Origin of the sequence: Sphaerisporangium aureirubrum, assembly GCF_042658925.1 — a bacterium.
Taxonomy (GTDB): Bacteria; Actinomycetota; Actinomycetes; order Streptosporangiales; family Streptosporangiaceae; genus Sphaerisporangium; species Sphaerisporangium aureirubrum.
On the sequence record NZ_JBHSRF010000031.1, the window covers coordinates 1 to 57,671 of the forward strand.

The 57,671-nt window shown below is 70.6% G+C and carries 40 protein-coding genes (1 of these 40 running past the window's edge); 18 read left to right on the forward strand and 22 right to left on the reverse strand.

Annotated elements, in window-relative coordinates; genetic code table 11:
- From ACFP1K_RS20830 to vioC, 13 genes are all read right to left on the reverse strand, one after another.
- A partial coding sequence (locus ACFP1K_RS20830) for an amino acid adenylation domain-containing protein (protein WP_380755804.1) occupies positions 1–1,303 on the reverse strand: 1,303 nt, incomplete at its 3' end.
- A 2-nt stretch (positions 1,304–1,305) separates the two neighbouring features.
- Complete coding sequence (locus ACFP1K_RS20835; protein ID WP_380755808.1) at positions 1,306–7,536, reverse strand: amino acid adenylation domain-containing protein; 6,231 nt, start codon at positions 7,534–7,536, stop codon at positions 1,306–1,308.
- Positions 7,537–7,555: 19 nt separating this feature from the next.
- The gene (locus ACFP1K_RS20840; protein ID WP_380755811.1) at positions 7,556–8,335 is read right to left on the reverse strand and encodes a thioesterase II family protein; all 780 of its coding nucleotides are present in this window, start codon (positions 8,333–8,335) and stop codon (positions 7,556–7,558) included.
- Between the two features lie 43 nt (positions 8,336–8,378).
- Positions 8,379–9,629, reverse strand: a complete 1,251-nt coding sequence (locus ACFP1K_RS20845; protein WP_380755814.1) for an alpha/beta fold hydrolase — start codon at positions 9,627–9,629, stop codon at positions 8,379–8,381.
- A 107-nt stretch (positions 9,630–9,736) separates the two neighbouring features.
- Positions 9,737–10,684, reverse strand: a complete 948-nt coding sequence (locus ACFP1K_RS20850; protein WP_380755818.1) for a chlorinating enzyme — start codon at positions 10,682–10,684, stop codon at positions 9,737–9,739.
- A complete protein-coding gene (locus ACFP1K_RS20855; RefSeq protein ID WP_380755820.1) occupies positions 10,681–10,890 on the reverse strand; it encodes an acyl carrier protein in 210 nt (69 codons plus the stop codon). The genes ACFP1K_RS20850 and ACFP1K_RS20855 overlap by 4 nt, the downstream gene beginning before the upstream one ends.
- Before the next feature lie 72 nt (positions 10,891–10,962).
- Positions 10,963–12,522: an amino acid adenylation domain-containing protein gene (locus ACFP1K_RS20860; protein ID WP_380755821.1), complete on the reverse strand. Its 1,560-nt coding sequence runs from the start codon at positions 12,520–12,522 to the stop codon at positions 10,963–10,965.
- A 224-nt stretch (positions 12,523–12,746) separates the two neighbouring features.
- Entirely contained in the window at positions 12,747–13,322 is a 576-nt protein-coding gene (locus ACFP1K_RS20865; protein ID WP_380755823.1) for a DinB family protein, read from the reverse strand.
- An 88-nt stretch (positions 13,323–13,410) separates the two neighbouring features.
- Positions 13,411–14,589, reverse strand: a complete 1,179-nt coding sequence (locus ACFP1K_RS20870) for an aminotransferase (protein WP_380755825.1) — start codon at positions 14,587–14,589, stop codon at positions 13,411–13,413.
- Between the two features lie 10 nt (positions 14,590–14,599).
- Positions 14,600–15,385, reverse strand: a complete 786-nt coding sequence (locus tag ACFP1K_RS20875; RefSeq protein WP_380755827.1) for a (2Fe-2S)-binding protein — start codon at positions 15,383–15,385, stop codon at positions 14,600–14,602.
- Positions 15,382–16,092 (reverse strand): helix-turn-helix transcriptional regulator, encoded by a 711-nt coding sequence (locus ACFP1K_RS20880; protein ID WP_380755829.1) that lies wholly within the window; start codon positions 16,090–16,092, stop codon positions 15,382–15,384. The genes ACFP1K_RS20875 and ACFP1K_RS20880 overlap by 4 nt, the downstream gene beginning before the upstream one ends.
- 366 nt (positions 16,093–16,458) lie before the next feature.
- Positions 16,459–17,610, reverse strand: coding sequence for a winged helix DNA-binding domain-containing protein (locus ACFP1K_RS20885; protein WP_380755831.1), 1,152 nt, complete (start codon positions 17,608–17,610; stop codon positions 16,459–16,461).
- Between the two features lie 137 nt (positions 17,611–17,747).
- On the reverse strand, positions 17,748–18,776 hold the full coding sequence (gene vioC / locus ACFP1K_RS20890) for an arginine beta-hydroxylase, Fe(II)/alpha-ketoglutarate-dependent (protein WP_380755833.1): 1,029 nt from the start codon (positions 18,774–18,776) through the stop codon (positions 17,748–17,750).
- 223 nt (positions 18,777–18,999) lie between these two features.
- On the opposite strand from vioC, the gene ACFP1K_RS20895 reads away from it, so the two are divergent.
- The 3 genes from ACFP1K_RS20895 (at position 19,000) to ACFP1K_RS20905 (ending at position 26,946) form a co-directional block, all read left to right on the forward strand.
- Complete coding sequence (locus ACFP1K_RS20895; RefSeq protein WP_380755835.1) at positions 19,000–22,089, forward strand: amino acid adenylation domain-containing protein; 3,090 nt, start codon at positions 19,000–19,002, stop codon at positions 22,087–22,089.
- 160 nt (positions 22,090–22,249) lie between these two features.
- Positions 22,250–23,512, forward strand: a complete 1,263-nt coding sequence (locus tag ACFP1K_RS20900) for a cytochrome P450 (protein WP_380755837.1) — start codon at positions 22,250–22,252, stop codon at positions 23,510–23,512.
- Between the two features lie 95 nt (positions 23,513–23,607).
- Complete coding sequence (locus ACFP1K_RS20905; RefSeq protein WP_380755839.1) at positions 23,608–26,946, forward strand: condensation domain-containing protein; 3,339 nt, start codon at positions 23,608–23,610, stop codon at positions 26,944–26,946.
- 10 nt (positions 26,947–26,956) lie between these two features.
- Here ACFP1K_RS20905 and ACFP1K_RS20910 read toward each other — a convergent pair whose 3' ends face one another.
- The 5 genes from ACFP1K_RS20910 to ACFP1K_RS20930 form a co-directional block, all read right to left on the reverse strand.
- The gene (locus ACFP1K_RS20910) at positions 26,957–28,096 is read right to left on the reverse strand and encodes an alpha/beta fold hydrolase (RefSeq protein WP_380755841.1); all 1,140 of its coding nucleotides are present in this window, start codon (positions 28,094–28,096) and stop codon (positions 26,957–26,959) included.
- A 26-nt stretch (positions 28,097–28,122) separates the two neighbouring features.
- On the reverse strand, positions 28,123–28,386 hold the full coding sequence (locus ACFP1K_RS20915; protein ID WP_380755844.1) for an acyl carrier protein: 264 nt from the start codon (positions 28,384–28,386) through the stop codon (positions 28,123–28,125).
- A 49-nt stretch (positions 28,387–28,435) separates the two neighbouring features.
- Positions 28,436–33,742 carry an amino acid adenylation domain-containing protein gene (locus ACFP1K_RS20920; protein ID WP_380755846.1) on the reverse strand — a complete coding sequence of 1,769 codons (5,307 nt, stop codon included), beginning with the start codon at positions 33,740–33,742 and terminating at the stop codon, positions 28,436–28,438.
- Positions 33,743–33,828: 86 nt separating this feature from the next.
- A complete protein-coding gene (locus ACFP1K_RS20925; RefSeq protein ID WP_380755848.1) occupies positions 33,829–35,751 on the reverse strand; it encodes an AMP-binding protein in 1,923 nt (640 codons plus the stop codon).
- Between the two features lie 87 nt (positions 35,752–35,838).
- Positions 35,839–36,045 (reverse strand): MbtH family protein, encoded by a 207-nt coding sequence (locus ACFP1K_RS20930; RefSeq protein ID WP_380755850.1) that lies wholly within the window; start codon positions 36,043–36,045, stop codon positions 35,839–35,841.
- Positions 36,046–36,201: 156 nt separating this feature from the next.
- On the opposite strand from ACFP1K_RS20930, the gene ACFP1K_RS20935 reads away from it, so the two are divergent.
- Entirely contained in the window at positions 36,202–36,606 is a 405-nt protein-coding gene (locus tag ACFP1K_RS20935; RefSeq protein WP_380755852.1) for a type II toxin-antitoxin system VapC family toxin, read from the forward strand.
- 38 nt (positions 36,607–36,644) lie between these two features.
- Here ACFP1K_RS20935 and ACFP1K_RS20940 read toward each other — a convergent pair whose 3' ends face one another.
- From ACFP1K_RS20940 to ACFP1K_RS20950, 3 genes are all read right to left on the reverse strand, one after another.
- Positions 36,645–38,477 (reverse strand): transketolase, encoded by a 1,833-nt coding sequence (locus ACFP1K_RS20940; RefSeq protein WP_380755854.1) that lies wholly within the window; start codon positions 38,475–38,477, stop codon positions 36,645–36,647.
- A gap of 2 nt (positions 38,478–38,479) precedes the next feature.
- Positions 38,480–39,583: a transaldolase gene (tal, locus tag ACFP1K_RS20945; protein ID WP_380755856.1), complete on the reverse strand. Its 1,104-nt coding sequence runs from the start codon at positions 39,581–39,583 to the stop codon at positions 38,480–38,482.
- 114 nt (positions 39,584–39,697) lie between these two features.
- Positions 39,698–40,162 carry an SRPBCC family protein gene (locus tag ACFP1K_RS20950; RefSeq protein ID WP_380755858.1) on the reverse strand — a complete coding sequence of 155 codons (465 nt, stop codon included), beginning with the start codon at positions 40,160–40,162 and terminating at the stop codon, positions 39,698–39,700.
- 372 nt (positions 40,163–40,534) lie between these two features.
- Here ACFP1K_RS20950 and ACFP1K_RS20955 point away from each other — a divergent pair, with 372 nt between their 5' ends.
- From ACFP1K_RS20955 to ACFP1K_RS21010, 12 genes are all read left to right on the forward strand, one after another.
- Complete coding sequence (locus ACFP1K_RS20955; RefSeq protein WP_380755860.1) at positions 40,535–41,245, forward strand: hypothetical protein; 711 nt, start codon at positions 40,535–40,537, stop codon at positions 41,243–41,245.
- Positions 41,242–41,637: a phage holin family protein gene (locus ACFP1K_RS20960; protein WP_380755862.1), complete on the forward strand. Its 396-nt coding sequence runs from the start codon at positions 41,242–41,244 to the stop codon at positions 41,635–41,637. Before ACFP1K_RS20955 ends, ACFP1K_RS20960 begins: the two co-directional genes overlap by 4 nt.
- On the forward strand, positions 41,613–42,236 hold the full coding sequence (locus ACFP1K_RS20965; RefSeq protein WP_380755864.1) for a DUF3618 domain-containing protein: 624 nt from the start codon (positions 41,613–41,615) through the stop codon (positions 42,234–42,236). The genes ACFP1K_RS20960 and ACFP1K_RS20965 overlap by 25 nt, the downstream gene beginning before the upstream one ends.
- Positions 42,237–42,553: 317 nt before the next feature.
- On the forward strand, positions 42,554–43,258 hold the full coding sequence (locus ACFP1K_RS20970) for a GAF and ANTAR domain-containing protein (RefSeq protein WP_380755866.1): 705 nt from the start codon (positions 42,554–42,556) through the stop codon (positions 43,256–43,258).
- 39 nt (positions 43,259–43,297) lie between these two features.
- Positions 43,298–44,056 (forward strand): ANTAR domain-containing protein, encoded by a 759-nt coding sequence (locus ACFP1K_RS20975; RefSeq protein WP_380755868.1) that lies wholly within the window; start codon positions 43,298–43,300, stop codon positions 44,054–44,056.
- Between the two features lie 239 nt (positions 44,057–44,295).
- A complete protein-coding gene (locus ACFP1K_RS20980; protein ID WP_380755870.1) occupies positions 44,296–44,679 on the forward strand; it encodes a hypothetical protein in 384 nt (127 codons plus the stop codon).
- 846 nt (positions 44,680–45,525) lie between these two features.
- The gene (locus tag ACFP1K_RS20985) at positions 45,526–46,794 is read left to right on the forward strand and encodes an ROK family protein (RefSeq protein ID WP_380755872.1); all 1,269 of its coding nucleotides are present in this window, start codon (positions 45,526–45,528) and stop codon (positions 46,792–46,794) included.
- 216 nt (positions 46,795–47,010) lie between these two features.
- On the forward strand, positions 47,011–52,224 hold the full coding sequence (locus ACFP1K_RS20990) for a ThuA domain-containing protein (protein WP_380755874.1): 5,214 nt from the start codon (positions 47,011–47,013) through the stop codon (positions 52,222–52,224).
- Between the two features lie 114 nt (positions 52,225–52,338).
- Positions 52,339–52,980, forward strand: a complete 642-nt coding sequence (locus ACFP1K_RS20995) for a hypothetical protein (protein WP_380755876.1) — start codon at positions 52,339–52,341, stop codon at positions 52,978–52,980.
- A gap of 101 nt (positions 52,981–53,081) precedes the next feature.
- Positions 53,082–54,119: a COG1470 family protein gene (locus ACFP1K_RS21000; protein WP_380755878.1), complete on the forward strand. Its 1,038-nt coding sequence runs from the start codon at positions 53,082–53,084 to the stop codon at positions 54,117–54,119.
- Between the two features lie 79 nt (positions 54,120–54,198).
- Positions 54,199–54,876: a hypothetical protein gene (locus ACFP1K_RS21005; protein ID WP_380755880.1), complete on the forward strand. Its 678-nt coding sequence runs from the start codon at positions 54,199–54,201 to the stop codon at positions 54,874–54,876.
- Complete coding sequence (locus tag ACFP1K_RS21010) at positions 54,873–55,487, forward strand: hypothetical protein (protein WP_380755882.1); 615 nt, start codon at positions 54,873–54,875, stop codon at positions 55,485–55,487. The genes ACFP1K_RS21005 and ACFP1K_RS21010 overlap by 4 nt, the downstream gene beginning before the upstream one ends.
- 86 nt (positions 55,488–55,573) lie before the next feature.
- Here ACFP1K_RS21010 and ACFP1K_RS21015 read toward each other — a convergent pair whose 3' ends face one another.
- Entirely contained in the window at positions 55,574–56,389 is an 816-nt protein-coding gene (locus tag ACFP1K_RS21015; RefSeq protein WP_380755884.1) for an SAM-dependent methyltransferase, read from the reverse strand.
- Between the two features lie 273 nt (positions 56,390–56,662).
- Here ACFP1K_RS21015 and ACFP1K_RS21020 point away from each other — a divergent pair, with 273 nt between their 5' ends.
- Both ACFP1K_RS21020 and ACFP1K_RS21025 read left to right on the forward strand, forming a co-directional pair.
- Positions 56,663–57,460 (forward strand): alpha/beta fold hydrolase, encoded by a 798-nt coding sequence (locus ACFP1K_RS21020; RefSeq protein WP_380755886.1) that lies wholly within the window; start codon positions 56,663–56,665, stop codon positions 57,458–57,460.
- Between the two features lie 26 nt (positions 57,461–57,486).
- A protein-coding gene (locus ACFP1K_RS21025) for a MerR family transcriptional regulator (RefSeq protein WP_380755888.1) crosses the window boundary here: on the forward strand, positions 57,487–57,671 show its 5' portion. 571 nt of this gene lie beyond the right edge of the window; 185 of the gene's 756 nt are visible here — the first part of the coding sequence; its start codon is at positions 57,487–57,489; its stop codon lies off the right edge, out of view.

Sequence of the window (57,671 nt, forward strand, 5' to 3'; positions counted from 1 at the left end):
GGGCCAGGACGTGCTCGATCTCGCCGAGCTCGACGCGCTGGCCACGGAGCTTGATCTGCCGGTCGGTGCGGCCGAGGTATTCGAGCTGCCCGTCGGGGCGCCAGCGGACCAGGTCGCCGGTGGCGTACATGCGTTCCCCGGGGCGGCCGCTGTAGGGGTCGGGGACGAAACGCTGCGCGGTGAGGCCGGGCCGGTTGAGGTAGCCGTGCGCCACGCCGGCGCCGGAGATGTAGAGCTCGCCGGAGATCCCGACGGGCACGGGCCGCAGGCGCTTGTTCAGCACGTAGGCGCGGTGATGGGGCAAGGTGGTGCCGATGGGGACCTTGCCCTCCATGGGGGTGTCGGGGCACACGTAGTTGGCGCAGGCCACGGTGGTCTCGGTGGGGCCGTAGCCCTGGTGGATCGTCAGTCCGGGCCGTGCCCAGCGGGCCTGCAGCTCCGCGGCCAGCGCCTCTCCCCCGGCCACGAACCCGCGCAACCGGCTCCCGGTGAACTCCCCGGGATCGAGCAGACGCAGGAACGCCGGTGGCAGGAACGAGAAGGTGACCCCCTCCGAATGGACCAGGGCGGTGAACCCGCCCGGGTCGGTGATGACGGTGAGCGGAGCGCTGACGATGGTCGCTCCGGCCAGGAGGGCACCGAAGGTGTCGAGAAGGCTGGCGTCGAAGGCGGGGTTGGCCACCTGCGGGAGGACGTCGGCGGCGGTGATGCCGTGATGTTCGACCGCGTTCCGGCAGTAGGTGTACGCCGACCGGTGCGAGACCAGGACCCCCTTGGGGGTGCCGGTGGAGCCGGAGGTGTAGATCACGTACGCCGGATCCTCCGGCCGGACGTCGACGTCCGGCACCGTATCCGGGTGACCGGCCAGCTCGGCCCGCCGCAACGGATCGTCCAGAATCCAGACGGCGGTGCCGGGGGCCACCTCCGCGGCCAGACCGGCGAGATCCGAGGTGGTCAGCACCAACGGCGCCGCGGCGTCGCCGACCTGGAAAGCCAGCCGGGCCGCCGGATTGCGCGGATCCAACGGCATCCACGCCGCGCCGCTCATCACCACCGCCAGCTGCGCCACGAGCAGATCCGGCCCGCGCTCCAGCAGCAACGCCACCACCCGGCCCGGCCCCACCCCCGCACGCCGCAAGGCATGCGCCAGCCGGCCCGCGCACCGCTCCAGCCCGCCGTAGGTCAGCTCGACCGGCGGCCCCGCACCCACGAACCGGAACGCGACACGACCCGCGTCGTGCCCGGTCATGACCTTGTGCAGCAGCCCCGAGGTGCCGACCGCACCGGCGACGACGGTGTGCACCGCTACTCCCCTTCCTTTCCCGGCCCGATGACGGCGACGGCGCCTGCCGGGTTCCAGGCGTGCAACACCTGGTGGCGTTCACTGCTCGACATGATGTCGACGTCCTCGGCGACGGCACCGGGGTCGGCCAGGCCGTTGGCCAGCGCCGCGACGTAATGATCGAGAAGACGTTCCATGCGGTCGGCGTCGAACAACTCGGTGGAGTACTCCACCACCAGGTCGAGGCTCTCCTTGTTGTCGATCACGTCGAACGCGATGTCGAACCGCGCGTAGCCGCCGGTGAGCTCGACGGGCTCGGTGGTCACGGTCCCCAGCGTCAGGCCGGCCTGGGTACTGGCGGGCTGGAGGGTGAGGCTGATCTGGAACAGGGGGTTGCGTCCGGCGACCCGCTCGGGCTGGAGCGCGTCGACGATCAGCGCGAAGGGGATGTCCTGGCGTTCGGAGGCGTTCAGCACCGTCTCGTGGCACCGGCCGACGACCTCGGCGAACGTGGGCTCGCCACCCAGGTCGGTGCGCAGCACCACGGTGTTGGCGAAGAAACCGACGACCGGCTCGATCTCCGGCCGTGTTCGACCCGAGAAGATCGACCCGATCACCAGATCGTCCTGCCCGGTGTACCGGTGCAGCACCGTCAGCAGCGCCGCCTGCAACACCGCCAGGAACGACACCTGGTGCGTCCGCGCGTACCCGCGCGCCGCCGCCGCGGTCCCGGCCGGCACCGCACGCACCGCCACCGCGCCCGCACCGGTCGGCCGCGCCGGACGCGGCCGATCCGCCGGGAAGTCCAGCGTCGGCAGACCGGCCAGCGCCGCGCGCCAATACGCCATCTGCCGATCCATCTCGGCACCGTCCAGCCAGCCGCGCTGCCACACCGCGTGGTCGACCGGCCGGACGCGCAGCTCCGGCAGCGCGGCGTGGTCGCCGGTGTACAGGGCGGCTAGCTCCCCGGCCAGGATCTTGCCCGACCAGCCGTCGGCGACGATGTGGTGGACCACCAGTACCAGCACGTGGTGATCGGGTGCGAGCCGGGCCAGCGCCGTCCGGAACAGCGGACCGGCCGCCAGGTCGAACGGCCGGCAGATCTGTTCCTCGGCCCACCGCGCGACGTCTGCCGCGGCCATCTCGGTCACCGGCAGCGAGAACGCCGCCGGCGGCGGGTCGATCACCTGCCGGGGCAGGCCCTTCTCTTCGACGAACCTGGTGCGCAGCCCCTCGTGCCGCCCCGCCAGAGCGAGCAGGGCCCACTCCAGCGAGGCCACGTCCAGCGCGCCGCGCAGGGCCAGCGCGTACGGGATGTGGTAGGTCGGCGACGCCGGGTCGAGCCGGTGCATGAACCACAGGCCGTCCTGCTGGAGCGTGCACGGCAGCGGGCCCTGTCCGGCCACCGGCGCGATCGGTTTTCCGGACCGCGTGATCCCGGTCTCGTCGAGCCGCGCGGCGAGCTGTTCCAGCACGCGGCTGGTGAACAGGTGCCGAAGCTCCAGCTCGACGCTCAGGCCGTTGCGGATCCGCGCGATGAGCTGCGTGCCGTGCAGGGAGTTGCCGCCGAGGTCGAAGAAGTCGTCGTGGACGCCTACCCGTTCCACCCCCAGCAGCCCTTGCCACGCCGCGGCGAGCCAGCGTTCGGTGGCGGTTCGCGGCGCCACGTACTCGGCGGCCGGCGACGTCGCGGCCGGCAACGCGGCGATGTCGAGCTTGCCGTTGCGGGTGACGGGCAGGTCCGGCAGCGCGACCCAGGCGGTGGGGATCATGTACGCGGGCAGCCGGTGCGCCAGGTACTCGTTCAGCTCGGCGGGGTCCGGGTCGTCGTGGCCCGGCTCGGCGACCACGTACGCGGCGAGGTAGGAGTCGTCGCGCAGCAGCACCGCGCAGTGCCGGACGGCGGGATGCCGGGCCAGTACGTGCTCGATCTCGCCGAGCTCGATGCGCTGGCCGCGGAGCTTGACCTGCCGGTCGGTGCGGCCGAGGTACTCGATCACACCGTCCCTCCGCCAGCGCGTCAGGTCACCGCTGGCGTACATGCGCTCGCCGGGCCGGTCGGCGTAGGGGTCGGCCAGGAAACGCTCGGCGGTGAGCCCCGGCCGGTTGACATAACCGAGGGCCACCGGCCCGCCGATGAACAGTTGTCCCGGCACCCCGATCGGCACCGGCCGCAGGCGGCCGTCCAGGATGTAGGTCCGCATGTTCGTGATCGGGGGGCCGATCGGCACGGTGGCGGCGTCCGGTTCGCAGCGCCAGGACGTGACGTCGATCGACGCCTCGGTCGGGCCGTAGAGATTGTGCAGCTCGATGCCGGGCCAGATGGCCAGGAACCGGCGCGCCGCGACCGGCGGCAAGGCCTCGCCGCTGGCGAACACCAGGCGCAGGCCGTGCAGCGCGCCGGGGTCGAGCCCGTCCTGCACGGCGTCGAGGAAGGCCAGCAGCATCGACGGGACGAAATGCATCGTGGTGATGCCCTCGCGCGCGATCAGGCGATGCAGGTACTCGGGATCGCGGTGGCCGCCGGGTGCGGCGACGACGATGGTCGCGCCGGCGGCGAGCGGCCAGAAGAACTCCCAGACCGAGACGTCGAAGCTGTACGGGGTCTTCTGCAGCACACGGTCGGCGGGCTCCAGCCCGTATGTCTCCTGCATCCAGGCGAGTTGCTTGTGGACGCCGCGGTGCGCGACCAGGACACCCTTGGGTGTGCCGGTGGAACCGGAGGTGTAGAGCACGTAGGCGAGGGAGTCGACGGTGACACCGCTGTCCGGTGGGTCCGCCGGTTCGGTGGCGAGCGCGTCCCGCTCGGTGTCCAGCGTGAGCGCGACGGGGAAGGCGGACGCGTGGGCCGCGTGGGTGACGACGACCGGCGGGGCGGCGTCGGCGAGCATGAACGCGAGCCTCTCCGGCGGCAGGTCCGGCTCGAACGGGAGGTACCCTCCGCCGGCCTTCAGGGCGGCCAGCAGCGCGATGACCATGTCGGCCCCCCGGTACAGGCACACTCCCACCGGGACACCAGGACCGACGCCGTACCGGCGCAGCCGGTGCGCGAGCCGGTTGGCCGCCAGGTCGAGCTGCGCGTACGTCCATTCCGTGCCGTCGTGGTCGAGGACGGCGACGGCCTCCGGCGTACGGGCGACGGTCCTCTCGACCATTTGATGCACCAGCTCGACCGGCGGCCCGCCGGCCGTGTCGTTCCATGCCTGGAGCACCTGGTGGTGTTCGGTGACCGGCATGATGCCGATGTCCGCGGTGACGGCGCCGGGTTCGGCCAGGCCGTTGGTCAGGGCCGCGACGTAGTGGTCGAGGAGGCGTTCGATGCGATCGGCGTCGAACAGTTCGGTGGAGTACTCGACCATCAGCTCGGACCGGCCGCCGGCGTCCGCCACGTTGATGAGGATGTCGAAGCGCGCGTAGTCGTCGGTGACCTCGATCGGCTCGGCGCGGACGTCGCCGAGTGCCAGGCCGGCCTGGGTACCGGCGGGCTGGAGACTGAGGCTGATCTGGAACAGGGGGTTGCGTCCGGCGACCCGCTCGGGCTGGAGCGCGTCGACGATCAGCGCGAAGGGGATCTCCTGGCGTTCTGTGGCGTTCAGCACCGTTTCGTTGCAGCGGCCGACGACCTCGCTGAAAGTGGGCTCGCCGCCGAGATCCGTGCGCAGCACCACGGTGTTGGCGAAGAAACCGACCACCGGCTCGATCTCCGGACGGGTGCGGCCGGAGAAGATCGACCCGATGACCAGGTCGTCCTGCCCGGTGTACCGGTGCAGCACCGTCAGCAACGCCGCCTGCAACACCGCCAGGAACGACACCCGATGCGTCCGCGCGTACGCACGCGCCGCCGCGGCGGTCCCGGCCGGCATCTCACGGATGGCCACCGCGCCGGCGCCGGTGGGCCGCGCCGGACGCGGCCGGTCCGCCGGGAAGTCCAGCGTCGGCAGACCGGCCAGGGCCCCACGCCAGTACGCCATCTGACGATCCATCTCGGCACCGTCGAGCAGGCCACGCTGCCACACCGCGTGGTCACCCGGCTGCAGGTACACCTCCGGCAGTTCGATCCCCCCCGCACCGCGCTCGGCGGCGTACAGGGTGCCGAGTTCCTCGGCCAGGATCTTGGCCGACCAGCCGTCGGCGACGATGTGGTGGACCACGAGCACGATCGCGTGCTCCTCCGGCCCCAGCCGGGCCAGCGCCGCGCGGAACAGCGGCCCGGCCGCCAGATCGAACGGCCGGTGCGCCTCGTCCGCCGCCCACCGTTCGAGCGTTCCGCCGTCCAGCCCGGTCACCGGCAGCGAGAATGCCGGCGGCGGCGGGTCGATCACTTGGCGGGGCAGGCCGTCCTCCTCGACGAACCTGGTGCGCAGCGCCTCGTGCCGCACCACCAGAGCGAGCAGTGCCCGCTCCAGCGAGGCCACGTCCAGAGCACCGCGCAACCGCAGTGCGAACGGGATGTGGTAGGTCGGCGACGCCGGGTCGAGCCGGTGCATGAACCACAGGCCCTCCTGCTGCTGGGTGCAGGGCAGGGCCCGATCGCGGGCCACCGGCACCATGCGGCCGGGCTTGTCCTGGCGCTCCTTCGCCGCGCGCTTCGCGGCCAGCAGCCGTTCCAGCTCGGCGATCTCGTCGTCCAGCACCGCCTCCGGCTCCTCGGCCTCGGCGGACGAGAGTGCCCGCGCGAGCTCGCGCACACTGGGGTGGGAGGCGAGCGTCGCGATGCCGGCGCCGTCGATGCGGCCGACCGCGCGGACGGCGTCGAAGGAATCACCGCCGAGTTCGAAGAAGCTGGCCGTGACGTCGACGTCCGCGAGGCTGAGGATCTCCTTGTAGACGGCGGCGATCGCCTCCTCCTCGGGGGTGGCGGGCGGTTCGGGTGCCGCCGGCCGTTGGCGCATCGCCGCCACCGGCTCGGACGGCAGGACCGGCCGCGGGCCGGTCGCCGACACGACCGGGGCGACGCGTCCGGCGGCGATGATCGCCTCCATGGTGAGGTGCAGCCGCTTGAGCAGGTCGTCGACGAAGCCGGGGGCGAACCGGTCGCGGTGGATGAGCAACTGCATCTCCGACACCGGAGAGGGCGCGACCGTCAGCGTCAGCGGCAGGTCGATCTTGTCGTAGAGGGTGTCGACACCGAACCGCAGCGACTCGTCCGCCGCGGCGTCTCCGGTGCCGGAGTCGATGGCGAGTGAATAGTTCTCCAGAACGAGGAGGGTGTCGAAGAGCTGCTGTCCCGGCGCCTCGGCCCACTTCTTGATGTCGGCGAGGGGAGCGTACTCGTAGCGCCGCATGCCCGCGTAGGTGTTCTGGATGTCGCGCAACCACGCGCCGAGATCCCCGTCGTCCGGCACCGTGACCCGCAGCGGCAGCGTGTTGGCGAACAGGCCGACCATCCGCTCGACCTGCGGCAGTTCGGGAGGACGGCCGGAGGTGGCGCAGCCGAAGGTGATCTCCGGCTGACCGGTGTAGCTCTGGACCACGACGGCCCACACGGCCTGCACCATGGTGCTGAGCGTGACGCGGTGGCGGGCCGCCGCGTCACGCAGCCCTTCGGTCAGCGTCTCCGGCAGGGCCACCGTGCGGCGCTCGACGGCTCCGGTGCCGTGCCCGGGGTCCGCCGGCGCGATCCGCGACACGAGGCTGGGCCGTACACCGGCCAGCGCCTTGGTCCAGAGGTCGCGTGCCTCCTGGAGGTCCTGGCGTTGCAGCCAGGCGATGTAGTCGCGGTAGGCGGCCACGGGCCGTGGCGGAGGAGCGCCGAGGGTCAGCGTGCGGTACCACGCCATGACCTCGTCGAGGACGACGGGGATCGACCAGCCGTCCAGCAGCACGTGGTGGTAGGTCCAGATGAGCGTGTGGCGACGGTCGCCGAGCCGGAGGACGTGCAGTCGCTGGAGCGGCGGCGCCGCGGGGTCGAAACCGGCGGCGCGGTCCTCGGTCTGCAGCCGTCCGAGCCGTTCACGCTGCCGTTCCTCGTCGAGGCCTGACCAGTCGTGACGGTGGACGGGCAGCGCCACGTCCCTGTGCGCCACCTGCAGCGGCTTGTCCAGTCCCTTCCAGTGGAACGAGCTCCGCAGCACGGGGTGCGCGGCGACGACCGCCTCCCAGGCGCTGACCAGCGCGTCGACGTCCAGCGGTCCTTCGACGGCGTAGGTGTGCTGGCTGAGGTACATGTCGGCGGCGCCGTCGTGCAGGCTGTGCAGCAGCATGCCCTGCTGAAGCGGTGAGAGCTCGTAGATGTCCTCGACGTTCCCGCTCACACTCTGCTCCCTTCGCTGGTCAGATGAGGTCCTGGACGATGGTCTGGACGACCTGGCGCTCCGCGGCGGGGGTGAGGAAGTGCCCGCCGGCGACGTGATGGAGCTGGAAGCCGGCGGTGGTCTCGGTACGCCAGGAGGCCACGCGTTCGGGAGTGCCGACGGGGTCGTCCACGCCGGCGAAGGCACGGATCGGCACGGCCAGCGGGGTGAGCGGGCGGAAGTCGTGTGTGCTGAGCACCGCCAGGTCGGCCCGGAAGGTGGGGAGCACGGCCCGGAGCAGTTCCGGCTGGTCCAGCACCTCGGGCGGCGTGCCGCCCATCTCGCGGAGGTGGCCCTCCACGCCGCCGGGCCCCTCCCACGGCCAGGTGCCGTCATCGGTGGCGGGGCCGGGATCACACGCGACGTAGAGCCGGGTGGGCAGCGGCATCGCCATCTCGCGGAGCGTGTGCGTGAGGGCCCAGGCGACCCTGGCCCCCATGCTGATGCCGTAGCAGGCGAACGATCGGTCCAGCAGCGGTTTGAGGACGTCGGCGAGATCGCGGACGAGGCAGGTCATACGGTCGTGGGCCGGTTCGGTGAAACGGTCGGCGCGACCGGGTAACTGGACGGCGACCAGTTCGACGGCCGCCGGCAGCAGCCGGCGCCAGTGGCGGTACATGCCCGCGTTGCCGCCCGCGTGATGGAAACACAGCAGCCGGATCCGGGCCGTGTCGTCGGTACGGCCGAATCGCTTCAGCCAGCGGCGGTCGATGTCCTGCGGATGTGCGTTCATCCCCACCTCGTCCGCGACGGTGCACATGAGCTCTTCACCGACGCTATCGAGAGCCTCGTTCGTGGTGCTGTCACACGAATCGAGGACAGTCGATCGAGAGGGGCTCTCCTGCCGGGCGATGACCCTGTTCCGCGATGAAGTCGACGGCCACCTGCATCAAGGTGGTGTCCGCGTGGAACAGGGACGAGTGGTCGCCGTGAGGTTCCACCCGCAGCAGGCCGTTCGGCAGGCCCTCGGCCACCTGTCTCGAACCCTGCGGATGGGCGGTCTCGTCGTCTTCGCTGGTGACCACGAGCGTGGGCTGTTCCACCATCGTGAGGTACGGCTCCACGTCGGTGGTGGCGATGCTGCCGTTGAGCCGGCAGTACCGGTAGAAGAGCTCGGGATTGGTGTAGGGATACAGCACGAAGTGCGCCGTCTCGGCGGGTGTGGTTCTCAGCGCCACCTGGCAGAAGGCGGTCTGCACCGACCGCGCCGCGGCACGGCTGTGCGCGGCGATGGCCATCAGTTCGATCAGGTCGTCCTGGAACCTGGTCCTCGGGGAGCCGCTGCCGAACTCATAGGCGCCATGCCACAGGCTGAGCGAGGAGATCCTGGCGGGCCGGCCGGCCGCGGCCGCCAGGGCGATCACCGCGCCACCGCAGAGACCGACGACGTGGGCACTGGACACGGCGTAGTGATCCATGACGGCGAACAGGTCGGCCGCCTGTGCGGTGACGTCGACGGCGTGATCGCCGCTCTGCCCGGCCGGGCCGAAAAGCCCCCTGCTCTCCCATGCCAGGACGCGGCGATCCCGTGCGAGGAAACGCATCCAGGTCTCCGTGAGCGCGGCGGGCATGCCGCAGGCGGGAACGAGGACGACCGTCTCGTCACCCGGCCCGGCGCCGTACACGTTCAGCGGCACCCCGTCGCGCGCGACGACGGTGTCCTTCCGGAAGAACACGTCGAAGCCGTTCGCCACCGACGCGGCGATCACCCGGCCGGCCTGTGCCGGCAGTTCCTCCGGCAGTGCCCCGACCGTGTTCGCCACGTCCGCGAGGGCCAGATGATCGCTGATCACGCGCTCGAAGACCTGAAGGTCGTCGACGGCCATGCCGCGGGACAACGAAAGCCCTGTGACACCGGCCTGCCCCGCGACCCGGTCCAGCAGCCGCTCCAGCCCGCTCCACCGCCGCGCGGACCAGGTCCCGGGCGGATCCGCTGTATCTCTCGCGACCGGAACGACCCGGACCGGAACGGCCAGGCCCTCCATGAGCGGTTTCACCGAGAGGACGGATGTCACGAGCCGGGTGATCGCCTCGTTCGCGCGCGGCTCCAGCATTGGGCCACTCCCTGGCAGATTGCCGCCGGGGCCGGACCGCAGCCGGGCTCAGCCCTGTGGCAGCGACCGGCCCGGCCTCGTCGTGTCGCGGTGGCGGTGGCGGGCCGTCACCGGGCCGGGAACGTGTATCCCCGCGTGGTGGCCGTCACCTTCCGGTTGTGGCCGTAGGTGTCGACACCGGCCACCAGGACCGCGCCGTAGTCCTTCAGACTGATCCGGCCGCCGTACTCGTCCACGTCGTCGGTGTCCGGGTAGACGGCCACGCAGGTCGGCACGTACCGGCCGGCGAAGCCGAGGCGCATCTCCTTGTCCATGGCACTGTGCGGTTTCGACGCGTGCATCATCGTCGACCAGAACATGACCGCCTCGCCCGGGCGCATGACCATCGAGATCGCCCGTTCCTCCGGCGGCCGCCAGTCCGGGTCCTTCTGCAGGTCCCGGTAGTCGTAGCCGTAGAAGCCGCGGTTGACGTCACCCTTCCTCGATTCGTTGATCTTGTCGGGCTGGTAGTGCATCCCCTTGGACTCGTCGTAGAACATCGTGCGATGCGTCCCCGGGATGAACTGGAGGCACCCGGTGTCCTCGGCGGCCTCGGTGAACGCCGTCCACACCGTGATGGTGCCGCCGAACTCCTTCTCCTCCTCGGGCCAGAGGATCTGCGGTTTGCCCGAGGCGAAGGCGAAGGTGTCGGCCTGATGCCAGTCCGTGCCCTCGTCGCCGGGGTACTTCGGGAAGAACTCGCTACGCCAGCACAGGACGCTCGGGCCGAGCACGGCCGTGACCCGGTCGACGATCCGCGGGTGGCAGATGTGATCGGCGAGGAACTGCGAGTCGAGGTGACGGTCGTAGTTGGCGATGTTGGTGTTGCCCGCCTGCGCGTCGCCCTCGTCGTAGACGGCGTTGTCACGGTTCATCAGCCGCAGCCGCTCGCGCCGCCAGATGCGCCGCATCTCGTCCTCTTCGTACACCTTGAAGGGGCCGAGGTAACCGCGCTCGTGGAACTTGGCGACCTCTTCCGGGGTGGGGCTGAAGGTCCGCTGCACTGTTTCCGTCACCGGTTCTCGCTCCTCAGCTGGTCCGCGACGAACCCCGACAGCACGTCGACGCTCGCCTCCTCCAGTTCCGCGACATCCATGGTGATGCCGTACTTCTCATTGATCTGAGCCACGATCCGGAGGAAGGTCAGGGATGTGACGCCCTGGTCGAACACGTCGATCGACGGGTCGACCTCACGGTCCAGATGCGTACGCACGATGTCCATGATCGTTTCCCGGACGTCCGACACCGGAACGCCGGCACTCGTCGGCGCGGTCATCGCCGCCCTGCCCGGGGCTCACTTTCCGAGCGCATCGCGATCCACCTTTCCTTGCAGCGTCATCGGGATCTCCGTGACGACCTTGTAGACGGACGGCCGAAGATGTCTTGGTAGTTTCGTCAGCGCCCGCCGCTCCGCCGCGACGGCGAGCCGGGCGCCGTCGCCGGCGTCGCCGGCGGGCAGAAGGTACGCGACCAGGCGCACGTCGCCACCGCCGAAATCCTTCGGGGCGACGACGACCCGGCCCACTCCCGGTGTCTCCGCCAGGCACACCTCGACCTCGCCCGGCTCGATGCGGTATCCGCGGACCTTCACCTGATCGTCCACCCGCCCGAGGTAGGCCAGCTCGCCGTCAGGCAGCCGCACCGCCCGATCCCCGGACCGGTAGAGCCGTTCCTCGCCTCTCTCCGTGACGGCGGGCACGAACCGCTCCGCGGTGAGCTCCGGCCGGTTCAGGTAGCCTCGGGCCACCCCGCCGCCGGCGATGAGCATCTCTCCCGGCACGCCGTCCGGTACCGGCTTCCCGTCACCGTCCGTCAGGTACACGCGCAGGTCGGGGATGGGGACGCCGATCGGGCTCACCCCGGGCGAGCGCACGTCCGCCGCGGTGATCCGCCGATAGGTGCAGTGCACCGTGGTCTCGGTGATCCCGTACATGTTGGCGAGAACGGGACGACGATCCCCGTGCCGTTCCACCCAGGGCGCCAGCGACTGAGGCTCCAGGCGTTCCCCGCCGAAGACGACCAGTCGCAGGGCCAGGCCCGAGGTGCCGCCGTCGCCGTCCTTCCCGGCGAACATCACGGTCAGCAACTGGTGGAACGCCGACGGGGTCTGGTTCAGGACGGTGACCTGTTCGGAGCGGAGCAGCGAGGTCAGCAGCGCCGGCGAGCGGGAGGTCGTCTCGGGAAGCAGCACCAGGCGTCCGCCGTACAGAAGCGCACCCCAGATCTCCCACACCGAGAAGTCGAAGCTGAGCGAATGGAACAGGGCCCAGGTGTCCCGGTGGTCGAAGTGGAACCAGGCGGCCGTCTGCTCGAAGAGCCGCACCACGTTGCGGTGTTCGACCATGACCCCCTTGGGCTTGCCGGTCGACCCGGAGGTGTAGATGACGTAGGCGAGGTCGCCGCCGGTCGACCCAGGCCGGCGCCGACCGTGTCCGGGCTCCCCGGAAACGGCGTCGGCGACGACCTCGTCCCCGTCGATCCAGACGACCGACGCGTGGCGGCCGCCGATCACCTCGGCCGTGTCCCTCGCCGCCACCACGATCGGCACCGCGCTGTCGGCCAGCAGGTATTCGATGCGCTCCACGGGATACGCGGGGTCGATGGGCACATAGGCCCCACCGGCCTTCAGGACGCCGAGCATGCCGACGACGGCTTCGGGACTCCTCCGCGCGCAGAGCCCGACCAGGACATCCGGCCCGACGCCGAGCTCGATCAGACGACCGGCGAGGCGGTCGCTCCGCGCGTCGAGCTCTCCGTACGACACGGTCGTGGCCGGTGTGGACAGCGCGACGCTGTCCGGAGCTCGGCGAGCTCGTTCCCGGAAGATCGTGTGCAGGCAGCTGCCGGGGAGCACCACACGGATTCCTTTCCGTCGCCGGATGCCGTCATTTCTGGACACGGCCGTGCTCGTCCCGCGGTCTGGGCTCGTCCGGATCAACGCAGAGGCGTCCCGGCCACGCAGGGGAACCGGAATCGCGAGCACCAGTCGCACGTGTCCTCAGAGTAGGTACGGCGACCGCACCGGTGGAGTCACGTGAAAGGGGTACCGACCCGGTCGGCAGACGACGAAACGGCCGCTCAGACCGGGCGCCACGCGGCCGGCGGGTCCTCCCCGACGCGGCCGTCCACGGCCTCGCGCAGCATGTCGGCCTGGCCGGTGTGCCGCCCGTACTCCTCGATCAGGTCGAACACGATGCGCCGCAGGCTGGCCCGCCGGCCATCCGGCCAGGCCAGGTGGACGAGCTGGTCGAGCCCGCCGGCCCGCAGGGCGGCGTCGAACGTGGCCCTGGATCGCGCGACGGCGTCGTCCCAGAGGGCATAGAGCTGTGCGGGGGTGTCGTCGGCGGCCGAGGTGAAGTCCCAGTCCGGGTCGGCGTTCCAGTCCGCCGCGTCCCACGGCGCGCCGAGCGGCGTACCGCTGAGCTTGGTGCCGAAGCATTGGTCCTCGACCCGCGCGAGATGCTTGAGCAGTCCGCCAAGGGTCAGCGCCGAGGCTCCGGCACGGACCCTCAGTCCGGCCGGGTCGAGGCCGTCGGCCTTCCACCGGAAGGTGGCGCGCAGGCGGTCCAGCGCACCGGCGAGGTGCTCCGCCTCCGTACCGGCGAGCGGCGGCTCCCACGGAGGCTGCGCCCGCGGCACATCACTGTCGGCCACGGCGTCAGCCTACATGCCGTCTCCGGCGGCGTACCTCGGCTGACACGCCGGCGACGCGACCGTCGTGCGGATCCGCGTCCTGGACGGTTCAGCGCGCACCGCGGCCCCGCCGGGCGGTGAGGTCGGCGAGACGGCCGGCGAAGTCGGCGAACGCGGCCCCGTCGGCGTTGCTGAGGCTGACCCGGAGGGTGCCGCGGTCGTCCAGGAGGAAGGCGGTGCCCGGGATGACCAGCGTGTCGTACTCGACGGCGAGCTCGCGCACGACGTCCTCGGTGGGACGTCCGGCGAACGGGTGGCGCATCCAGCCGAAGAACCCGCCGACGGAGAGCAACTCGAAGCCGCCGGGCCGGTCGGCCATCACGGCCGTGAACCAGCGTCGCCGGTCGGCGATCTCACGGGCACGCGTCCGCCGCCACTTCCCGGCCGCCGTGAGGCCGGCCCAGGCGGCCTCCTGACCGATCCGCGGCGCGCAGATCGCCACGGAGTCGAGCAGCTTCGTCACCTCGCGGCCCAGTTCCGGGGAGGAGACCACGGCGCCGACCCGGTACCCCGGGATGGCCAGCTCCTTGGAGAAGCTGTGCAGGCTGACGACGGTTCCGGGCCATCGCGCGTCGGCGAACAACGCGTGCGGGGGGTCCTCGGTGTCGCGGAACGACCGGTACGTCTCGTCCAGGATCAGCGCGACGTCGTGCCGTGCCGCCACCTCGGCCAGCGCGGCGATCCGGTGCGGCGGCACGGTCACGCCGGTCGGATTGCCGGGTGTCACCACGAGGATGGCCCGCGTACGCGGGGTGATCAGGGCTTCCGCCCCCTCGGGGGTGGGGACCAGGTCGGGCCCGGGCTCCAGGTACACCGGCACGATCCCCGTCATGCGCAGCCACATGTCGTGGTCGAAGTAATACGGCAGCGTCACCACCACCTCGTCGCCGGGTTCGGCGAGTGCCGACACCACGAGGCAGAACGCCTGGTTGCAGCCGGCGGTGACGACCACGTTCTCGGCGCGCACCCGGCCGCGATACGCGGCGGAGACCTCGGCGGCGAACGCCTCACGCAGGTGGGGCAGCCCGTCGATCTCCGTGTAGTCGCCGCCGTGCGGGTGGCGAGCGGTCGCCACGACACGATCCAGCACCTCCGGCGCGGTGGGGTACTGGGGTGCGGCCTGAGCGAGGTCGAGCAGGTCCCGCTTCTTCGCGCGGCGGTCGAGGAAGGTGTACGCCGTGCCGATCGGCGAGTCGGTCGTCCGGACGGTCCGCTGGTTGAGTCGCATGAGGAGGCTCCTAGTGCCTGATGCAGCAACTGGCGCAGGCGTCACCCTGTGGCACGGTGAACAGCAGGCAGCAGGTCCTGCGCCGCACCGTCGGCGCGCCGTCCGGTCCGGGTACCACTTCGATCAGGTCCGCGATGTCCAGTACCTCGAGGATAGTGCGGATGTGCCCCTCCACCAGCGGGCCGGGGAGCGTCCCGGCGGCGCGGAGAATACTCTGAGCGATGCCTGAGCTGACCGAACCGAGCAGCGCGCGCCTGCTGATTCGCACCCGGTCCTGGATCGCCTCCAGGAGAGGGGCGAAATGCGCGTCGAGCAGAGACAGGCGCAGGGATTCGAGCAGCGCGACCTCGTCGCCGGCCACGTGCACGCCGGTCGGCGAGAGCAGCGCCGTCGCGTCGGACGGCAGCACCGCGACCGTGACCGATGGACGCAGACCGATGGCGAGGAACTGGTCCGGGCCGTCGATGCGGACCAGCACGTCGGCCGGATACATCAGGGGGACCCGGAGGGCGGAGACCCAGCCGATCACACTGGGCAGGGCCAGCCAGTATCCGTAGGATTTCCAGGCCAGCGCCGCCGCGGCGTGAGGGGACGCCTGCCATCGCCGGCGCGCCGCGTCGAGCAGGTCGGTGATCCGGGAACCGTCGGTGAGCCGGGTCGCAGGCACCCAGCCGGTCTCGTCGCGGACCACCAGGCCCGGCGCCAGGCCGGACCGGTCGGGCAGTGCACGCAGCGCCGCGGTGACCGGCGCCAGCCGTTCCGTCTCGGATACCTGGCCCGGGACGATTATGCTCACCTGACGACGCCGCCCTCGGTCTTGTGGCCGACGGTCTGGCGCTGGTGAGAGGGCGGTCCGGCCAGCGCCGTGGCGGCGGGCGACCGATCGGCGGCCAGCCTGCCGAGGAGAGCGGCCCGGGTGAGCTCGGCCTTGTTGCCGACGCCGAGCTTGGCACGGATGCGCTTGACGTACGTGTCGACCGTGTGCGGGCTGATGCCGAGACGGGTGGCGATCTGGCCGTGGGTCAGCCCGCGCGAGATCTGCCGCAGCACCTGCGCCTCGCGCTGGGACAGGTTGCTGGGGACGGAGGCACCGCTGTCGTCGCCGTCGCCGTGGATCGGGTGCGCGAACCGGTGACCGTGGGCGTCGGCGAGTCGCGGCGGCGGGGCGGAGGTGACGGCGCGGATGGCGTCGACGACGTCCTCGCCGGACGCGCTTCTGCTGATGACGCCGCTGGCCCCCGCGCTGAAGTAGTCGCCCTGCTCGGTGTCGGTGCCGTCGGCGAGCACCAGGACCGCGGCGCATCTGGCGATCTCGGCGATGTGGGCGAGGAGGTCGGGCGGGGTGAACACGTCGACGTCGATGAGGGTCGCGTCGGCCAGCCAGGACGGAGCCTCTCCCGGTGACGTCCTGGACGCGATGACCTTGATACCGGCGTCGCCGAGTATCTGGGTGAGCCCGACGAGGAAGATCGGAGAGCTGACAAGGATATCGATCCTGATCATGGGATTCCCCATCCATGTCGCATCTCTACTCCCGATGAGCTCTTCATGCACAGGACTACTTGATCGCCGACCGCAAACGACAATAGCTACGCGTCAGCGGCGGCGACCGGTCCCCACTTTTAGGGACTTATCAGGATGTTCTGCGCAAACTGCTCGCATCACTTGACAAATACCTCGACCGATAAATGTCAAGTTTTGTCAATGTGGTCGGGTTTGTTGAAAAAACATAAGGTCTGACCAGCGGTACCACCACGATCATTGGTCCGGCCGGCCGCTTGCGGAGCACTTCTCCTCAATGGCGGAAATCCCGGCCGACAAAGCGGAAGAGGACATGATTCAGCTCGGGATGACGTTTTGAGTCGCGATCTATTCTGTGCCGTCTGTGACACTTGGGATTCGAGGATTAAATGTGATGGGAGAAGGCTCGCACTCCAGGAACGTCGCCAGCCTGCGGGTCTCGTCCGCGAGTTGCCGCCGCGTCCAGGCAGGCAGCGGCTCGAACGGCTCCAGTTCGACGGCCAGCCGGCGGCCGGCGCGCTTGTGCCGCCACACGCCGGCGATCCGGCCGTTCACCAGGACGACCGGCGAGACCCAGCCCTGCTGGCGGTAGACCCGCCCGGTGTGCCGGGGGTCGATCATCGGCTCGCGCCGGGCCATGCCCATCACCCAGGGATCGAACGCCGGCAGCAGCCGCGCCACGTCGTCCGAGCCGGCCGTGGCGAGGTCCGGCAGGTCCGCGGCCAGCACCCAAGCCGATTGGCCTTCCACGTCGATCTCCACCGCCTCGTCGCCCAGCGACTCCAGCATCGGGAGCACCTTCCGGCCGGATCGCGCCTCCATCCACCAGCGACCGAGATCCGCGGCCGTGGCGGGGCCGTACGCGTGCAGGAAGCGGCGGGTGACCTCACGCCATCCGTCGGCCGGCGGCAACGGGCCGGCCGAGCCGGGCAGCCAGCTCGCCGGCGAGGTGAACCGCACCCGGGTACCCTCGCTCCGCGCGAAGCAGAGGAGCCCGCGCAGCGACGCCGCCTTCAGCGCCGAACCCCAGCTGGAGCGCAGCCAGCCGGCGTACTCCGCCGAGCCCGTCAACCTTTCGACCTCGAGTGCCAGCTCCTCGCGGCTGAGGGCCCGGCCGTCGAGCGCCTTGCCGACCGCCGCGGTGATGGCATCCACATCGGCGGGGGTCGCCCCGCTGAAGCCACCGGACAGCGTGCCGAGGGCCGCGAGCCACGCGCTCAGCTCGGCGGCGGGCAGCAGATGAAGGGTCCTGCGCGTGGCCCACAGCTTCACCAGGGAACGGTGCGTCCATAACGCCTCGCCCACGGCGTTGCGCGGCAGGTCGTCGATCCGGGCCCACAGGCTCAGCTCGGCCGAGGACATCACCTGCGCGTGCAGGCCGCAGATGTCGCCGGCCACGCGGACGGCGTCCTCCGGCGCGGCCCGTTCGACGAGGTGATGCCGCGCCATTCGCCAGGCGAGCGCCTGCTGCCAGGACAGCCGTACACTCTCGGTCGCCACCACCCGGATCCCCCGTCCGCTCGTTCACTCGGCGGCGCGTCCGCCCGGATATAGATACCAGGTCATGCGCCGCCGCCGGTGGTGAGTCGGCGAGTCGTGGAGAGGATGCGCGGGGATCCGGCGCGCCGGGACCGTCCTCAGTAGATGACGCGGTTCTCGGCGGCGGGCCGCCACGCGCGGGAGCCGCGGAGGTTGCGGGTGATGTTGAGGCGTTTGAGCCAGCGGTCGGTGCCGTCGTAGCGAGCTTGAAACGACTTCCGCCCGTGCACCGCCCGGAAGTTGTCGATGAAGACGATGTCACCGGGTCGCAGGCTGATCCCGACCATCTTGTCCTCGATCTCGGCGCAGAGCCCTTGGAAGGCGTCCAGGTGCCGGCGCGGCCAGCCGTCGGTGCTCATGTGGTACGGATCGAGCGCCATGTACGGGTCCTGCCGGTCGCCGAACAGCACCGGCCGCTTCTCGGGATGCTCGTTCCAGGACTGGATGAGCTGGAAGCTGCGGGCGCGCAACCGGTCCAAGGTCGGGTCGCCGGTGGACTCGGTGGCGTTCTGCGGAAGGTGCGAGTTGTCCGGCATCTGAGTGAACTCGGCCTGGAACAGGGTGTCGACGTCCAGTGCGGGCCAGTCGAGGTCGGGTGCGCAGGAGACCGTGGTCTCCACCAGGTCCGGGTTCTTCAGGCACATGAGCGACACGTAGTCGCCGCGGCAGGGGTGGAAGGCGTCCTCGGTGTGCCAGGACAGGTGCTGCAGGCTGTTCGATCCGATCTCGTAGTGCTCGTGCCCTTTGATGGGCAGCACGTCATGCATGATCCGGCCGTCCTGCTGCGTCGCCCAGCCGAACACGTCACCCAGCACGGAGGCGCAGAGCAGGAAGAACGTCTCCTGCTCGAAGGCCGGTGAGCCGTACTGGCTGTCCCGCCACTGAGTGGGCGTGGGACCGAGCCGGTCCTCCTCCATCCGCAGTCCGGAGATCATGCACAGCGCGGACGGCTCGGTGAGACGAAAGGTCTCCAGGAACTCCAGCAGATGGGTCGGCAACATCCTGGCGAGCACCGGCGCCTGCCTGATCAGCTGAGGGTCCTCGATCGTCTGGTAGGCGCCGGCCAGTTCGGCGAGCATCGGGAAGAGCGCCGCGTTGTCCTCCGCCGTCAGCACCAGTCGGTGCATCCCACTTCTCCTTCTGCCAGGCGGGCGATAGCGTGCGCCAGTCTAGATTTCGCCTGCCTCCGGGCCTGGTCCCCGTTAACCGGGACAGGTGAGCGCCGGGTGGCGGTGCACACGGGTAACGGCCCGCGTGTCCGCTGAACGCGGGACAGGCCGTCCCATTGACCGGTCCGAGAGCGATCTCGTTGACTGAGGACTCCGGCTGGTTCGTACCGTAGGAGCGTCCGTGATCGGCAGCCACCAGTCCGCCGAAAGTCCACGTGCCGTCACGGTGCCGGACCAGATCCTGGCCCAGGCGAAACGATCACCGCAGCGGGTGGCGGTCGAGTCGGCGGGCGACCGCCTCACCTACGCGCAGGTGCTCGCCGAGGCCGCCGGCGTGGCCGATCACCTGCGCCGCATCGGCGTCGGGCCGGGCGATCTGGTGGCGGTGGCCGTGCCGCGCGGCGTCGACCTGGTCCCCGCGCTGCTCGGCGTCCAGCTCTCCGGCGCGGCGTACCTGCCCCTGGACCCCGAGCATCCGGCCGACCGGCTCAACTACATCATCGAGGATTCCGGAGCCGAAGTCCTGCTCGTCGCCGATGCCGCCGGCCCCCGCGGCGTGCGCGCCGGCACACGGGTCCACCTGAACGACATCGCGGTGCGTCCGGGCCCGGTGCGGTCCCCCGGCCTGAACGCCGAATCGGCCGCCTACGTCATCTACACGTCCGGTTCGACAGGACGGCCGAAGGGCGTCATGGTGACGCACCGCGCGTTCGCCAACTTCACCGAGTCCATGCGGGAACGCCCCGGGTTGCCGGACGACGTCGTGTTGCCGGCCGTGACCACGGTCTCCTTCGACATCGCCGGCCTGGAGCTGTTCCTCCCGCTGACCACCGGTGGCCGGGTCGTCATCGCGCGGCGGTCCGAGGCCGGCGACCCACGCCGGCTGTCGGCCCTGCTGGCCGCCACCGGCGCGCGTGTCATGCAGGCGACACCGATCACGTGGCGGTTGCTGCTGGAGGCCGGATGGTCGCCGCCGGCCGGCTTCACGGTCCTGTGCGGCGGCGAACGGCTGCCGGCGGAACTGGCCGATCGGCTGCTGGACGAAGGAGTGGTGCTCTGGGACCTGTACGGTCCCACCGAGACCACGGTCTGGTCGTCCGTCACCCGCTACGAACGCGGCCACCCGGCCAGGTTCGACCCGGTGCGCGAGACCACGTTGCACGTGCTCGACGAGCGTCTCGGGCCGGTGCCGCCCGGTACGGCCGGCGAGCTCTACATCGGCGGCGCGGGAGTCGCCGCCGGTTACCTCGGCCGGCCGCCGCTGACCGCCGCGAGATTCGTCGCCGATCCGTTCACCGCGGCCGCGGGGGCCCGGCTCTACCGGACGGGCGACCTGGCACGCCGGCACCCGGACGGGCGGATCGAGATCCTCGGCCGCGGGGACGACCAGATCAAGATCCGGGGATTCCGGATCGAACCCGGCGAGATCGAGCACCTGCTGGCCCGGCACCCGGAGGTGGCCGAGGCCGCGGTCCGGGCGTTCGGCGACACCGACGAGGCCACCTTCCTGGTCGGCTACATCCGGCCGGCCGCCAGAGGGAACCCGCCCGACGCCAGGCGCCTGCGGCTCCACCTGGCACGCTCCGCTCCCGCGTACATGATTCCGGCGCAGTTCGTCGTCCTGGACGATTTCCCCCGGACGGCGAACGGCAAGCTGAACCGCTCCGCGCTGCCGGACCCGGCCACGGCGCCGCACCGGGCCGTGGAGGACACGGGTCCCTCCTCCCCGGACGGGACGGCCGCCGGCACGCTCGAACAGCGCATCGCCAAGATCGTGGCCGAGGTGCTCGGTGAGCCGTCGATCGGCGTGCACGAGGACTTCTTCACGCTTGGCGGCGACTCGCTGCGCGCCGTCCAGATCGTGTTGCGGCTGAACGAGGAGCTGGAGACCGAGGTCCCGATCAACGCGCTGTTCGAGACCCGTACCGTCTACGGGCTCGCCGCGCAGATCGACGCCGGCGACATGCCGGAGCCGGCGTCCGTGCCGCTCCTCGACGGGCGTGGCCCGCGCCTCTCGGCCGCCCAATGGCGATTGTGGCTGCACCAGTTGGCGGCGCCGCACAGCACCGTCGACAACGCGCCGCTGGTCGTACGCCTGCCGGGCCCTCTCGACGTCGCGGCCCTCGCGTCGGTGCTGACAGATCTGCTCGACCGCCACCCCACCCTGCGCACCTACTTCGCGCAGGACGACTCCGGGCTGCCCGTCCCCGTCGTCATGCCCGCGGCGCCGGTACGGCTGCGCGTGGAGGACGGCGATCCCCGGGCCGTCCTCGCGGAGGAACTGGCTCGGCCGTTCGATCTCGCGGCGGGGCCGCCGGTCCGCATCCGCCTGGTGCGCCGGGCCGCCGACGGGTGTGAGCTGCTGCTCATGGTCGTGCACCGCGTCGCGGCCGACGACCGGTCCCTGGAGCTGGTCGCGAGCCAGGTGCGCGCGGCGTACCGGGGCCGGGCCGTGCCCACCCCACCGCTCGGCTACGCCGACTTCTCCGAATGGCAGCGCTTGTTCTCGGCGAGCCCCGCCGCGCGGCGGCATCTGGACTTCTGGCGCGAGACGCTGGCCGGGCTCGACCCGGCCGAGTTGCCCGCCGACCGGCCGCGACCGCCCGTACGCGACTGGCGCGGTGGCACGGTCAGGTTCGACGTGCCGCCGGACGTCGTGCGACCGCTGTACGAGGCGGCCGCCGACCACGACACCACGCTCTCCGTGGGACTGCTGGCCGGACTCCACGCCGTTCTGGCCCGTCACACGGGCGGGACCGATCTGGCCGTCGGTGTTCCGGTCTCCGGGCGGGACCGGCCGGAACTGGAGAACGTCGTGGGAATGCTCGAGGAGATCACGGTGATCCGGGTGGACCTCGGCAGCGGCCCGAGCTTCGGCGAACTGCTGGCCCGCGTTCGCGAGGCCGTGCTCGCCGCCGTCGACCACGCCGTGGTGCCGTTCGAGGACATGGTCGCGGCCGTCGCCGAGACGGCGCAGGCCAGGCCCGTGCCGGGACGCAACCCGCTGTTCGACGTCTTTTTCGCCTTCCACGGGATTCCCGCCGGACCGGCCGGCTTCCCGCCGCCGGACACGCCGGGCACACGGTTCGACCTCGGCTGCCACCTCACCGAGCGGCCGGACGGCGGTGTCGACGGCCGATTCGAGTACGCCACGCAACTCTTCGACGAGCCCACGATCGCCCGTCTCGCCGGCGCCTACGTCGACCTGCTCGCGCGGGCCGGCGCGGACCCCGGCGTGCGGATCGCGGCGGCGCCGGCCTCGCTCCGCTGAGCCGGGCCACTCCCCCGGTCCGGTCCCGGCGCCGCGGTGTCCCCGGAAGCGGGGAGATGCCCGCCGGTGCGTGCGGCGGGATGCTTGCCGGCATGAGCGTCCCGACGCCGACCCACCCGCGGAGGCGGAGCAGCCGCCGAGCCGCCCTGGTGGCCGCCGCATGACCACGACGAACGGCTCGCCCGGCCGGGCCCTCCACCGCACCGATCCGATCCCGGACATCGACCTGGTCGATCCCGATCCGGCGCGAACCGCCGCGCTCGACCAGGTCTTCACCGATCTGCGGCCCGAGCACCCGGTCTTCTGGCACGGCCGCAAGAGCCGGCCGGGGTTCTGGGCGGTCATCGGGCACGCCGGGACCGTGCAGGTCTACCGGGACGCCGCCACCTTCTCCGCCACGCACGGCATGACCATGGACAGCCTCCGCCCGGACCAGGATCCGGCGAGCGGGATGATGGTCGAGGTCACCGATCCCCCCGAGCACCGCCGCCTGCGCCGCAGCGTCGGCGCCTTCTTCGCCGACGGCGTCGTCACCGGCCTGACACCCGCGATCGACCAGTACGTACGGAAGCTGCTCACCGAGGTCCGGGACCGCGGCGGCACGGTCGACTTCGCCGAGGCCGTCGCCGCCAAGGTGCCGACCCATGCCGCGGGCCTGCTGCTCGGACTGCCTCTCGACGATCTCGAATGGATCACCAGCCGGACCTCGCAGGTGTTCCTGTCGGGGCAGGACGCCGGCACGAGCGACGACTTGCGTGCCGCGGCCGAACAGGCGAACGGGGAACTGCTCGGCTACTTCGCCAAGCTGCTCCGCAGAGGCCGGCGTGGAGACGGCGGCGACAGCCTGGTGCACCGATTGGCGGTGGGGACCGCCGACCGGGACGGCCTGACGACCGGCGAGGCGGTCCTCAACGCGCTCAACCTGGCCATCGGCGGGACCACGACGACGCGTAGCGCGCTGACCAACCTCACGCACGGGCTGACGCGGTTCCCCCAGGTCTTCCAGGCACTGCGCGACGAGCCGTCGGCGGTGCCGACCGCGGTCGAGGAGGCCGTGCGCTGGGCGAACCCGGTACGGCATCTCGCCAGGGTCGCCACCCGCGACGTCGAGCTCGCCGGCAGGCGCATCCGGGCCGGCGATCCGGTCCTGGTCTGGCCTCGTTCCGCCAACCGCGACGAGACCGTCTTCGCGCGGCCCCATCACTTCGACATCCATCGGCGTCCGAATCCGCACATCGGCTTCGCGGCCGGCCCGCACAGCTGCCCGGGCACGGGCCTCGCGCGGGTCCAGCTCCGGGCGGTGCTCGGTCACATGCTGGAGATCTTCACCGGCGTGGAGCCGGCGGGCCCGGCGGAGCTGCTGCGGTCGAACTTCCTGCACGGGTACGCGCACCTGCCGGTCCGGTTCACGCCGGCCTCCTGAGCACGGCCGTTCCGCGCGCCGGACGCGGTGATTCCGTGGCAAGGCATCCTTTTACGTGACAACCGCCGGGGACGACGCGATCGTACTGTTCGGTTATGGCGCGACCTTCGCTTGTGACATCCGCCGGCTCCGACGACGGCACCTCGCACGACTCGCCAGGCATACAGGCCGAGCGGTCGCTGCCGCCGCGCACGCCCTACGAGGACGCGATCGTCGGCATCCTCGGCGACGTCCTCGGGTGCTCCGGCATCGACGTCAACGACCGCCTGCTGGCCCTGGGCGACGTGTCCCAGGTGCCGCGCGTGGTCGCGCAGATCCGGAAGACGATCGGTGTCGACGTCCCGGTCGCGGACTACGTCGAGTCCGGCACCGTCACCGGTCTCGCGTCGGTCGTGGCCGCCAAGTCGCGCGCGACCCGCTCCGCCACCCGGCCGCACGCGATGGGACCGCGGCCGCACGACGCCCGCCCCGTGCTCTCGTTCGACCAGCAACGGCTGTGGATGGAGAACCAGCTCCTGCCCGGAGTGATCTACAACGTCCACGGGCGACGCAAGATCGTCGGAAAGCTGGACGTGGCGGTCTTCGAGGCGAGCATCCGCGCGATCATCGCCCGCCACGAGGCGCTCCGCACGAGGTTCCCGGAAGGGGGCGGCGAGCCGGTGCAGATGGTGGACGACCACCACGACGACTGGCGGATCCGGATCACGGATCTCACCGGCCCGCGCGGACGGGGCGATGACGACGACGCCGAGCGCGCGGCCCGGCGCCTGCTCGACGAGGAGCTCACGACGCCGTTCGACCTGGCGACCGGCCCGCTCATCCGCTGCCTGCTGATCAAGCTGGACGAGGAGGAGCACGCGCTCGGCGTCACTATGCATCACATCGTCTCCGACGCGTGGTCCATCGGACTGTTCATCCGCGAGCTGACCGCGCTGTACAAGGCGGGTGGCGATCCGTGCCGCGCCGGCCTGTCCCCCCTTCCCGTGCAGTACCGCGACTACGCGGTGTGGCAACGGAACTGGCTCACCGGTGAGGCACTGGAAAGCCAGGTCGGTCACTGGCGGCGGCACCTGCGAGGCGCGCCGCGGTTCCTCGCGATGCCCACGGTGCAGCGGCGCACGAACGCGATGCGGGCCGAGGCCGGCCAGGTCGTGGCCGAGCTCTCGCGGCAGGAGACCGCCGCGCTGCACGAACTGTGCCGCTCGCACGGGGTCACCCTGTTCATGGTGCTCTACTCGGTGCTCGCGACGATCTTCAGCCGGTGGTCGGGGCAGACCGACCTCGTCATCGGGGTCGCCGTGGCCGGCCGGACGAACCGCGCGACCGACAGGCTGATCGGTTTCTTCGTCAACATGCTGCCGCTGCGGGTCGACCTTTCCGACAACCCGACGTTCGCGCGGCTGCTGGAGCGCGTGCGCCGGGTGGCGCTCGACGGCTACGCGCACGCCGAGGCCCCCATGGACGAACTCGTACGGGACCTGAACATCACCCGTGACCCGCGCCGCACGCCGCTGTTCGAGGTGGTGCTCAACGTCGTCGCGAGTCCCGAGGCCGAGGACGTCACCAGCCTGACCATCGAGCCGATGGAGACGCCGTCGCTGTTCAGCCGCTACGACCTGACGTTCACCGCGCAGGAGTCCGATGGCGTGCTGCGCTTCAAGCTCGACTTCCCCGCCGACCGCTGCGACCCCCCGACGGGCCGGACGCTGCTGCGGCAACTGCGCACGCTCCTGCGCGCCGCGGCCACGGACCCCGGCGCGCGGCTGCTCGACGTGCCGGCCGAGGAGCCGGACGGCGCCGCGGCGGACGAGCCGTCCGTCCGTCCGGCACCGCACCTCTCCGTCGCGCGGCACGCCGCCGGCCACGACGACCTGGTCGCCGTGGAGGACGGCACGGGCCGCTGGAGCTACCGCCGGCTGTCGTCGGCCGCCGGCCGGGTCGCCGGCGTGCTGGCGCGGCGCGGGGTCACGGCCGAGGACCGGGTCGGCGTGGTCCGGCGCCCGAGCGCCGCCTTCGTGGCGGTCCTGACCGGCGCGGCGCAGGCGGGAGTGAACTGCACCGTGATCGAGACCGACGACCCGGCGCTGACCGGAGCGCTCGGAATCACGACGGTGCTGGACCCGAACCCGGCGGACGAGCCGGCGCCCGGCACGATCGACCTGAGCGGGCTCCAGCCGGCCGACGGCGCGGAGCTTGATCCCGCGGATCCCGGCGCGGCCGAGGCGGCACCGGGCGACTGGGCGGCCGAGCGGCTCGGTCTGGGGCGCGACGACCGGTTCGTGGTGCTGTCCAGCCGTCCGGGTCACCTGATGTCGGCGCTGTGCAGCGCGTTCGGCGCCGGGGCCGGCCTGGTGATCCCGGACCGCGGGTTCGGCGACGACATCGGCGCGCTCACCACCTGGCTGCGGGACAACGGCATCACGGTCGCGTACCTCGATCCGCCGATCCTGCGCGCGATCTTCGCTCAGCGGCCCGCGCCGAGCCTTCCGGCACTGCGGTGCGTGATCGTGGACAACGACGGCGAACTGCTGCCGCACGACGTCGAGGCGGTACGGCGGACGGCGCCGGAGCGCCGGTGCGTCGGCGTCTACCGCGTCACGGCGGACGGCCGTCCGCTCGCCTGTTACGACGCACCCGGCGGGCTGGAGGTCCGCGACGCTCCGCTGCGTGTGCCGCTCGGCCTCCCCCTCCCCGGCATGCGGGTCGAGCTGCGGCGCCTGTCCGGGCACACCGCGGCGGCCGGCGAACTGGCCGAGATCTGGCACGGCGGGGAGCGCACCGGCGACCTCGGACGCAGGCGGCCCGACGGGACACTCGAGTACGCGGGCAAGTCCGGCGCGAGCCAGGCCCCCGAACCCATCGAGACCGTCTCCGTCCTCCGGGACGTTCCGGATGTCCGGGACGCGATCGTCGTCGAACAGGCCGCCGCCGGCGGGTGCACGACGCTGATCGGCTACGTGGCCGGCCCCGATCCGGACCTCGGCACGATGCCCATCCACAATTTCGTGAAGGCCCGCCTCCCCGAGCACCTGGTGCCAGGTCATCTGTTCGTGCTCGACACGCTGCCGCGCACGCCGTGGGGCGCCTACGATCTGCGTGCTCTGCCTCGCCCCGTGGGGGACACGGCGGACGGTGACGACTACGCCGCGCCGCGAACGCCGATGGAGCGGCGGCTCACCGAGATCCTCCAGGAGCTGCTCGGCATCGAGCGGGTCGGCGTCTACGACAGCTTCTTCGAGCTCGGCGGCTTCTCGATGCTCGCGACCCGGCTCATCGTCCACGTCCGGGACGCCTTTCGGGTCCAGCTCGCCGTGCGGGACGTGTTCGAGTCGCCGACCGTCGACGAGCTGGCACGGGTGATCGTCCGCGCACAGGTGGAGCAGGCCGGCATCGACGACCTGGAGGCGCTGCTCGCGGAGGTCGAGCAGGCTTAGCGCCGCGCGGTCAGCGGGCGAGGAACGAGGCGAGGCAGGCGACCTGTTCGGGGGTCGCGCGGAAGGCGTCCAGGTGGTTTCCGTGTTCGGCCGACACCAGTCGCGCATCGGGCATCATCTCGGCCAGCCGCCGGGAGCCGGCGGGGTGCGCGGTGTCGTCGTCCTCACTGGTGACGATGAGACAGGGCTGGCCCGCCTTGACCGCCGTCTGCCGGGAATCCCAGTGCATGGTCGCCCCGGTGAGCTTGGCGTACCGGTAGAAGAGCTCGTCCGTGGCGTACGGCCGGACGACCAGGGGACCGATCCGTTCCGGGACACCGGTCATCGGGCCGCTGGTGAGCTTGCCGCGAAGCCACGCCGCGGTGTCGCGCGACTCACCGCCGAGGTCCAGCAGGGCACGCAGGTTGACCTGGTGGTCGGACTTCCGGGCCTCGTCACCCAACTCCAGGTCGGCGTGCCAGAGGCTCAGGGAGCCGACCAGGTCGGGCCGCCGCGCGGCCGTGGCCAGCGCCACGGCCGCGCCGCCGCAGATCCCCATGAGGTGGACAGGTCCGGTGGCGATCTCTTCCGCCACCGCGAGCAGATCGTCCACCTGGTGGCCGACGTCGTAGCCCCGCCGGTCGAAGTCCTCTGGTTCCTCGATCCGCTCGCTCGTGCCCCGCGTCTGGACGACCAGGCAGCGGTACGCGGAGCCCAGCGCGGTGAGCCACGGCAGCGAGAGCCGGTGGCTCAGGGCACAGGGGGGCGATATCAGCACACAGGGCGCGTCCGGTGGGCCTGAGTCCACGACACCGATCACGCTGCCGTCCGGCCGGTGTACCACGTGCCGCCGGTACCGGGTGTCCTCCGCCCGGCGGAGGCGCCGGGCCTCGGCGGCCACGTCCTCCGGGCACAGGCCGGCCAGCCCGGGTGCGCGCTGCGCGCGCTGGATCTCCGCCGCCAGGCTGACGACGGCGAAGTCCCGGTCGCCGGACGGCGCGTCGAAGGTGAGCGGGACCTCCAGTGCCCGGCACAGCGCGGCGACCTGTTCCGGTGCCCGGTCGCAGGTGCCGGGGTAGAGCGCGAACGGGCCGACCTGCGCGGTCAGCCCCTCCAGTTGCCGCACCGCGTCGACCAGATCCGTCAGCGCGTCGGGGAAGGCCTCGGTCATGCTCGACTCATCCTCTGTTCAGCTGTTCAGCACAATGGCCGCGCGACCCTGGCCAGGTCGCGGGCCGTGACGGTTCCGCCGAGTTCACGGGGGTTGATGTCCAGGTGGAGTGTGCGGTTCGCCACCGCGACGATCCGGACGACCGACAGCGACGTGCCTCCGTGGTCGGCCAGGTCGTCGTCGGCGGCGACGCCGGGACTGCGCAACACCTCGCGTGTCACCGCCAGGATCCGGTCGAGGCGCTCCGCGCCGGAGCCGTTCGCCGTGCCGTCGGCAGACGGGGTGCTCACGCCGGCTCCTCCTCGAAGACCGTGTCCCGAGCGGTGCCGAGCGCCGCCGTCACGCGTCGCCGCCGTGGGGAGCGGGGAGCGCGGCCAGGTCGTAGTCGCCGCCGGCCGTCAGGGGAAGCCGCCTGAGCGTCACCACGTGCCGCGGGATCAGGTACTCCGGCAGATGGGTCACCAGGTGCTGTCGTAACCGGCCCAGGTCGACCGCGGTCTCCCGGCAGGCGACGTACGCCGCCAGACCGGGCCGGCCGTCGCGTTCGCGGTACGCGGTCACCACCGCGTCCAGGACCTCGGGCAGGTCGCGCAGGACCGTGGCCGCCTCCAGCGGGTCACCTACCGGCGCTCCCGGCCCGGCGAACTCGACCAGGCCGTCGGGTCGTCGCCGGACCAGATCCCCGCTGCCGGCGCCGCCGACGTGGAGCTCCCCCACCTCGCCGGTCACGGCCCGGCGTCCGGCCGGATTGCGCACAACCGCCGGACGGCCCTCGACCTCCCAGCCGATCGGCACGCGCAGCGGCGCCGTGGACGGCGACCAGGCGCCGGGCACCTCGTAGGCGGCCAGCGGCACGCTCCCCCCCGCCGTCCGGTAGACGGCGACCACCCGGCACCTCGGCGCGAGCCGCCGCATCGACACCACGTCGTGTGCCGTCAGGTCGCCGCGGTTGTCGAGGAACGCACGGCGCAGCAGCGGCAGGTCCGTCCCGGCCGGATCCGCCGCCACTGCCCGCAGCAGGGGCACGGTGAGGTAGACCGCGGTCGCGCCGACATCCCGCAACCACGCCGCCGGCGCGTCAGGAGCGCCGGCCGTCGCCACGACGGCCCCGGCGGGCAGCGCCAGGGACGTGGCGCACATCATCAGGCCGGCGTCACCGGTGGGCACGGCGAGCACGTCGTCACCGGTGAGGCCGGCGAGCAGATCACCGGCGGAGCCGGACACCCCGGACGGCCTCACGGACCCGTCACCGCTCCCGCCGACCTCGCGCGGCAGCCCGCGGGCATCGACGGCACCGGCCGGCGGCGCCGCGTCGCCGTCCTCGGCCGGGTGCTCCAGTTCGTACTCCAGAACGCCGCGGGAGGGGTCGTCGGCGGCCGCGGCGAGCATCGCCGCGACCTGGTCCAGCAGGGCCCGCATCGCCGGGGCCTCGAAGCGCTCGGCGTGATAGAGCAGTTCGAGCCGGTAGTCGTTCCCGCTGTGGTGCACGTCGAGGTTGAGGTCGAACTTGCTCGGCTGCGCCGGAAGGTCCGGCGCCTCCGCCACGACGCCGGGCAGCCGCCACTCGTCCTCGGCGTCCTCGATCATGTTCAGGAGCACCTGGAACAGCGGTGTCCGCGACGGGTCCCGCACCGGCCGTAGCTTGCCGACCAGGATCTCCAGCGGGGTCGTGCCGTGGTTCACGTACCCTTCGACAGCCGTGCGCCGCACCTGGTCGAGCACCTCGGCGAACGCCGGGTCCCCGGTGAACTCGACGCGCAACGGGACGGTGTTGACGAAGAGCCCGACCAGCGCGCCGGTGCCCGCGGCCCCCCGCGTGTCCACCGGCACGCCGACGACCACGTCGTCCTGGCCCGACCAGCGGCGCAGCACGGTCGCCAGCGCGGCGAGCATCGCCATGAACGGGGTCACCCGGTGCACCCGGCACAGCTTGTGCAGCGCGGCCACCTCGTCGGCGCCGAGGACGAACCGCGCCTTGCCGCCGACCGTGCCCTGCGACGGCAACCGGCGGCGGGCGGTCGGCAGAGCCAGCGCGGGCGGCGCTCCCGCGAGCCGGTCACGCCAGTACTCGATGGGCGACGCGAGCCGCTCGTCGGTCAGCGTGGCCCGCTGCCACACCGCGTAGTCCAGGTACTGGACCGGCAGCGGCGGGAGTCCGGCCCGTTCGGCGTCGCCGCCGGCCCGGTAGAGCGCGGAGAGTTCACGGAGGATGAGCCCGATCGATCGGCCGTCGGAGACGATGTGATGGACGGTCATGCTGAGCAGGTGCTCGGTGTCGCTCAGCCTCACCAGCAGGCAGCGAAGCAGCGGCCCGCGAACCAGGTCGAACGGCCGCGCCGCCTCGCCGTCGGCGAGGCGCGCCGCCGCGCCGGCCCCTCCCTCGCCGAGCCCGGACAGGTCCTCGACGGCGATCCGCCAGGACGGGTCCGGCTCGGTCACCCGCTGCTCGGGCAGCCCTCGCACGACGGGGAAGGTGGTCCGCAGGCTCTCGTGCCGCTCGATGATCGCCCGGATGCCGCGTTCCAGCGCCGGCACGTCGAGCGGGCCGCGCAGCCACTGGCGTCCGTGCAGGTTGTAGGCGCCCTCGGACCTGATGAGGCACTCCAGCCAGACACGCTGCTGCTCGAAGGAGAGGACGGGTCTGGCGTCGGGCGGCCGCGGGGGGACCCGCTGCCCGGCGTGCGACGGTACGGGCACCGCGAGCGCCGCGGCGAGATCGGCCAGCCGGGAGTTCTCGAAGACCAGCCGGAGCGGAAGCCCGCGGCCCGACCGTTCGCGCAGCCCGACGATGACCTCGCCGGCCTTCAGCGAGTCGCCACCGAGATCGAAGAAGTCGTCGTCACGTCCGACCGTGTCCAGGTGGAGAACCTGCCGCCAGACCTCGGCCACCAGTTCCTCGTCGTCTCCGCGCGGAGGCTCGCCGCCGGCCGCGACCGGGGCGTCCGCGGCGGGCAGCGCCAGGCGGTCCACCTTGCCGTTGGGAGTCCGGGGCAGCGCGTCGAGCACGACCAGGGTGCTCGGGACCATGACGATGGGCAGCGTGCGCCGCAGGTACGCCCGGATGCCGTCCAGGTCGAGGCTGCCGGGCCGGCACGCGGTCAGGTAACCGACCAGCCTGCCGTCCCGCAGGGTGACCACCGCGTCGCCGACCTGCGCGTGCCCCTGCAGAGTGTTCTCGATCTCGCCCAGCTCGATGCGCTGCCCGCGCACCTTGACCTGGAAATCACGCCGGCCCAGGTAGAGCAAGGCTCCGTCCGGCCGGTAGCGCACCATGTCGCCGGTCCGGTACATGCGCTCCCCCGGAGTGGCCGTGTACGGGTCGGCGACGTACCGCGACGCCGTGAGCGCGCACTGGTTGACGTAGCCACGGCTCAGACCGCGACCGGCCAGATAGAGCTCGCCGACCGCGCCGACCGGTACCGGCCGCAGATCGCCGTCGAGCACGTATCCACGTCCGTGAGGCAGCATCGCGCCGATCGGAGGCGGCTGCTCCGCCGGCCGCAGCAGGGTGTACGTCGAGTACGTGGTGTCCTCGGTGGGACCGTAGAGGTTGTAGACCGCCTCGATGTGCCCGGTGGCGTAGAGGTCGTCGACCAGCGTTCCGGTGACCGCCTCGCCGGCCAGGCAGACCACCCGCGTGCCGCGCGGCAGAGCACCGGCCTTGACCAGCGCGCGCGCCGCCGACGGCACCGAGCTGACCATCGTCACATCCGGCGGATCGGCGAGCAGGGACAGCGCGTTCTCGACCACGACCACCGTGCCGCCCGCGCAGAGCGGGGCGAAGAACTCGAAGACCGACACGTCAAATGAGATCGACGTCGAGGCCAGCACGCGGCACAACTGATCCGGCGAGAAGGCGCGCCCGCCCCAGATCACCATCGGCACCGCGTTGCGGTGGGTGATGACCACACCCTTGGGACGTCCCGTCGAACCCGACGTGTACAGCACGTACGCCGGCCGGTCCGGCGGCACCGGCCCGAGGCCCGCACCGGACACCGGTTCCCCGTCGAGCTCCGCGAGCTCCGCGTCCGTGACGACCATCCGTGCCGAGCTGTCGCGAACCATGTAGGACGTTCGATCGGCCGGGTACGCGGGATCGAGCGGCAGATAGGCCGCGCCGGCCTTCATGATGCCCAGCATCGCCACGAGCAGATCCACGGACCTGCCGAGCCGGATGCCGACGACGTCCCCCGCTTCGACGGACCGCCGGCGCAACAGGTGGGCGAGCTGGTTGGAGCGCTCGTCCAGCCGGCGGTAGGTCAGCGCGCGGCCCGGGTCCTCCACGGCGATCGCGTCAGGTGTCCGGGCCGCCTGCGCCGAGAACAGATCGACCAGGCTGACGTCGGGATCCCCGGTGTCCGGGCCTTGCCGCCATCCGGCCAGTAGTTCCCGCTCCTGATCGGTGAGCAGGTCGAGCCGGTCGATCGGTGTGTCGGGCTCGGCCAGCCCGCGGGCGAGGAGCACCGGCAGCCGTCGCGCCATCCGGGTCGCCGTCGCCGGCTCGAACGTCTCCGCGCTGTAGTCCCACATGCCCCAGAGCCCGCCCCGGTCGCGCCACAGATGCAGGTCCAGGTCGTAACGGATGCCGGGACGCGCGATGGGGACCTGCTCGATCGGCGAACCGGCCAGCGTCGGCTCGCCCCAGTCACCCTGAAAGGCGATGCTTGCCCGCACCAGCGAGCCGCCGATGTGACGTCCCGGCGCGAGCGCGGCGACCAGGTCCTCGAACGGCACACCCCGGTGAGCCAGGGCGGCCAGACAGGTGGCGCGCGCACGGCGGACGAGCTCACGGAACGTCGGCCGTCCGCTGAGATCGGCCCGCAGCACGAGCAGGTCCGACAGGAGGCCCACCGCGCCGTGCACGCCTGGCCGCGACCGGCCCGCCTCGGGTGTCCCGACCGCGAAGTCGGTCTGACCGCTGTGCTGCCCGAGCAGCAACTGGAACGCGGCCAGCACCACCGTGAACAGCGTGGTGCGCTCGCTCCGCGCCAGCCGCTCGGCGTCCGCGACCAGCTCGGCGGGGATCCGCAGCGGCACCGAGCCCGCCTGGAACGCCGGAAACGCGGGGCGCGCGTGATCGGCCGGCAGGTCCAGCTCGGGCAGACCGGTGAGATGGGTGCGCCAGTAGTCCAGCGCCGCCGGACCGGCGGGCGCCGGTGCCGGATCGGGTGCCGCACCCCTGAGTCCGCCGTGATACGCGGCGTCCAGCTCGGCCAGGAGCACCCGCATGGAACCGCCGTCGCAGACCAGGTGGTGCGCCACGAAGACGAGCAGGCGCTCGTCGTCCGCGAGGCGGTAGCTGTGCACCCGCACCAGCGGCCCGCGCTCCAGGTCGAACGCCTCCGCCGCGACGCGCGCCGCGCTTTCGAGTGCGGTCGCCGCGCGCCGCAGCGGTGGCAGATGCCGCAGGTCCGTCCGTCGTGCCGTGAGGACGATGTCGTCCCGGACGACCCGGACCGGCCCGTCGTCACCGTCGGCGAACGTGGCGCGCAGGGACGGATGCCGGCGGACCAGGACGGATAGCGCGGAGTCCAGCCGGTCCTCGTCCAGGTCCCCGGTGTGCCGAGCGGCGAAGCGCAGATTGAAGACGGCGGTGCCGGGGCACAGCCGCTCGAAGACCATGATCCCGCGCTGCACCTTCGACATGGGGACGGGACCCGGCGGAATCGGCGCCCCGTCCTCGCCTCCGGCTCGCCAGCGTCGGACGAGTCCGCGTCCCGCGGCGAGATCCATCACACGACTCCCACGCCGTCGCCGGCCGTGATCACGCGGTCACGGATGAGGCCGGGTTCCTGGCCCTGGGCGAGCCAGTCCGCGACGAGGGCCTTCGCCGCGTCGGCCGGCGTGGACACGGCGAGGATGGTCTCCAGCGGCACCGTGAGACCCAGCGCGTTCTCCAGCACGGCCGCGGCCTCCGCCGCGCGCACCGAGTCGACACCGAGATCGATCAGGTTGTCCGCGGGCCGGCAGTCATCGGCTTCACAGACCGCGGCGACGATGCCGCAGATCACGGTGGAGAGCCCGGCGGCCGCGTCGTCGGCGCTGTCGCCGGCCGGCACCGCGAGCGCGGCCCTGCCGCCGGGGAGCACGTCGTCGTAGAAGCCGGCCAGAAAGGCCTCACGCGCGGCGGAACGCCGTATCTTCCCGCTGGACGTGCGCGGCAGCGAGCGCGGCGGGAGCACCGCGACGACGCCGAGGCGCAGCCCGGTGCGAGCCAGCACGGCGGCCCGCACCTCCGATGTCAGCGTCTCGTCCCGCCTCCCGTGTGTCTCCAGCAGGAGTACGGGCAACGGTTCGGGCCCGGTGTCGACCAGGAACGCCGCGGCCATGCGGCCGGCATTGCCGGCCGCGTCGAGCGCCGCCACCTCCACGTCGACCGCGTGGTGGTTCACCCCACGGAAGACGATCACGTCCTTGATCCGCCCGCTCACGAAGAGGTCACCGTCGTGCACGTACCCGAGGTCTCCCGTGCGCAGGAAGCGAGTCCCGTCCAGTTCGCCGAAGAGGCCGCCGGAATCGCCGGAGAGATAGCCGGGCGTGACGTTCGGCCCGGCGATCCAGATCTCGCCTTCCAGGCCCTCGTCCACCGGCAGGTGGCGTTCCCGGTCGACGACGACGACCCGTTGCCCCCGCACCGGCGTCCCGCAGCTCACGGCGGCGTCGGCGGCGCCGGCGGCAGGTTCCGACCAGTGACCGGCGCTGACGATCAGCGTCGCCTCGGCGAGGCCGTAGCAGGGAAGGAACGCCTCGGCGCGGAAACCGGCCGAGGCGAACCGCCGCGCGAAGTCCGCCATGGTCCGGTGCCGGACGGTCTCGCCGCCGCTGAAGGCGACCCGCCATCGGGAGAGATCGATCCCGTCCAGCGAATGACCGCCACGCGCCCGGCGTACACACAGGTCGTAGCCGAAGTTGGGGCCGCCGGTGTGGGTGGTACCGGTCTCGCTGATCTGCGTCAGCCACCACAGCGGTGCCTTGAGAAAGTCGCCGGGCTGCATGATACGCATCGGGATGCCCGCGGCCATCGGTGTCAGCAAGCCACCGACGAGCCCCATGTCGTGGAACGGCGGCAGCCAGGTCAGCCCGCGGGAGTCCGGGTGCAGCTCGAACCGCTCCACGATGGCCGCCGTGTTGGCGGCGAGACTGTCGTGCCGGACCAGCACGCCCCGCGGCCGGCCCGTGCTGCCCGAGGTGTACTGAATGACCGCGACGTCGCTCCCGGCCGTTCCGCGCGGCCGCCGCCACGCCGCGCCGTCCGCCTCCGCGCCTGGCACGCTCAGCGCGGCGGGCGTCGTGATCTCCGCGTACCGCTGGGGTGCCACGACGACCGGCGGGCGGGCGTCGGCGACGATGCCGGCGAGCCGATCGCCGTCGCTCCTTGACGAGGTGCCTGGCGGGAAGGCCGGGATCACCGGCCGGCCGGCGAGGAACGCGCCGAACACGGCGACCACGTAGTCGAGCCCCGCCGGACAGGCCAGCAGCACCGGACCGTCGGCGACCGAGGCGAGCCGCTCGGCCAGAACCGAGGCCCGGGCCGCGACCTGTGCGTACGTCAAGGTACTGACGGGGCCGAGCGGGTCGGCACTCTCGTAGGCGACGACATCCGGCGTCCGGTCAGCCCGGGCCAGAAGCGTGTCGGTCAGCACTTCAGGCTCCATGCCGCTCAGCCTCCATGTCACGTATCGGATCCCGGCACCGTCGAGCGTGCCTGTCCTCGCGCTTCCGTGCGGGCGCGTGACGAGCGGTCAGCTCCGGGTGACCGCGCGAGCGCTGCGCGGGCGGATGTCGGTCCAGTTGCTCTCGACGTAGTCCAGGCACGCCTGCCTGTCCGCGTCGCCGTAGACCACCTGCCACCCGGCCGGGACGGCGAGCTTCGCCGGCCACAACGAGTGCTGCTCCTCGTCGTTGACGAGCACCTTGAAGGTGCCGTCGGGGTCATCGAACGGATTCACGGCGACACGCCCTCCTATGGACACCCACGACCGGCCGGGTTTCCTCGACCTGGCAACACGCTACGGGCCTTGAGCCCGAAGCTGTTGTCACGTGAATCGAGGACTCACGCGAGCCGGCCGTGCCGCAGTCCGGCGGCGCTATGGGAAGGTGCTCGCATGACACGATTCGTCATCGACGCTCCGGTGGCCATCCGGCTCGCGACTGACGGTGTGGCGATCCCGGCGGGCCACGCGCTGCTCGCGCCGGCACTGCTGCGATCCCAGGCACTAGCGCTCCTGTACGGCTCCGTCCGCCGAGGCGACACCGACGAGCGGACCGCCAAAAAGACCCTCGACGGCATCCGTTCGTTGCGCATCCGGCTACTGGGAGACCGCGTGCTCCAATCCGTCGCCTGGGAGGTCGCCCACACCCTGGGCTGGCCGGACACGTACCAGGCGGAGTACGTCGCACTGACCAGGCTCCAGGCGGACGCCCTGGTGACACTCGACGCCGAGTTCGCCAAGGCGGCGAGCACCCTGATCACGACCGCCCCCCTGACCAAGGTGCTCCAGGCGCCATAGTCTCCACGAGATCGCCGACCCATGCGGCGTCCGCGCGATCAGGCGCGGAACGCGCCGGCGGCCTCGATGATTGCGGCGGCGTCGATCCGGGCGGCGTGCACGAGTTCGGCCGGGGTGCCTGAGGTGGGCATGTCGCGGACGGCCAGTTTGTGCACCGGGGTGCCTGCGGGGTGCTCGGCCAGGGCTTCCAGGACGGCGTCGCCGAGGCCGCCTTCGGGCCAGTGGTCCTCCACGGTGATGAGGGCGCGGGTCTGGTGCGCCGCCTCGCTCAGTGTGGCGGCGTCGATCGGCTTGACGGAGTAGCAGTCGATCACGCGTGCCTCGACGCCGTCGGCGGCCAGCGCGAGCGCCGCTTCCATCGCCTCCTGGACGGTGGCGCCACAGGCGACGAGGGTGATGTCGTCGTGGTCGCCGGAACGCAGCACCCGGCTGCCGCCGATGTGGACCTCTTCGTCCGGCGGCGTGCGCACCTCGGTCTTGCCGCGCAGCGTGCGCAGGTACGTGACGCCTGGCCGGTCGGCCATCTCGGCCACCAGGCGCGCGGTCTGGTTGGCGTCCGAGGGGTGCAGCACGGTGCTGCCGTGCACGGCGCGCATGGCGGCCATGTCCTCCAGTGCCATCTGGGAGGGCCCGTCCTCACCGATGGAGACACCGGCGTGCGACCCGCACAGCCGCAGGTCGGCGCGGGACACCGCGGCCATGCGGACGAAGTCGTACGCGCGGGAGAAGAACGCGCCGAAGGTCGAGGCGAACGCGACCCAGCCGCGCGCCTGCAACCCGACGGCGGCGGCGACGAGCTGCTGCTCGGCGATGAACATCTCGAAATAGCGCTCCGGGTGGGCCTGGGCGAACAGTTCGGCATGGGTGGAGTTGGACACCTCGCCGTCCAGGGCGACCACGTCGCCGCGAATGGAGCCGAGCGCCGCCAGCGACCGTCCGTACGCGAGCCGGGTGGCGACCTGCTCGCCGAGCCGCCAAGTGGGCATCCGGCCGCCGGGCACGTCGAAGTGATGCGCCTTGCCATCGTGGGCCGGCGCGGCGACGTCGACGGTCAGGTGCCGTTCGCCGCCGAGTTCGGCGATGGCCGCCGCGGCGTCGGCGATGGGCTGGCCGTGCTTGCCGGGCTGGTCCTCCACGGCCTTGACACCCTGCCCCTTGATCGTGCGCGCGATCACCACGCTGGGTTTGCCGGTGGTCGCCTCCGCCTCGGTGTAGGCCGCGTCGATGGCGTCGACGTCGTGGCCGTCGACGATGATCGGGTGCCAGCCGAACGCGCGGGCCCGGGCGGCGTAGGCGTCCAGGTCCCAGCCGAGCATCGTCTCGCGGGTCTGGCCCAGCCGGTTGACGTCGATGATCGCCGTCAGGTTGTCCAGGCGGTCCCACGCGGCGTGCGAGAAGGCCTCCCAGATGGAGCCTTCGGCCATCTCCGAGTCCCCGCACAGTACCCACACCCGGTACGGCAGCCGGTCCAGCCGCTTGCCGGCCAGCGCGATGCCGACGCCGACGGGCAGCCCTTGGCCGAGCGACCCGGTGGCGACGTCGGTCGGCGGGATCAGCGGGGTCGGATGGCCTTCCAGCCGGCTGCCGAACGTGCGGAAGGTCAGCAGCTCCTCATCGGTGATGGAGCCGGCGGCCTTGAGGACGGCGTAGTAGAGCGGTGAGGCGTGCCCCTTGGAGAAGATCAGGTGATCGTTGCCTGGATTGCCGGGATCCTGGTAGTCCAGCGTCAGGTGACCGTCCAGCAGGACGGCCATGAGGTCGGCCGAGGACATCGACGACGTCGGGTGCCCGGAACCGGCGGCAGTACTGGCCCGGACGGAGTCCACCCGCAGTTGCCGGCCCAGCTCGCGCCGGAAGTCGGTGCCACCCATGCTCATCCCTGACCCATCTCGCGGCGCTTGGCCGCCACGCCGTCGAAGAGCTGCCGGAAGGACGCGGCGAACTTGGCGACGCCCTCGCGCTCCAAGGTGTCGGTGACGTCGTCGTAGTCGACACCCGCGGCGGCGAACCGGTCGAAGACGTCGCGCGCCTCGTCCACGTCGCGCTCCAGGGTGTCGGCGACCCGGCCGTGGTCCTGGAAGGCTTCCAGCGTGTCGCGCGGCATCGTGTTGACGGTGTACGCGCCGACCAGCTCCTCGACATAGCGGACGTCGCGGTACTCGGGGTTCTTCACCGAGGTGGACGCCCACAGGCAGCGCTGCGGCGAGGCCCCCGCGGCCTCCAGCTCCGCCCAGTCGTCGCCCCTGAACAGCTCCAGGTAGGTCTGGTAGGCGAGCTTGGCGTTCGCGACGGCCAGCGTCCCCTTGAGGTCGTCGTGGCCGCCGATCTCGGTCAGGCGGCGGTCGGCCTCGGTGTCGACACGGGAGACGAAGTAGGAGGCGACCGAGGCGACGGCGTGCAGGTCTCCGCCTGTGGCGTGCAGACGGCGCAGGCCGCGCAGGTACGCCTCGGCGGCCTCGCGGTGGCGGCGCAGGGAGAACAGCAAGGTCACGTTCACCGGGATGCCCCGGGCGACGGTCTCCTCGATGGCGGGCAGGCCCGCCGTCGTGCCGGGGATCTTCACGAATAGATTGGGCCGGCCGATCATCTCGTACAGCCGGGTGGCTTCGTCGATCGTGCCCTGGGTGTCGTCGGCGAGCTGAGGGTCGACCTCCAGGGAGACCCACCCGTCGCGGGAGGCGTCACCCTGGTCGAAGACCGGCCGCAGCAGGTCGCACGCGTCCTGGATGTCCCTGCGGGCCAAGGCCAGGAACACCTCTTTGGGATCGTTGTGCACGGCGAACACCTCGCGGAGCTGCTCGTCGTAGGCGTCGCCCTCGGCGATGGCCGCCTGGAAGATCGTGGGGTTGGAGGTGACACCCGCCACGCCTTCGTCGATCAGGGCGGCGAGGTCACCGTTGCGGACGAAGTTCCTGGACAGGTAGTCGATCCAGGCGCTCTGGCCGTGCTTGGCCAGGTCCTGAAGGGGTGTGGTCATGTCCGGCTCCCGATGGCGGAATGATGGTGCTCTCCGCGTGGAGAGCACCGATGAAAGCGAGAACGCGACCGTCCCTCCCGGTACGGCCGCGTGCCACTGTGGTGCCGGCCTCCCTTAGTGGGTGTGCGGCATTTCGACGTCGCCGCGCCGGGTGCCGGTCTCGCTGTGGCGGCCCTCGATGTATTCGCCGAAGCGGCGCAGGTCACCCTTGGCGCGTCGCGACAGCATCCCCATCGAGTCGGCGACGTTCTCCACGACGCCCTCGGGCTCGGTGCGCATCTCCAGGGTCACCCGGCTGTGGGTGTCGTCCAGCCGCTGGAAGGTGACGACGCCGGCGTGCTGAGGACCGTCGACGGCCTCCCACGCCACCCGCGAGTCGGGGAACTGCTCGGTGATCCGGGCGTCGAACTCGCGCTCGACCCCACCGATCTTGATCTTCCAGTGGGTCATCGTGTCGCTCTGCTGGGTGATGGACTCCACGCCTTCCATGAAGTCCGGGAAGGACTCGAACTGGGTCCATTGGTTGTACGCGGTCCGTACGGGGACCGCGACGTCGACCGATTCGGTGATGGTACTCATGGACGCTCTCCCTGATGCCCGATCATGCGACGGTCCGCGTATGAAGCCTCGCCCAGCCGGACGGCCCCTCCTGCGTGGTGCAGTTCGATCGACTTGGGGCTCGGTCCTAGTGGCTGGGGAATCGGCGTCGCTGGTGCATCTCTAAAGGATCTCCTGCCCTATCTCGTTAGGACTACACATTCTGTGGCCAAGGCGCCACTCAACGAGAAAGTTTTTCCTCGGCGTGCGCCGGTGGCGCCTCCCAGCACAATGCGGTAAACGGCCCAAGATCGTCCGATCATAACGACGTCGTATTGTCATGACATTCGGTTATGTGCTGATTTGACGGGCAGGCGTAATGGTCAGCCAGCCACGACGGCAGAGGAGCCAACAGTGACCGAATACCCGACACCCGGCACGACCAGCCATGAGTCAGGCACCGTAGAACGTGCCAGAAGCGTGGCCGTGGACACCGCGCACGAGGCGAAGGACCAGGCCCGCAACGTCGGCGGCGAGATGCGTGCGCAGGCCGGACAGGCCGTCGGCCACCTGCGTGGACGCGTCCGCGATGAGGCCGACGCGCAGAGCAGGCGGGCGGCGCAGGGCGTTCGCACCTGGGCCGACGACCTCACCACGATGACCGACAACGGCAAGCCGGAGAGCCCCGTGCACGGCGTGCTCCAGCACGTCGCCGGCACCGGCCACAAGGCCGCCGACTACCTGGAGGAGCGCGGCATCGGCGGCGCCGCCTCCGACATACAGGCCTTCGCCCGCAGACGCCCCGCCGTGTTCCTCATCGGCGCGCTGGCCGCGGGTTTCGTGGCCTCCCGCATCGCCAAGGCCGGAGCCAAGTTGGAACAGGACGACACACCGGCCCGTACGACCAGCCCCCCGCTGTCCCGGCAGACCGCCGGCGACCCGTCGTACGACGCGATGACCTCGGTGACGCCCGCGACCCCTGTCACCCCGGTGACCCCGGTGACCCCCGTGACGGCCTACCCGGCGACGACCAGCACGACGAGCCCGTACCCGGCCGACCCGTCCTCGGGTGAGCCGTACCAGTCGGTCAGCCCCGCCGGCTACCGAGGCGGAGAGCCTCGATGACGCTCCCCGGCCACGAGGAACGATCACTCGGCGAGCTGATCGGGGAGATCGGCGGTGACCTGTCCACGCTGTTCCGCCAGGAGGTCGAACTGGCCAAGACGGAGATCCGCGAAGAGGCCGGCAAGGCGGGAAAGGCCGCCGGCCTGTACGGCGGAGCCGGCGTCGCCGGCTGGATGGCCGCCCTGTTCCTGAGCCTGGCCCTGGTCTGGGGACTGGACAGCGTCCTGGACGCCGGCTGGGCCGCGCTCATCGTCGCCGTCCTGTGGAGCGGCGCCGCCGCCGCCATGTTCGTCACCGGCAGGAACAAGATGCGCGAAGTCAACCCGGTGCCCGAGCAGACCGTACAAACCCTCAAGGAGGACGCCCAATGGGCACGCGATCTGAAGAACTGAAAGCAGAGATCAGGCAGACCCGCGCCGAACTGACGCAGGACGTCGACCGGCTCACCGACAAGACCAGCCCCCGGCAGATCATGAAGCGCCGCGCCGACGGCATCCGCAACAGAACCCGCGATCTCACGGAGCGTGTGATGGGAACGACCGGGCACGCCACCGACCGGCTTCGCGACGGTGCGGGCGGCACCGCCGGCAGCGTCAAGCAGAACCTCGCGGCCGCCGGCGACACCGTCAAGGACAACGCCGCTCAGGCAGCCGACGCGGTCAAGGCCGCGCCCGACGCCACGTTGCGGAAGACGCGGGGCAATCCGATGGCCGCCGGGCTGATCGCCTTCGGCGCGGGCGCCCTGGTCGCCGCCCTCATCCCGGAGACCATCGCGGAGCGGCGTGCCGCCCGCCAGGTCAAAGAGCAGGCCGGCGAGTACATCGAGCCGGTGATCGACTCGCTGAAGGAGTCGGCCCAGTCGCTCGGCCAGGAGGCCAAGTCGACCGCTCAGGGTGCCGTGCAGCAGGTCAAGGAGTCGGCGTCCGATGCGGCGCAGGCCACCAAGGAGCACGCTCAGGAGCATGCCTCCCAGGTACGGGACCAGCACTAACAGCGCAGGCCCGGCGGAGACCGTGACCCCGTTCCGCCCGGTCCGGCCCTGCCCCCAGGAGCGGCAGGGCAGAGCGTGAATCAGACGATCTCAGCGAACCGCGGTTCATTCATGTGGGAGCCTGCGTGTACTGGCCGGCGCAGCGGGCAGCGGCATCGTGCGCTTCGCCCGCGTCTCCGATCCGGTACGCCGATTTCTCCACCACACCGGCTGGAGCGACTCGTTCTACCAATGCAGGCCCCGGGAGCCGTCATCACTACTCAGTCCGAATCTCTTGAAAGCATCGCGATCAATGGCGGGGCAGACGGCGGAGGCCGATGGACCAGCGAACGGTGTTCGTGTGGGGCTTGATCAATGCCAAGGTCCGAGAGGACGACAAGTCGGTTTCGATCGACACGATCTGTGGAGCCTGCGCGGACGCCTTGGTCGCGCAAGGGGTCGGCGTCGCTCTCACCAGCAAGCTGATCTCCTACGAGCCGGTTTGCGCAGCGGGTGCCACCGCCCAGCGATTGGCGGATCTCCAGGCCACGCTTGGCGAAGGACCTAGCATGGACGCGCTGAACGAAAGGCGGCCCGTGCTGGTCTCCGACCTGGATGAGGCAGGCGCCGTCTCGCGATGGCCGATCTTCGCTCCTGCCGCCGTCACCGCGGGGGTCCGGTCCATGCACGTCTTTCCCATGCTTCTAGGTGCGATCACGGTCGGCGTCATGGAGATCAGCCGAGCTGCGCCTGGAGGGCTGACCCAGCAGGAGACCGGAGACGCACTGGTGTTCGCCGACGCCGCGCTGCTCGTCCAGACCCATCAGGTCGCCGGCCTGGGCGCGGAACCTGCGGACGTCGAGCTGGGGCAGGTAGACCGCTGGGCGGAGGTGCATCAGGCGACAGGCATGGTCGCCGTCCAGATGGACACGGATCTGACCACCGCGTTCGTCCGGCTCCGCGCGCATGCTTACGTGGCCGGCCGCAGCCTTCGGGACGTGTCTCACGACGTGCTGGCGAACATTCTGCGCTTCGAACCGTAGTCATCGTGATCGCACAACAGAGAGAGTGAGGCTGAGCAGGTGACGGAAGTGCTCTACCGAAGAACCGCTCAGGTCTTCGTCGAACTCGCCGACACCCTGGTGGCCGGTTTCGACGTCATCGATTTTCTGCAGGCGCTGGCGGAACATGCCGTGGAGATCTTCGAGGTCGACGCGGCGGGGATCCTGCTGGCCGATCAGCGCGGCGCGCTCATGCGGGTCGCCGCCTCCAGTCAGGAAGTGCGGCTGCTGGAGCTGTTTCAGTTACAGGAGGAGGAGGGGCCTTGCCTCGACTGCTTCCGAGGCGGGGCCCCCGTGATGTGCGCGGACCTGTCGGCCGACCCCTCGATGTGGCCGCGGTTCTCGGCCACCGCCCACGAGATCGGCTTCAGCGCGGTGCACGCGTTCCCGCTGCGACTGCGCGGTCAGGTGCTGGGCACGATGGGTCTGTTCAACACGCTCGCGGGAGAGCTGCCGCAGGACACCACCTCTGTGGCACAGGCGCTCGCGGACGTGGCCACGATCGGCATCTTGAACGAGCGCACGCTGCGCGAGCAGCAGGCGGTCACCGAGCAGCTTCAATACGCGCTCAACAGCCGGGTTGTGATCGAACAGGCCAAGGGCATGCTTGCCGAACGGAGCAAGATCAACGTCGGCGACGCCTTCACCGTGCTCCGCAAGTACGCCCGCGACCACAACAGGACCTTGTCCTCCGTCGCACACGAGCTGATCAACAACAGGACGGGTATGGCAGACCTCATCGCCGCGGCCGTCAAGCTGAAGGCGACCGACCCAAGCTGACGACGTCGCCCGTACACGCTTTGACTGCCGGCCCGCGCGGTAGCCACCGGTCAAGATCAAGGGGCGGGTGACCGCGATCGACGACTCTCGGTGGGTGGTGGTGGTTATGTGCGGAGAAGGGGCGTAGCCTTCGTGTGCGAAGTCCGTCGTCTTGATCCCTAGACGCGTAGTTCTACCTCGGGACCCTTCGTGCCGTCCAGACCCAGCGGCTTGATGATCAAGCGCGCGAAGGACACATCATGGACGTCACGACATTTCTCCTCAACTACGATGACGGGGCCCTGCGGATCACCTCCTTGACAGGAGTCCCGGGCGTACGGGTCGAAGGGCAACTCGACTACCGTGGTGTGATCACGGTAATGGGGGCGCTGACCGCGACACGGAAAGACGACAAGCCCCCTAGCCTCGATCTGAGTGGTTTGTGGTTCATCGACGTTCAGAGCCTTCGGACACTGGAGATCGCCTCACAGCGCGGGCTCGTGAACATCACCGCCGTTTCTCCGTGGTTGGGCCGACTGCTGGAGCGCACCCACTGGGACGGCATGCTCGGCCGGTACGCCGTTGAAGGTCAGCGAAGAGCCGTACGGTCCCGGACGCAATGCGAACGCCTGTCCCCGCTGTGAATCGCCGGGCCGAGCGTTCGGTATCGCCGGCATCGCGACGTCGCGCACATGGGCCGGCGCCCGCGCGTACCTGTACCACTCTTTCATGGAGACCGAATCCGATCGAGTCCGAAGGCCCCCACCCGGTACCGAACCTGCGCCTGGTCCGCTGACACGCCCCTGATCGGCTTCAGACTCGCCGCTTGTATCGCCGACAGATCCCTTCGCCGGGGGGCCGAACTGTCGCTGCTGGCGGGATTGGAAACTCCCCAAAGGTACCGACCTGTCACGATGGGACATCGAATAGCTGGCGGCCGTCGCGCTCACACTCAACGCCGCGGCGAGGGCGGCCGGTCCCGCCAGGTGTAGTAGCCGGATACAGAGACGGCCAGGACGCGGCAGGCGACCTCCACCGGGATGCCTTCGCCGGCCATCACCGCGATGGCGCGGAACCGCCTTTTGGGGGCGCCGCCTCACCGACCAGTTCGATCGCCCGGCGGGCCACCTGCAGCTGGAACGAGCGAAAGATTGAGCGGCGAATCGTGGCCTGGTCAGCGGGGATCCCCCTCGACCTGCCGGTGAATCCCGGCCCGCCGGTGTGGCCGTGATCTTCCCGGCGTTCCACGACCCTCCTGATTGGTTTGCATGGCTGGCCGAATTAATGACACACATCACCCGCACGAGGCAAGGGAGGCCAGGCGTGCTTCTCTGTAACTTTCGCGTAACGTGAATGGATTTTCGTACTGACCTGGGACGATGCCTGTCGATGTCAACTCGTTACCTGATCCATGGGGTGCAGAACGGACATCTGCGTGTTACAACCCTCATTAATTGATCGCAGAGACAAACGGGAGAGGTGGTGACCGCGTGACGCAGGAGCACCAGATCCGTGCCATCGGCGGCGCCGTCTCGCCGACGAGCAACGTCACGATGCGCCAGTCGAACCTGTCGCTGGTGCTGCGCCAGCTGCGCGACCACGCGTCCCGCTCCCGGGCCGACATCGCGGACACGACCGGCCTGCACCGCGCGACGGTCTCCAACCTGGTGGCCGAGCTCCTCGACCGGCGGCTGGCGCGCGAGGTCGGCATCGAGCACGTCGGCGCGGTCGGCCGTCCGCGTCGTGCGGTGGCGCTGCACGGCGCGCACGTCGGCGCGCTCGGCCTGGAGATCAACGTCGGCCACATCTCGGTGTACGGCTGCGACCTGAGCGGCCGGGCCGTCGTGGAACGTAGCATCGGGTTCGACGCCGTCGGCAGCGGTCCGGAACGTTCCCTGCGCCGGCTCGGCGTCGTCGCCGGAGAGGCCATCAAGGCGATGCGGCAGGCCGGTGCCGTCCCCGCCGGGATCGGTGTGGCGGTTCCCGCGCTGGTCGACGTGGCACGCGGCGTCGTCACGCTCGCGCCGAACCTCGAGTGGTACGACCTGCCGCTGGCCGACCGGCTCACAGAGGCCCTTGGCCCGCTGAGCCTTCCGGTGACCGTGGACAACGACGCCAACTTCGCGACCCTGGCCGAGTACACCTCAGGCGTCGCCGCCGGTACGCCGCACATGGTCTACCTCACCGGCGAGGTCGGGGTCGGCGGCGGCTTCATCATCGACGGCCGGCTGCTGCGCGGCGCGGACGGCTTCTCAGGCGAGGTCGGGCACCTGCCGGTGGACCCGGCCGGCGAGCGCTGCGGCTGCGGCAGGCGCGGCTGCTGGGAGACCAAGGTGGGGCTGGAGGCGCTGACGCGCGCGGCCCTGCCGGAAGGATCGGGCCCGGCTGTGCCCGATCCCGAAGAACGCGCGGCGCAGATCGCGGCGGGACTCGCCGCGGGTGACCCGCGAATGCTCGACGCGGCGGCGCAGGTGGGGCGATGGCTCGGGCATGGCGGCTCGATCATCGCCAACCTGTTCAACCCGCGAGTGATCGTCGTCGGCGGTTACTTCGCCACCCTGGCGGAGTGGCTGCTGCCGCACGCACAGGCGGAACTGGAACGGCTGGTCGTGGCACGCCAGGCTGGTCCGTGCTGGTTCGCCGCCTCTGATCTCGGCTTCGGCGCCGCGTCCCGCGGCGCCGCGAGCATGGTGATCAGCCGTCTCATCGACGACCCAACCATGATCATGACTCCCCTACCCCGGCCCACGGCTCTCTGACGGGCCCCCGAAGACCTGGAGACGGTACCCTCCAGCACCCCACCCGTCCACCGCTAGCAGATGGCAACAAGCGCGGCGGCGCGCGCCTTGCCTGACAGTCCCCCCCTGGTCAGGAAAGAAGGCTTCATGTCTCCACGTTCTCGAACGTGGGCCCGGTGGCGCAGTGCGTCCACCACGCTCAGAATGCACCGTTCCAGGCGAGCGACGGCGGCCACGATGGCCCTCGCCATCGTCCTGCCGTTCCTTGCGTTCGTCTCGATCCCGGCAGGTGCCGCGAACGCCTCGGCCGCCGCGGACCCGGCGTTCAAGGTCCTGGTGTTCTCCAAGACCACCGGCTTCCGGCACGACTCGATCCCTGACGGGGTCGCGGCCGTCCAGAAGCTCGGCCTGGAGAACAACTTCGCGGTCGACGCGACCGAGGACAGCGCGTTGTTCACCGACGAGAACCTGGCGCAGTACCAGGCCGTCGTCTTCATGTCCACGACCGGTGACCCGCTGAGCACGCAGGCTCAGAAGGACGCCTTCCAGCGTTACATCCAGAACGGTGGCGGCTACGCCGGCGTCCACGCGGCGTCCGACAGCAGCTACGACTGGGAGTGGTACGGCAAGCTGGTCGGCGGGTACTTCAAGTCGCACCCGGCGATCCAGCAGGCCACCGTCAAGGTCGAGGACCCGGCGCACCCGTCGACGGTGGGTCTGCCGACGTCGTGGAGCCGTACCGACGAGTGGTACGACTACCGGGCCAACCCCCGCGGCACCGTGCACGTGCTGGCGTCGCTGGACGAGAAGTCCTACACCGGCGGCACCATGGGCATCGACCACCCGACGGTGTGGTGCCAGGACTTCGACGGCGGACGCTCCTGGTACACCGGCCTCGGCCACACCAAGGCGAGCTTCGTCGAACCGCAGTTCCTGAGCATGCTCCTCGGCGGCATCAAGACCGCCGCCGGCGCGGTGAAGGCCGACTGCTCGGCGTCGCAGAGCGATAGCTACGAGAAGGTCACCCTCGACGACAACACGTCGAACCCGATGATGCTGGACATCGCCAAGGACGGCCGGGTCTTCTACATCGACCGGCTCGGCGACGTCAAGATCGTCAAGACGACCGGCAGCACCGTGACGGCGGCCCACCTCAGCGTGTTCACCGCCAACGAGAGCGGCCTGCTGGGCATGGCGCTCGACAAGGACTTCGACACCACGAAGTGGATCTACCTCTACTACTCGCCGACCGGTGTGAACGTCGACCGGCTGAGCAGGTTCACCGTCAACGGTGACACGCTCGACCTGGCGAGCGAGAAGAAGATCCTCGATGTGCCGGTCCAGCGGGCCGAGTGCTGCCACCACGGCGGCGGCATGGTCATCGACCACAAGACGGGTAACCTGTGGCTCGCCACCGGTGACAACACCAACCCGTTCGCCTCCAACGGCTACGCCCCGATCGACGAGCAGTCGGGCCGTTCGTCCTGGGACGCTCAGCGCACCGCGGGCAACACCAACGACCTGAGCGGCAAGGTGCTGCGCATCCACCCGGAGGCTGACGGCACCTACACCGTGCCGGCCGGCAACCTGTTCGCTCCCGGAACGGCGAAGACCAAGCCCGAGATCTACGCCATGGGCATGCGCAACCCGTTCCGCATGGGTCTGGACCCGAAGACCGGTTACCCGCTGGTCGCCGACTACGGACCTGACGCCAACGCCGCGAGCGCCACGCGCGGTCCGGAGAACAGCGTCGAGTGGAACCTGATGGACAAGCCGGGTAACTACGGCTGGCCCTACTGCGTCGCCAACAACAGGCCGTACATCGACTACAACTTCGCCACCGGTGCCTCGGGTTCGGCGTTCAACTGCACCGCGCCGGTCAACGACTCGCCGAACAACACGGGTCTCACCAACCCGCCGGCGATGACCCCGGCGACGGTCTGGTACCACTACAACACCGACGCGGCGAACTTCCCCGAGCTGAACGGCGGCGCGCCGATGGCCGGCCCCGTCTACCGCTTCGACGCCGACCTCCAGTCGACCGTCAAGTGGCCGGCGTACTGGGACGGCAAGGCGATCATGGGTGAGTGGAACACCAACAAGATGTTCTCGTTCCAGCTCAACGAGAACGTCACCTCGCTCGTCAAGATCAACCAGATCCTCAAGACGATGAGCTTCAAGCGGCCCATGGACATCAAGTTCGGTCCTGACGGCGCGCTGTACCTCATCGAATGGGGTTCGGGCTTCGGTGGTGACAACGCCGACTCCGGCGTCTACCGCATCGACTACGTCAAGGGCACCCGGCCGCCGGTCGCGCGCGCCTCGGCGGACAAGACCGACGGACCCGTGCCACTGACCGTGCAGTTCTCCAGCGCGGGCTCGGTGGACCCGGACGGCAAGGCGCTCACGTTCGCGTGGGACTTCGACGACGACGGCACCGTCGACTCGACCGACCCGAACCCGTCGCACACCTACAGCACGGCCGGCAACTACAGCGCCGTCTTGAAGATCACCAACACCGACGGCGTCAGCGCCACCGCGAGCGTGCCGATCGTCGCCGGCAACACCCGGCCGACGGTCTCGCTGCTCCCGCCGCCGGACGGAGGGTTCTTCCAGTTCGGCGACCAGGTGAGGTACAAGGTCGCCGTCACCGACCCCGAGGACGGCACCATCGACTGCACCAAGGTCAAGGTGCAGGCGTTCCTCGGTCACGACAGCCACGGCCACCCGCTCGACGAGCACGAGGGTTGTGAGGGCGTCCTCCAGACGCTCACCGACAGCGGCCACGGCACCGACGACAACCTGTTCTACATCCTGGAGGCCACCTACGCCGACAACGGCGGCTCCGGTGGCGCGGCCAAGTCGCTCACCGGCCGGGGACAGGTCGTCCTGCAGCCCAAGCGCAAGCAGGCCGAGCACTTCACCGAGACCGGCCGCGTCGCGGGTGGCGTCGGCACCGACACTCCCGGTGTCGCGGCCGAGGACACCACCGACCCGCAGGGTGGATCGAAGAGCATCGCGTTCATCCAGGACGGCGACTGGTGGGGCTTCACCCCGGCGAACCTGACGGACATCACCGCGATCCGTCTGCGCGCGTCGTCCGGCGGCAGCGGCGGCACCGTGGAGATCCGGTCCGGCAACCCCGAGACCGGCACACTGCTCGGTTCCGTCAACGTCACGAGCACCGGCGGCTGGCAGACGTTCGGTGACTTCAACGTCAACCTGACGGCTCCGCCGACGACGACCGGGCCGCTGTACTTCGTCGTGCGCAAGCCGGCGAGTACGGCCAACGACGCCTACCTGGTGAACGTCAACTGGATGGACTTCATCGGCAAGGGCGTCACCGAGAACCAGCGTCCGGCGGTGACCGCGACGGCCACCCCGTCGACCGGCATCGCGCCGCTGACGGTCGCCTTCAAGGCCACGGCCACCGACCCCGACGGCGACACGCCGCTCACCTACAAGTGGAACTTCGGCGTGACCGGTGCGCCGCAGCCCACGACCGCCGACGCGAGCTACACCTACAACGCGCCGGGTACCTACAACGCGACCGTCACGGTGACCGACTCCAAGGGCGCGGCCGCCACGGCGCAGGTAACGGTCAAGGTGGACGCTCCGACCACGCAGTGCTTCAGCGGCCGTTCCGACGACTTCCTCGGGACGACCCTCGACCGGGACCGCTGGTCGGTCGTCCGGGAGAACCAGGACCTGCGGGTCGCCGACGGCAAGCTGATCATCCCGACGTCGTTGAGTGACATCTACGGCACGGGTACCGGCACGCAGACACCGAACATCGTCGTGCAGCCGGCGCCGTCCGGTGCCTGGACCGCCACGACCAAGGTCACGCTGAACGCGCGCGACTCGTATCAGCAGGCCGGTCTGATCATCTACGGCGACGACAACAACTACGCCAAGATGGTGCTGCAGGCGCGTGCGACGAACAACCACGCCAACCGCGTCTTCCAGTTCATCCGTGAGGAGAACGGCGCCCCCAACGAGGTGACGGCGAGCAACAGCGCGCAGCTCGGCGACGCCTACCCCGACACGGTGTACGTCCGCTTCGTCAGCGACGGCACCAACATCACCGCGCACTACTCGGCCGACGGTGTGACCTACACCGCCATGACGCAGACCAAGGCCCTCGCCGGGATCACCAACCCGAGGATCGGCCTGCTCTCGCTGGCGGCCACCGGCACCCGCCCCGTCGTGGACGCGGCGTTCGACTGGTTCAGCATCACCCCCGACGACAAGGCGACGGGCCCCGCGCCTGACGACGAGTTCAACGGCACGTCCCTGGACACCTGCCGCTGGACCGCGTCGGTGCGAGCCGACGCCACGACGTCGCGGGTGGCCGACGGTGCCCTGCAGATCGACACCGAGAAGGGTGACGTCTACGGGACCGACAACACCGGAGCGAAGAACTTCATCCTGCAGAAGGCGCCTGACGGCGACTGGACGCTGGAGACGAAGGTCGACGGTTCGGCGTTGAACGAGGCCTACCAGCAGGCCGGCCTCATGGTCTACGCGGATGACGACAACTACGTGAAGCTCGACTACATCACCGACAACACCGCGGGCTCCACGGTGACGCGGCGGATCGAGCTGCGTAGCGAGGTCGGCGGGACCGTGCAGGACCCGCAGCCTCAGATCGGCAACCTCACCGCCGCCGTCTGGTCGCTGCGCCTCGTCAAGACAGGTGACTCGTTCCGCGGCTACTACTCCGCGGACGGCACCACCTGGACCGAGGTCGCCGCGAACACCCCGGTGAAGAACAGCGCGGTCGCCGGCGGCGCCAAGGTCGGGTTGTTCGCCTTCGGCGGCAACCAGACGGCGTCCAAGACCGCGAAGTTCGACTACTTCCACCTCGTCAAGCCCGCGGCGGACACGACGGCGCCGGTGACCACCGCGGTCACCGACCCGGCGAGTGGTCCGTTCACCGGGCCGGTCAAGGTCACGCTGACCGCGGCCGACGAGGCGAACGGCAGTGGGGTGGACCGCACCGAGTACAAGCTGGACAGCGGAGACTGGACGGCCTACACGGCACCGGTCCAGATCACCGGCGACGGTGACCACACCTTCTCCTACCGCTCGGCCGACAAGGCGGGCAACGTCGAGGCGGCGAAGGTCATCAACCTGACCATCACCACCCCGGCCACCCCGAAGGTCGCCCTGACCGTCACGGCGTCGGCTCGCTGCGTGGGTACCACCGCGTACCTCGCCGTGACCGCCGTCAACGACGGCGCCGAGACCGCGTCGATCACGCTCACCACCCCGTACGGGGCCAAGACCGTGACCGGCGTGGCGACGGGCAAGCAGGCGTACCAGTCCTTCAACACGCGACTCGGACAGGTCGGTGCCGGCACGGTGACCGTGACGGGTACCGCGACGATCGGTGGCGAGCAGGTCACCACGCCGTACGAGGTCGCCTACTCCGCGATCAGCTGCCGCTGACCGCAGCACCGGTGACCCGGCGTACGCCGGGCCACCTCGACAGATGAACCGGGGCCGGCCGGTCGCACGACCAGCCGGCCCCGACCCCCATAAATGGCATATGGAGCCATCAACATGAGAACCAAGAGAAGAACCACTCAGCTACTCGCCGCGTCGCTGCTCGGCTTCACGCTGCTCGGCCTGTCCGGCCTGTCCGGCACGGCGGCGGCGGACGACGCGCCCGACGACGGCGTCGACGTGTCGGTGAACATCGCGCCGATCGGCCAGCCCGGCGAGCTGACGATGACCGTCGCGGACAACACCGGCGTCGCCCTGCAGGAGAACGGGTCCACCGCCACCGCACGCCAGTTCACCGGCGCGCTGCCGACGGTCACGGTCAGCGACACCCGCGACCCCGAGGACATCCCCGCCGGTGAGTACTGGGCCGTCGTCGGTCAGGCCAGCCAGTTCGTCGCGACCGGCAACGCCTCCAAGACCATCGGCCCGGAGTACCTGGGCTGGAAGCCGCGCCTGCTGACCGATTCGCAGACCGGTGCGGTGGCGGCCGGTGAGCCGGTGTCCTCCGTCATCTCCGACGGCACCGGTGCGCCGAACGTGGGTCTGCAGGGGCAGGAACTGCTCGTCTCGGCCGCGAACTCCGCGGACGAGATCGGCACCTGGCAGGTGAACGCCGACCTCGCGCTGCGCACACAGGCCGACGTCGCGGCCGGCGAGTACCACTCGACCCTGACGCTTTCACTGTTCAACCAGAACTGACCCGCAGGTAGAACGCCACCTCGGCACTCTGTTGGACGTCCGGGACGTGTGCGACTCTGGCACTCGTCCCGGACGTTCACGAGGAGACAGGAGACACCTCAGTGGCCAAGAGCAGTTCGCGCTACGCCGTGGCCGTGCTTCACGCCGCCGGCGCCATCGCCTTGGTCGCCGTGGTGGCAACCGCCGGCCCGGCACAGGCCGCCGGCCGCATGGACACCACCTGGTCGGTCGTACCGGCCAACGCCGACGGTCCCGACGGCCGCGGCGACATCGACGTCGAACTCGCGCCGGGACAGGCGGTGACCGAGCATGTCGCGGTCACCAACCGTTCCGCCAAGCCGGTCGCCTTCACGATCGACGCCAACGACGGCTACCTGACGGCCAAGGGCTATTTCGACATGCGGTCCTCCGACGCCACCCCGGTCGACGGCGGCGCGTGGATCACGGTCCCCGAAACGGTGACCATCGCCGCGGGAGGCACGACCGTCGTGCCGGTCCAGGTCGCGATCCCGCGGAACGCGACGCCGGGGGACCACCCCGCCGGGGTGACCGCGTCCATCGACACGATCTCCGGCCAGGTGCGGGTGCACAACCGGGTGGGTGTCCGGCTGAACCTCCGCGTGTCCGGCGACTACGTGGCCAAGCTCGACGTGACCCGTATCAGTGCCGCGTACACCTGGTCGTGGAACCCCTTCGCCGCGGGGTCGGTGGACGTGACCTACACCGTCGCCAACCTCGGCAATCTCCGGCTCGCCCCCGACGCCAGGGTCCGGACGTCGGCGCTGGCCGGGGACGGCGACTGGAAGGACACCTCGAAGGCCAAGGCCCGGGAGATCATGCCGGGTGCCAGCCGTGAGTTCACCGCACGGGTCACCGGCGTCTGGCCGCTCGGGCCGGTCTCCGCGAAGCTCATGACCATCCCCTCACCCGCCGGCCGGCCGCTCCCCGGCATCACCGCCGACCGGGTGACGTCGGGCGTCACGGTCTGGGCCGTCCCGCTGCCGCAACTCCTGTTCGTCGTCCTGCTCGTCCTCGCCTTCTTCGGACTGCGGTGGAACCGTGCCCGGCGCCGCAGGCACCTCGAAAGGCTGATCGCCCTGCACAGCGGAGGCGGAGCCCTGGGACGTCAGCGGGTGTGAGGGGATGGCGCGCCTGCGGGAGACATCCAGCCCCTGATCGGCACATTTCGTAAGCATCCCGAGGAGGTGGCATGTCAGCATGAACAAGAAAGCGACACTTGCCAGGAACCCCCGGCAGGTCCGGCACTCGCCGGCGAAAGGCTCGTCCATCGTCTGGAAGCTCCTCGCCGCGTTCGCCGTCGGCGCGATCCTCGCGGGCGGAGTGGTCTTCGCCGTGACCCGGCCGAGCCCGGTGGACCAGATCAGGGCCAATGACGCGCTTCGCGACAAGACGCAGATCAAGGAGCTCACCGAGCTGGCCAGGTCCACGCGGGACCGGCTGGTCCCCGTGCTGGAGGGACTGGCCAAGGCCATGCCGGCCGAGGATGCCGTGGGTCCCGCCGCGGTGACCGCGGCAGATGTCGAGAACTGGCGGAAGGCGGCCACCGCGGCCGTCGACGGCTTCGCCGACCCGCCTTCCGGTATGACCGCGACCAATGTGGCGAGGGCCGGCCTCGCCTCGGCGGTACGGCAGCTCGCCACCACCGTCGAGACGTACGCCTCGTCCCAGAAGCTCAGCGAAGCCGACGCGGCGCGCACGCTGGAGCTTGCCGCACGCCAGCGCACCGACGCCGTCTTCACCTGGTCGGTCGGGGCCACGGCGCTCGACGCGTTGAACGTCGACGCCGGCTACGGCCACCAGCACGTATTCCTGCAGACATCCGGTGACGGGGCGCTCACCCCGGACGCCGAACCCGAGGGGGTCCAACACTCGTGAGCAAGACATTCAGATACGCCATGACCGCGCTGCTCGCCGGGCTCACGCTTCTGCTCGGCGCCCCGGCGGCCTCCGCTCACGGTGGAGCGATCGAGCTGGAGGTGACGGGGGACGGCGCCGACAACGTCAACGTGCTGGTGACCTGGAAGAAGGATCACCATCCCGTCACCGAGACCGTCATCGGGACGCTGACCGCGAAGTCCGAGGACGGACGGTCCTACGGTCCCGTCAAGCTGCGGTCGTCCGCCGAGGGCCAGAACCTCTACCACGCCGCCGAGGCCCTGCCGCCCGGCGAGTGGAAGGTCACGGTCAAGGTGAGCGAGCCGTCCAAGGCCCGCAAGACGTTCACCGCGACCGCGAAGGACCCCGCCGCCGTCGCGGCCGCGGCCACCTCTCCGCAGGACGCCGCATCGCCCCCCGCTCAGGGTGACGCCACGCCCCCCGCCAAGGACGGCACGGCCGCCTCCGGCCAGAAGGACGCGAACGCGTCCGGCGCCGCGGAGGATGAAAGCCCACTCGGCACGCTGCTGATCATCGGCGTCGCCACCCTGGCACTCGCCGCCGGCGTCGTCACGTGGATGCGCCTCGGCCGCAGGGGCGGCCCGGCCTAGAACCTGAACGAGCATCGACGACATACCTCGCCCGCCAACCGGGCCTGGCCCTGCCCCACAGCTCAGGAAGGTCGAATCACGTCGGGTCAGGGCTTGCGCGCCAGCCCGCCCCAGCACGCCACCTCGGGCGGATCGCCCCACGGGTTCGGCGCGGGACGCCACGACGACACGGGCACGACTCCTGGCTCGAGTAGTTCCAAGCCGTCGAAGAAGCCCTTGATGAGCTCGGGGCTGCGCGGCGTGTAGGGAACCGCCCCAGCACGGTTGTAACCTCCCAGCGCCTGGACGTACGCCGGATCGGTGTCCGTGCCGTCATACAGCGCCAGATAGCTTCCCGAGGGCAGCGCGGCGAGCAGGCGGTCGACGATTGAGCGCGCCTCGTCGTAGTCGGCGACCAGCCCCATGATGCCCATGAGCATGAGTGCCGTCGGCCGCTCGAAGTCCAGCGTCTTCGCGGCCTCGTGGAGGATGTGCTCCGGGTGGTGCACGTCCGCCTGAAGGTAGTCCGTCTTCCCCTCGGGCGAGCTGGTCAGCAGGGCCGCGGCGTGCACCAGCACCAGCGGATCGTTGTCCACGTAGACGATCCGGGACTCCGGTGCGAGCCGCTGAGCGACCTCATGGGTGTTGTCGACTGTGGGCAACCCCGTGCCGATGTCAAGGAACTGCCGGATACCGGCCTCGGCGGCGAGATAGTCGACCACACGCGTCAGCATGTACCGCGACTGGCGCGCGATGTCGACCATGCCGGAGAACACCTCAAGGACCTTGTCCCCCGCCATGCGGTCGACCGGATAGTTGTCCTTCCCGCCCAGCAGGTAATTCCACACCCGCGCGGAATGCGGCACGCTGCTGTTGATCGTCACCCCTTGCCGCTCCGCCTCACTCCCGTCATCGTCAACCATCGGTTGACCTCCAACCTCGCGTCATCGCTACAGGCAGGCCGCCGCCCCTGTCCAGACGAGCCACAACCCACGTAGATCATAACCAAAATCCCGCAAACAGGCCCGTTACCCCTCCTGCCCGCCCTTACCACCAGAGGGCGATATGCGGCGTACGCAGACGAATCGAATCTGCTCTGTGGGCTTGACCTTGACGCTGCGTCAGCCCTCCATTCTGGGTGTCATGGCCACCGGCACCAGCCACCGTTCGCGATTCACTGCTGCGAAAGGCAGACCATGACCATCAAGCGATCCCCCTGGACCGGCATGGTCCCAGTGGACGATACGGCTTTAGCCGTCACCGATACCGACGGCGACGGTGTCCCCGTGATCTACCTCAACGGCCACGCCGCCGTTCAGTGGCAATGGCGGCGGGTCCTTGCCGAGTTGGGGACGGAGTGGCGGCATATCACCTACGACATGCGGGGGCGTGGTAGGTCGAAGCGTTCGGCGGATTATTCGTTCGCTACGAACATCCGAGATGTCGATGCTGTCCTCGCAGCCCGGGGTGTGGCCCGAGCGGTGGTGGTGGGCTGGTCCTATGGAGCGTTTGTCGCTGCGCACTGGGCCAGTCGGAACCCGGCCCGTACCGTGGGCGCGGTCTTGGTGGAGGGCGCACAGCCCCACGACTGGTTCGACGAGTCCATGGAACCGGGGATGCGCAAGATATGGAAGCGGATCTGGTGGCCCATGCAGCTGCTGCGCCCGTTCGGTATGGCTCCACGGATGACCGCCGACCAGCTGGCAGATAGCAACATCGAGGTCGGCAAGATCGCCCGCGAGCGTGACCTGGGCCCCGTGCTGGACAGCATCACCGTCCCGGCGCGCTACGTGGTCGCTTCTGGGGAGTCCTTCGGAAGCCAGGGCGGCCACGAACTGATACGCGCCGGCCTCCCTGCGGTGACTGCCCGCAATCCGAACATCCAGATCAGCGCGAAAGTCGCCAGCAACCACGGTTCGATCCTGCGTAAGGACTATCGCGCCATCGCCGAGGCCGTACGTGAGGTCACCGCCCTCGACCACGAGGGGAACTGAAGACGCCACCAGAGCAGGATCAGAGCATGCTGACGATTGGTCAACTGGCGGCTTATGCCGGCGTCACGGTGCGGGCGGTGCGGCACTATCACCAGATCGGACTCCTGCCCGAGCCTGAGCGGGATGCCTCGGGTTACCGGCGGTATGGCGCGACGGCGGTCGCGTCCCTCATCAAGATCCGCACCCTCGCCGGCGCGGGCGTGCCGCTGTC

Coding starts and splice junctions, on each gene's coding strand:
- ACFP1K_RS20995 (WP_380755876.1), top strand. CDS start 52,339: ATGAGAACCAAGAGAAGAACCACTCAGCTACTCGCCGCGTCGCTGCTC.
- ACFP1K_RS20845 (WP_380755814.1), bottom strand. CDS start 9,629: ATGCTGGAGCCGCGCGCGAACGAGGCGATCACCCGGCTCGTGACATCC.
- ACFP1K_RS20960 (WP_380755862.1), top strand. CDS start 41,242: ATGACGCTCCCCGGCCACGAGGAACGATCACTCGGCGAGCTGATCGGG.
- ACFP1K_RS20935 (WP_380755852.1), top strand. CDS start 36,202: ATGACACGATTCGTCATCGACGCTCCGGTGGCCATCCGGCTCGCGACT.
- tal (WP_380755856.1), bottom strand. CDS start 39,583: ATGACCACACCCCTTCAGGACCTGGCCAAGCACGGCCAGAGCGCCTGG.
- ACFP1K_RS20880 (WP_380755829.1), bottom strand. CDS start 16,092: ATGATCAGGATCGATATCCTTGTCAGCTCTCCGATCTTCCTCGTCGGG.
- ACFP1K_RS20980 (WP_380755870.1), top strand. CDS start 44,296: ATGGACGTCACGACATTTCTCCTCAACTACGATGACGGGGCCCTGCGG.
- ACFP1K_RS21005 (WP_380755880.1), top strand. CDS start 54,199: ATGAACAAGAAAGCGACACTTGCCAGGAACCCCCGGCAGGTCCGGCAC.
- ACFP1K_RS21015 (WP_380755884.1), bottom strand. CDS start 56,389: ATGGTTGACGATGACGGGAGTGAGGCGGAGCGGCAAGGGGTGACGATC.
- ACFP1K_RS20925 (WP_380755848.1), bottom strand. CDS start 35,751: ATGGAGCCTGAAGTGCTGACCGACACGCTTCTGGCCCGGGCTGACCGG.
- ACFP1K_RS20910 (WP_380755841.1), bottom strand. CDS start 28,096: ATGACCGAGGCCTTCCCCGACGCGCTGACGGATCTGGTCGACGCGGTG.
- vioC (WP_380755833.1), bottom strand. CDS start 18,776: ATGCACCGACTGGTGCTGACGGCGGAGGACAACGCGGCGCTCTTCCCG.
- ACFP1K_RS20965 (WP_380755864.1), top strand. CDS start 41,613: ATGGGCACGCGATCTGAAGAACTGAAAGCAGAGATCAGGCAGACCCGC.
- ACFP1K_RS21020 (WP_380755886.1), top strand. CDS start 56,663: ATGACCATCAAGCGATCCCCCTGGACCGGCATGGTCCCAGTGGACGAT.
- ACFP1K_RS20870 (WP_380755825.1), bottom strand. CDS start 14,589: ATGCGACTCAACCAGCGGACCGTCCGGACGACCGACTCGCCGATCGGC.
- ACFP1K_RS20950 (WP_380755858.1), bottom strand. CDS start 40,162: ATGAGTACCATCACCGAATCGGTCGACGTCGCGGTCCCCGTACGGACC.
- ACFP1K_RS20855 (WP_380755820.1), bottom strand. CDS start 10,890: ATGGACATCGTGCGTACGCATCTGGACCGTGAGGTCGACCCGTCGATC.
- ACFP1K_RS20840 (WP_380755811.1), bottom strand. CDS start 8,335: ATGTGCACCGTCGCGGACGAGGTGGGGATGAACGCACATCCGCAGGAC.
- ACFP1K_RS20900 (WP_380755837.1), top strand. CDS start 22,250: ATGACCACGACGAACGGCTCGCCCGGCCGGGCCCTCCACCGCACCGAT.
- ACFP1K_RS20920 (WP_380755846.1), bottom strand. CDS start 33,742: ATGTCGAAGGTGCAGCGCGGGATCATGGTCTTCGAGCGGCTGTGCCCC.
- ACFP1K_RS20970 (WP_380755866.1), top strand. CDS start 42,554: ATGGACCAGCGAACGGTGTTCGTGTGGGGCTTGATCAATGCCAAGGTC.
- ACFP1K_RS20905 (WP_380755839.1), top strand. CDS start 23,608: ATGGCGCGACCTTCGCTTGTGACATCCGCCGGCTCCGACGACGGCACC.
- ACFP1K_RS20940 (WP_380755854.1), bottom strand. CDS start 38,477: ATGGGTGGCACCGACTTCCGGCGCGAGCTGGGCCGGCAACTGCGGGTG.
- ACFP1K_RS20990 (WP_380755874.1), top strand. CDS start 47,011: ATGGCCCTCGCCATCGTCCTGCCGTTCCTTGCGTTCGTCTCGATCCCG.